This window comes from Streptomyces sp. NBC_00989, from assembly GCF_045162655.1.
Classification (GTDB): Bacteria; Actinomycetota; Actinomycetes; order Streptomycetales; family Streptomycetaceae; genus Streptomyces.
In genome coordinates, this window is record NZ_CP108729.1 from 1 (window position 1) to 56507 (window position 56507).

The 56507-nt window shown below is 69.0% G+C and carries 58 protein-coding genes, 1 tRNA gene and 2 pseudogenes (1 of these 61 running past the window's edge); 27 read left to right on the top strand and 34 right to left on the bottom strand.

What is annotated here, in order from left to right; genetic code table 11:
* Nucleotides 1-639 precede the first annotated feature (639 nt).
* On the top strand, nt 640-900 hold the full coding sequence (locus OG714_RS54195; protein WP_331731933.1) for a DEAD/DEAH box helicase family protein: 261 nt from the start codon (nt 640-642) through the stop codon (nt 898-900).
* Nucleotides 901-968: 68 nt separating this feature from the next.
* Here the strand turns inward: OG714_RS54195 and OG714_RS54200 are convergent.
* Nucleotides 969-1208 (bottom strand): annotated as a pseudogene (locus OG714_RS54200) (TerD family protein); the annotation flags it as partial.
* Between the two features lie 133 nt (nt 1209-1341).
* Between OG714_RS54200 and OG714_RS54205 the strand changes: the two are divergent.
* On the top strand, nt 1342-1491 hold the full coding sequence (locus tag OG714_RS54205) for a hypothetical protein (RefSeq protein ID WP_331731936.1): 150 nt from the start codon (nt 1342-1344) through the stop codon (nt 1489-1491).
* On the opposite strand, the gene OG714_RS54210 is transcribed toward OG714_RS54205, so the two are convergent.
* Nucleotides 1488-2087 (bottom strand): aKG-HExxH-type peptide beta-hydroxylase, encoded by a 600-nt coding sequence (locus tag OG714_RS54210; protein ID WP_331731939.1) that lies wholly within the window; start codon nt 2085-2087, stop codon nt 1488-1490. The genes OG714_RS54205 and OG714_RS54210 overlap by 4 nt on opposite strands.
* Nucleotides 2088-2512: 425 nt before the next feature.
* Nucleotides 2513-2776 (bottom strand): hypothetical protein, encoded by a 264-nt coding sequence (locus tag OG714_RS54215; protein ID WP_331731942.1) that lies wholly within the window; start codon nt 2774-2776, stop codon nt 2513-2515.
* Nucleotides 2777-3843: 1067 nt separating this feature from the next.
* On the opposite strand from OG714_RS54215, the gene OG714_RS54220 reads away from it, so the two are divergent.
* Complete coding sequence (locus tag OG714_RS54220) at nt 3844-4242, top strand: hypothetical protein (RefSeq protein WP_331731945.1); 399 nt, start codon at nt 3844-3846, stop codon at nt 4240-4242.
* Nucleotides 4243-4251: 9 nt separating this feature from the next.
* On the opposite strand, the pseudogene OG714_RS54225 reads toward OG714_RS54220, so the two are convergent.
* Nucleotides 4252-4935 (bottom strand): annotated as a pseudogene (locus OG714_RS54225) (IS5 family transposase); the annotation flags it as partial.
* Here OG714_RS54225 and OG714_RS54230 point away from each other — a divergent pair.
* On the top strand, nt 4864-5160 hold the full coding sequence (locus tag OG714_RS54230) for a hypothetical protein (RefSeq protein ID WP_331732725.1): 297 nt from the start codon (nt 4864-4866) through the stop codon (nt 5158-5160). The pseudogene OG714_RS54225 and the gene OG714_RS54230 overlap by 72 nt on opposite strands.
* A gap of 306 nt (nt 5161-5466) precedes the next feature.
* On the opposite strand, the gene OG714_RS54235 is transcribed toward OG714_RS54230, so the two are convergent.
* The 7 genes from OG714_RS54235 to OG714_RS54265 all read right to left on the bottom strand — a co-directional run bounded on the left by OG714_RS54235 (nt 5467) and on the right by OG714_RS54265 (nt 16891).
* A complete protein-coding gene (locus OG714_RS54235; RefSeq protein ID WP_331731948.1) occupies nt 5467-9222 on the bottom strand; it encodes a hypothetical protein in 3756 nt (1251 codons plus the stop codon).
* A 343-nt stretch (nt 9223-9565) separates the two neighbouring features.
* Nucleotides 9566-9949, bottom strand: coding sequence for a DUF6009 family protein (locus OG714_RS54240; RefSeq protein WP_331731950.1), 384 nt, complete (start codon nt 9947-9949; stop codon nt 9566-9568).
* Nucleotides 9950-10139: 190 nt separating this feature from the next.
* Complete coding sequence (locus OG714_RS54245) at nt 10140-11678, bottom strand: phage/plasmid primase, P4 family (protein WP_331731952.1); 1539 nt, start codon at nt 11676-11678, stop codon at nt 10140-10142.
* The gene (locus tag OG714_RS54250; protein WP_406132327.1) at nt 11675-12697 is read right to left on the bottom strand and encodes a bifunctional DNA primase/polymerase; all 1023 of its coding nucleotides are present in this window, start codon (nt 12695-12697) and stop codon (nt 11675-11677) included. The genes OG714_RS54245 and OG714_RS54250 overlap by 4 nt, the downstream gene beginning before the upstream one ends.
* A gap of 1029 nt (nt 12698-13726) precedes the next feature.
* On the bottom strand, nt 13727-14884 hold the full coding sequence (locus tag OG714_RS54255) for a hypothetical protein (RefSeq protein ID WP_331731958.1): 1158 nt from the start codon (nt 14882-14884) through the stop codon (nt 13727-13729).
* Nucleotides 14881-15540, bottom strand: a complete 660-nt coding sequence (locus OG714_RS54260) for a hypothetical protein (RefSeq protein WP_331731961.1) — start codon at nt 15538-15540, stop codon at nt 14881-14883. Before OG714_RS54260 ends, OG714_RS54255 begins: the two co-directional genes overlap by 4 nt.
* A 100-nt stretch (nt 15541-15640) precedes the next feature.
* Nucleotides 15641-16891, bottom strand: coding sequence for a hypothetical protein (locus OG714_RS54265; RefSeq protein WP_331731964.1), 1251 nt, complete (start codon nt 16889-16891; stop codon nt 15641-15643).
* A gap of 281 nt (nt 16892-17172) precedes the next feature.
* On the opposite strand from OG714_RS54265, the gene OG714_RS54270 reads away from it, so the two are divergent.
* The 3 genes from OG714_RS54270 to OG714_RS54280 all read left to right on the top strand — a co-directional run bounded on the left by OG714_RS54270 (nt 17173) and on the right by OG714_RS54280 (nt 19530).
* Nucleotides 17173-17724, top strand: a complete 552-nt coding sequence (locus OG714_RS54270; RefSeq protein ID WP_406132264.1) for a hypothetical protein — start codon at nt 17173-17175, stop codon at nt 17722-17724.
* A gap of 120 nt (nt 17725-17844) precedes the next feature.
* Nucleotides 17845-18585, top strand: a complete 741-nt coding sequence (locus OG714_RS54275) for a hypothetical protein (protein WP_406132265.1) — start codon at nt 17845-17847, stop codon at nt 18583-18585.
* A 207-nt stretch (nt 18586-18792) separates the two neighbouring features.
* Entirely contained in the window at nt 18793-19530 is a 738-nt protein-coding gene (locus OG714_RS54280; RefSeq protein ID WP_406132266.1) for a hypothetical protein, read from the top strand.
* A 71-nt stretch (nt 19531-19601) separates the two neighbouring features.
* On the opposite strand, the gene OG714_RS54285 is transcribed toward OG714_RS54280, so the two are convergent.
* Nucleotides 19602-20249 (bottom strand): hypothetical protein, encoded by a 648-nt coding sequence (locus tag OG714_RS54285; protein WP_331731977.1) that lies wholly within the window; start codon nt 20247-20249, stop codon nt 19602-19604.
* A gap of 101 nt (nt 20250-20350) precedes the next feature.
* Between OG714_RS54285 and OG714_RS54290 the strand changes: the two genes are divergently transcribed.
* Nucleotides 20351-21337, top strand: coding sequence for a PIN domain-containing protein (locus tag OG714_RS54290; RefSeq protein ID WP_331731980.1), 987 nt, complete (start codon nt 20351-20353; stop codon nt 21335-21337).
* Between the two features lie 1230 nt (nt 21338-22567).
* Here OG714_RS54290 and OG714_RS54295 read toward each other — a convergent pair.
* Both OG714_RS54295 and OG714_RS54300 read right to left on the bottom strand, forming a co-directional pair.
* Entirely contained in the window at nt 22568-22831 is a 264-nt protein-coding gene (locus tag OG714_RS54295; RefSeq protein ID WP_331731983.1) for a hypothetical protein, read from the bottom strand.
* Nucleotides 22828-23133: a DUF6247 family protein gene (locus OG714_RS54300; RefSeq protein ID WP_331732704.1), complete on the bottom strand. Its 306-nt coding sequence runs from the start codon at nt 23131-23133 to the stop codon at nt 22828-22830. Before OG714_RS54300 ends, OG714_RS54295 begins: the two co-directional genes overlap by 4 nt.
* Before the next feature lie 314 nt (nt 23134-23447).
* On the opposite strand from OG714_RS54300, the gene OG714_RS54305 reads away from it, so the two are divergent.
* From OG714_RS54305 to OG714_RS54315, 3 genes are all read left to right on the top strand, one after another.
* Nucleotides 23448-23843 carry a PadR family transcriptional regulator gene (locus OG714_RS54305; RefSeq protein ID WP_331731986.1) on the top strand — a complete coding sequence of 132 codons (396 nt, stop codon included), beginning with the start codon at nt 23448-23450 and terminating at the stop codon, nt 23841-23843.
* 5 nt (nt 23844-23848) lie between these two features.
* Nucleotides 23849-24505, top strand: coding sequence for a hypothetical protein (locus OG714_RS54310; RefSeq protein WP_331731989.1), 657 nt, complete (start codon nt 23849-23851; stop codon nt 24503-24505).
* 48 nt (nt 24506-24553) lie between these two features.
* Nucleotides 24554-24628 (top strand) — tRNA-Gly (locus OG714_RS54315).
* A gap of 120 nt (nt 24629-24748) precedes the next feature.
* Here the strand turns inward: OG714_RS54315 and OG714_RS54320 are convergent.
* Nucleotides 24749-24940 carry a hypothetical protein gene (locus OG714_RS54320; RefSeq protein ID WP_406132267.1) on the bottom strand — a complete coding sequence of 64 codons (192 nt, stop codon included), beginning with the start codon at nt 24938-24940 and terminating at the stop codon, nt 24749-24751.
* Between the two features lie 157 nt (nt 24941-25097).
* Here OG714_RS54320 and istA point away from each other — a divergent pair, with 157 nt between their 5' ends.
* Nucleotides 25098-26738, top strand: a complete 1641-nt coding sequence (istA, locus tag OG714_RS54325; protein ID WP_331731995.1) for an IS21 family transposase — start codon at nt 25098-25100, stop codon at nt 26736-26738.
* 15 nt (nt 26739-26753) lie between these two features.
* Nucleotides 26754-27551: an IS21-like element helper ATPase IstB gene (gene istB, locus OG714_RS54330; RefSeq protein ID WP_331731998.1), complete on the top strand. Its 798-nt coding sequence runs from the start codon at nt 26754-26756 to the stop codon at nt 27549-27551.
* A gap of 44 nt (nt 27552-27595) precedes the next feature.
* Here istB and OG714_RS54335 read toward each other — a convergent pair whose 3' ends face one another.
* The 10 genes from OG714_RS54335 to tap all read right to left on the bottom strand — a co-directional run bounded on the left by OG714_RS54335 (nt 27596) and on the right by tap (nt 33954).
* Nucleotides 27596-27820 carry a hypothetical protein gene (locus tag OG714_RS54335; RefSeq protein ID WP_331732001.1) on the bottom strand — a complete coding sequence of 75 codons (225 nt, stop codon included), beginning with the start codon at nt 27818-27820 and terminating at the stop codon, nt 27596-27598.
* A 26-nt stretch (nt 27821-27846) separates the two neighbouring features.
* Nucleotides 27847-28218: an STAS domain-containing protein gene (locus OG714_RS54340; protein WP_331732004.1), complete on the bottom strand. Its 372-nt coding sequence runs from the start codon at nt 28216-28218 to the stop codon at nt 27847-27849.
* Between the two features lie 74 nt (nt 28219-28292).
* Complete coding sequence (locus OG714_RS54345) at nt 28293-28649, bottom strand: DUF6221 family protein (protein WP_331732006.1); 357 nt, start codon at nt 28647-28649, stop codon at nt 28293-28295.
* Between the two features lie 210 nt (nt 28650-28859).
* Complete coding sequence (locus OG714_RS54350) at nt 28860-29291, bottom strand: hypothetical protein (RefSeq protein ID WP_331732009.1); 432 nt, start codon at nt 29289-29291, stop codon at nt 28860-28862.
* Complete coding sequence (locus OG714_RS54355) at nt 29288-29659, bottom strand: hypothetical protein (protein ID WP_406132268.1); 372 nt, start codon at nt 29657-29659, stop codon at nt 29288-29290. Before OG714_RS54355 ends, OG714_RS54350 begins: the two co-directional genes overlap by 4 nt.
* 151 nt (nt 29660-29810) lie before the next feature.
* On the bottom strand, nt 29811-30419 hold the full coding sequence (locus OG714_RS54360) for a hypothetical protein (RefSeq protein WP_406132270.1): 609 nt from the start codon (nt 30417-30419) through the stop codon (nt 29811-29813).
* Between the two features lie 12 nt (nt 30420-30431).
* On the bottom strand, nt 30432-31007 hold the full coding sequence (locus tag OG714_RS54365; protein ID WP_331732018.1) for a hypothetical protein: 576 nt from the start codon (nt 31005-31007) through the stop codon (nt 30432-30434).
* An 8-nt stretch (nt 31008-31015) separates the two neighbouring features.
* Nucleotides 31016-31576 carry a telomere-protecting terminal protein Tpg gene (tpg, locus tag OG714_RS54370; RefSeq protein WP_331732021.1) on the bottom strand — a complete coding sequence of 187 codons (561 nt, stop codon included), beginning with the start codon at nt 31574-31576 and terminating at the stop codon, nt 31016-31018.
* Nucleotides 31577-31578: 2 nt separating this feature from the next.
* Nucleotides 31579-31836, bottom strand: coding sequence for a hypothetical protein (locus OG714_RS54375; protein WP_331732025.1), 258 nt, complete (start codon nt 31834-31836; stop codon nt 31579-31581).
* A gap of 3 nt (nt 31837-31839) precedes the next feature.
* Nucleotides 31840-33954 carry a telomere-associated protein Tap gene (tap, locus tag OG714_RS54380; RefSeq protein ID WP_331732028.1) on the bottom strand — a complete coding sequence of 705 codons (2115 nt, stop codon included), beginning with the start codon at nt 33952-33954 and terminating at the stop codon, nt 31840-31842.
* A gap of 442 nt (nt 33955-34396) precedes the next feature.
* On the opposite strand from tap, the gene OG714_RS54385 reads away from it, so the two are divergent.
* From OG714_RS54385 to OG714_RS54400, 4 genes are all read left to right on the top strand, one after another.
* Entirely contained in the window at nt 34397-35218 is an 822-nt protein-coding gene (locus tag OG714_RS54385; protein WP_331732707.1) for a hypothetical protein, read from the top strand.
* Complete coding sequence (locus OG714_RS54390) at nt 35215-37626, top strand: Helicase associated domain protein (RefSeq protein WP_331732031.1); 2412 nt, start codon at nt 35215-35217, stop codon at nt 37624-37626. The genes OG714_RS54385 and OG714_RS54390 overlap by 4 nt, the downstream gene beginning before the upstream one ends.
* Entirely contained in the window at nt 37626-38018 is a 393-nt protein-coding gene (locus OG714_RS54395) for a hypothetical protein (protein ID WP_331732034.1), read from the top strand. Before OG714_RS54390 ends, OG714_RS54395 begins: the two co-directional genes overlap by 1 nt.
* Before the next feature lie 257 nt (nt 38019-38275).
* The gene (locus OG714_RS54400; RefSeq protein ID WP_331732037.1) at nt 38276-38443 is read left to right on the top strand and encodes a hypothetical protein; all 168 of its coding nucleotides are present in this window, start codon (nt 38276-38278) and stop codon (nt 38441-38443) included.
* Nucleotides 38444-38506: 63 nt separating this feature from the next.
* Here the strand turns inward: OG714_RS54400 and OG714_RS54405 are convergent, their stop codons facing one another.
* Nucleotides 38507-39436, bottom strand: a complete 930-nt coding sequence (locus OG714_RS54405) for a hypothetical protein (RefSeq protein ID WP_331732040.1) — start codon at nt 39434-39436, stop codon at nt 38507-38509.
* Nucleotides 39437-39594: 158 nt separating this feature from the next.
* Between OG714_RS54405 and OG714_RS54410 the strand changes: the two genes are divergently transcribed.
* From OG714_RS54410 to OG714_RS54430, 5 genes are all read left to right on the top strand, one after another.
* Entirely contained in the window at nt 39595-40419 is an 825-nt protein-coding gene (locus OG714_RS54410; RefSeq protein ID WP_406132271.1) for a hypothetical protein, read from the top strand.
* 251 nt (nt 40420-40670) lie between these two features.
* Nucleotides 40671-41495, top strand: a complete 825-nt coding sequence (locus OG714_RS54415; protein ID WP_331732046.1) for a hypothetical protein — start codon at nt 40671-40673, stop codon at nt 41493-41495.
* Between the two features lie 97 nt (nt 41496-41592).
* A complete protein-coding gene (locus OG714_RS54420; RefSeq protein ID WP_331732049.1) occupies nt 41593-42402 on the top strand; it encodes a hypothetical protein in 810 nt (269 codons plus the stop codon).
* 151 nt (nt 42403-42553) lie between these two features.
* Nucleotides 42554-43279, top strand: a complete 726-nt coding sequence (locus tag OG714_RS54425) for a hypothetical protein (protein WP_331732051.1) — start codon at nt 42554-42556, stop codon at nt 43277-43279.
* Between the two features lie 333 nt (nt 43280-43612).
* On the top strand, nt 43613-43786 hold the full coding sequence (locus OG714_RS54430) for a hypothetical protein (RefSeq protein WP_331732055.1): 174 nt from the start codon (nt 43613-43615) through the stop codon (nt 43784-43786).
* A gap of 261 nt (nt 43787-44047) precedes the next feature.
* On the opposite strand, the gene OG714_RS54435 is transcribed toward OG714_RS54430, so the two are convergent.
* Entirely contained in the window at nt 44048-44992 is a 945-nt protein-coding gene (locus OG714_RS54435) for a hypothetical protein (RefSeq protein ID WP_331732058.1), read from the bottom strand.
* A 20-nt stretch (nt 44993-45012) separates the two neighbouring features.
* Nucleotides 45013-46101 (bottom strand): hypothetical protein, encoded by a 1089-nt coding sequence (locus OG714_RS54440; RefSeq protein WP_331732061.1) that lies wholly within the window; start codon nt 46099-46101, stop codon nt 45013-45015.
* A gap of 337 nt (nt 46102-46438) precedes the next feature.
* On the opposite strand from OG714_RS54440, the gene OG714_RS54445 reads away from it, so the two are divergent.
* The gene (locus tag OG714_RS54445) at nt 46439-46615 is read left to right on the top strand and encodes a hypothetical protein (RefSeq protein ID WP_331732065.1); all 177 of its coding nucleotides are present in this window, start codon (nt 46439-46441) and stop codon (nt 46613-46615) included.
* 227 nt (nt 46616-46842) lie between these two features.
* On the opposite strand, the gene OG714_RS54450 is transcribed toward OG714_RS54445, so the two are convergent.
* From OG714_RS54450 to OG714_RS54470, 5 genes are all read right to left on the bottom strand, one after another.
* Nucleotides 46843-48771 (bottom strand): hypothetical protein, encoded by a 1929-nt coding sequence (locus tag OG714_RS54450; protein ID WP_331732068.1) that lies wholly within the window; start codon nt 48769-48771, stop codon nt 46843-46845.
* Nucleotides 48768-49331, bottom strand: coding sequence for a hypothetical protein (locus OG714_RS54455; RefSeq protein WP_331732071.1), 564 nt, complete (start codon nt 49329-49331; stop codon nt 48768-48770). Before OG714_RS54455 ends, OG714_RS54450 begins: the two co-directional genes overlap by 4 nt.
* Nucleotides 49318-50499 carry a dsDNA nuclease domain-containing protein gene (locus OG714_RS54460; protein WP_331732075.1) on the bottom strand — a complete coding sequence of 394 codons (1182 nt, stop codon included), beginning with the start codon at nt 50497-50499 and terminating at the stop codon, nt 49318-49320. Before OG714_RS54460 ends, OG714_RS54455 begins: the two co-directional genes overlap by 14 nt.
* Nucleotides 50500-50674: 175 nt before the next feature.
* Nucleotides 50675-51544, bottom strand: a complete 870-nt coding sequence (locus OG714_RS54465) for a trypsin-like peptidase domain-containing protein (protein ID WP_406132274.1) — start codon at nt 51542-51544, stop codon at nt 50675-50677.
* Between the two features lie 47 nt (nt 51545-51591).
* A complete protein-coding gene (locus tag OG714_RS54470; RefSeq protein WP_331732081.1) occupies nt 51592-51948 on the bottom strand; it encodes a hypothetical protein in 357 nt (118 codons plus the stop codon).
* A gap of 312 nt (nt 51949-52260) precedes the next feature.
* Between OG714_RS54470 and OG714_RS54475 the strand changes: the two genes are divergently transcribed.
* The 3 genes from OG714_RS54475 to OG714_RS54485 all read left to right on the top strand — a co-directional run bounded on the left by OG714_RS54475 (nt 52261) and on the right by OG714_RS54485 (nt 55952).
* Complete coding sequence (locus OG714_RS54475) at nt 52261-53493, top strand: ATP-binding protein (RefSeq protein ID WP_331732084.1); 1233 nt, start codon at nt 52261-52263, stop codon at nt 53491-53493.
* A 50-nt stretch (nt 53494-53543) separates the two neighbouring features.
* Nucleotides 53544-53693: a hypothetical protein gene (locus tag OG714_RS54480; protein ID WP_331732087.1), complete on the top strand. Its 150-nt coding sequence runs from the start codon at nt 53544-53546 to the stop codon at nt 53691-53693.
* 1044 nt (nt 53694-54737) lie between these two features.
* Nucleotides 54738-55952 carry a transposase gene (locus tag OG714_RS54485; RefSeq protein WP_331732710.1) on the top strand — a complete coding sequence of 405 codons (1215 nt, stop codon included), beginning with the start codon at nt 54738-54740 and terminating at the stop codon, nt 55950-55952.
* Nucleotides 55953-56004: 52 nt separating this feature from the next.
* Here OG714_RS54485 and OG714_RS54490 read toward each other — a convergent pair whose 3' ends face one another.
* Entirely contained in the window at nt 56005-56385 is a 381-nt protein-coding gene (locus tag OG714_RS54490) for a hypothetical protein (protein ID WP_331732093.1), read from the bottom strand.
* Nucleotides 56386-56483: 98 nt separating this feature from the next.
* Here OG714_RS54490 and OG714_RS54495 point away from each other — a divergent pair, with 98 nt between their 5' ends.
* A protein-coding gene (locus tag OG714_RS54495) for a hypothetical protein (protein WP_406132277.1) crosses the window boundary here: on the top strand, nt 56484-56507 show its 5' portion. The gene runs 228 nt beyond the window's last position; 24 of the gene's 252 nt are visible here — the first part of the coding sequence; it begins with the start codon at nt 56484-56486; its stop codon lies off the right edge, out of view.

Here is a 56507-nt window from a genome sequence, read left to right on the forward strand (position 1 = left end):
CGCTGCATAGTGAATGAATTGCGCAAGCGCAATTCGAATTCCGGCGCAAGCGCCGGAATGGAATTCCGTAAACGGAATTCCGAAAGGAAGTCAATTCACGCAAGCGCGAATTGGAGGCACCCGCGCAAGCGCGGTCGCCCAGGCTGGCAGCAAGAGGCGGTGCATCGCGCGGGGGCCTGTGTAACCACTGGGAATCACAGCCACCTCCCCCGCAACAGAAGTGACGGACTGTCGGTCCGACAGGTGCCGGCCTCACCCGCAGTGACGGGCCCCGCTGCGCTCCCCCCACTCCCGAATCTGCCACTGCATGGTTCGCGAATATCCTGCCAGGCTACACTGAAACTCGCCGCGACGAGGTAGGGTTCGACGGTGTATCACTTCTGACGGGTGAAAGTCCATTCAAGATGGATGCATCATGATTATGCACTGTGTAGAGTTTGGTATCAGACAGCACCACCCCTGGACCTCTCAACCGCTCCTGGTTTTTCCCTTTCTGATTGCGCATCGTATTCCGCGAAAAGGAGAGCACGGGAATGTCCGTGAAACTGCGTGACCACCAGATCGAGGCCGTCTCCGCCATTGTGCGCGGTCTCGACATCCCGCAGGGCGGCATTCCCCTTCCATGGCCTGCGCGGGCAGGTGCACGCAGCCCGTGGCACGGGGAAGGCAATCATTGCGGCGGCGTCGGCAAAGCGGCTTGTGCCCAAGGAGCGCGTTCTCGTACTGGTGCCGACGCTGGATCTTCTGGCGCAGACGAATCCAATAGAGCAGACCCATGGCAGTTTCTATGTGCGCCGAACTGCGCTCGGAGCATATGGGGCGCCAGACATGGCGCACGCCCTGTGCAGCGACCCACCAATAGGGACAGTGCGTTCTGCTAGGTGGCGATTAGCTGGCTAGCAGATTTCAACGGGCCTGACCTGCTGCAACGGATGAGGTCGTCGTCTCCCACCGATGCCGGGGTGGTCCTAGACGTTGACGCCGAAGTCCTGCGCGATACCGACCAGGCCGGAGGCGTAACCCTGGCCCACCGCGCGGAACTTCCACTCCGCGCCGTTGCGGTACAGCTCGCCGAAGACCATCGCCGTCTCCGTCGCCGTCGCCGCGTCCTCGGAGAGGTCGTAGCGGGCGATCTCCGCGCCGCCGGCCTGGTTCACGATGCGGATGTACGCGTTGCGGGCCTGGCCGAAGTTCTGCGAGCGGAACTCCCGCTCCGCGACGTTTCGGCGATGCCAGCCAATCGGTCGACGTACCGGGCCAGGCCTATGAACTCGCCAGCCGTATCCATGACCAGTACGCGGTCACCTTCGGTCCGACGCATCCGCACAAGATCACCCCTGGATGAACCTGGCGGTGCTCCTGCGGCTCAACAGCGAACCGGCGAAGGTCCGCGGGATCGACGAGGTGGTGCTGCGCCTGCTGAACGCACGGCTCGGCGACCTCCATCCGCTGACCTTGGTGTGCGCGACCAATCTGGCGAGTGATCGCTAGGCGCTTACCGAGACCCGCGCCCATACGAGCCTTCGGGCACGGGAGGACGGGCTCGTGGAGGGCGGAAGGCAGCTGTCGAGGGTCAACATCTCCACGGTGTAGTGGGCCCTGGAACTGCTGGAGAAGCTCCAGCTGGTCGGCCATGCGCATCTCGGGCGCCGGGTCTTCCCCTCACCGAGGACCAATGTGGTCTCCGCGCTCTCAAGCAGGTCGTGAAGGAGCGACGTGATCCACTCCTCGTCGACCTCGCAGTCACCGGTGCCAAGGTCGCCGGCAAGGTGGTCAACTTCCGCAGCAGAGAGTCTGCTGACCGCTGCCACCCCGGTCAAGGCGAAAACTCCGTGGAACAGGCCCAGAGCGGGGCGGGGATCGCTGCGCCACGAGGCATAGTGCACGGTCGAGTCGTCGCGGCCGTGAGCGTCCCGCTTCTCGACCAGCGGCGTCAGGAGTAGAAGTGCGTTGAGTTCTAGATGCCTTGCTTCATGAACCAGGAAAGCGGCGGTAGCACGAACGTCCCGGCACAGGACCGAGGTCAGGCACAGCGCCTCGATCTCCACATCAAAGCTGACGACCTTCTCGTTCTCCAGGACGTGCACGAGGTCGTTGAGCGCGTCGATGTTCGTGGTCTCGGCTGTGAGACCGCTGGGGCGCGCTGGCGCGCCTTGAGCAGGCTCATCGGCTCTTGACTGGCGTCAGGAGCCCTCGAAGGTGCCGGGAGATCGAGTCGGGGGCGAAGAAGGAGCACACCTGGAGCAGTTCAAGGGAAGCCGCCAACGGCGCCCGGCCAGCCGACTGTTCGGTGCCCCCCGAGAGCTGCCGCTCTCGTACTCACGGCGTCTGGGGGGGCCGTTCTTCGTCCGGAACAGGGTCTTGCGAGTGATGACCACGATCCGCTCGTAGTCATCACGTGCCGCACCGGTTGGGTCGACATGCAGAAGGGTGGGGTCGGGCCACGTTGGCGTGGTCCGACCCCACCCTCAGGGAGCGCGTCACCCTGAACTGCCCTTGTCAGGCGCTAGTTTCAGGGTTTGGGGCGCAGCTTCGACAGCCCTCTGATCGCCCCGTACCCGAGTGCGGCGAGGCCCGCAGCGGCACCGGCGGCCAGCCACTGGCTGTCGACGAACTGCCAGACGCCGGTACCGGTCAGGGCCACCTGACCCACACCAACGAGGGTCTGTGCGCCGGTGATCAGCCGGTTCTTGGTGCGGCGGCCGGACTCCTCGCGTTCCGTGCACTTCGCGCACGGAGCCGGCGGTCCCGCGTATGGGATCACTGAAGCTGTCATGGGTCTCTCTCTTGCTTGGTGTTGTGACGACGGACTTGGTTCTTCGAGTACATACGCGTGGGGCCGACGTCTGACGCAGAGCAGGGTTGTCAGGTGGAAGGTCGGCACCGCGGCGGTGCTCCACGGATGTTACTGCCGCCGCCTCCTCGGAGGGCAACGGACGGTCAAGCACCCGGGCCACACCGTAGCCGACTCGGTGGACACGAAGGGGCTTACCTACCCTGTATTACGTGATGTGGAGAGACTGCCGTCCCGTGGCGATTGTTTAGCCACCCTAAGCATCATGTTCCAACAAGGTTCTCTCCCGGATCGCGCATTCGTAAGTTTTCGGGATACATCATTGAGGAAGCGCGATGTACGGACGCCCTGTCGACTCAGACGAACTCTTACGGGAATTTAGCAGTTATTTAAATTTTTCCCGGCTATCTTCATCGCAACCTATTTCGGAATTCTGCTGATGGGTTTTCAGGAACGCAGAGGCAGCCATAGCCGATCGAAGAGGCGTACCGAAATGCGGAAATTGTCATGTTCAACCCGAGTTGGCTAGCGCGCTCTCGGCCTACCAGGAACCGTCCTGCCTCGTACGAGCCAGCGAGGGCGGTACCCTGCCTGAGGAGCTCTCTTCGTTTGTTGTTGTGACGACGGCAGGCAAGCAGTGCTCACGCGGAGGGCCCCGGTTGGAGCAGCGCTGTGGAAGGCGCCATCCACCGGGGCCTCTGCTCCCTCTGTAGCGCCACCGCGATCCCGGTGCGCCCGGGTCGCTGCTGCTCAGCCAGCCCCATAGGGCCACATCACCACAACAGCCCACCTGCTGCCGTCATGGCAGTCACTCAACGACGCTCGTCCCGCAGCTGAGCCATCTCTTCACACCTGCCAGCCGCCGTGGAGCCGGGCGGTGCCGCAGCAGTCGGCGACCAAACGCTACAACTTCGATCCATCCTTCAGAAGATGATCCTATGTTGGGACCATCCGAGGACAACTTAGTTGGAGTTGGTAGCCAACTCTGTCTGAGACCGTGTTTGAGATCTACGTCGATCGTGGGTGGAGGGGTGTTCTAACCTCTGCGGGTGAGCGATGCGCGGGTCCCCTTCGTCGGCGACTTTAGAGAACTTGAACAGGGCAGCCCAGACGGGCCGTCGCTGCGGTACGCGATCAAGACCGAGGCGTCAGTGAACGCTCATGAGCTGGTCGAATACCTGCGATCCGGTGCCCTGCTCGCTGCGACGACCACCCTGGCGCGTGATGTTCTCAGCCCTGACAAGGCTGTGATCGGAGGGCTGCACCTGCTGACCGACGGGCACTGGCTTTGGTACTCGGACCTGGCCCACTACGTCGAGCATTACCACGTGACACTCGACCCACAGTTCATCGCGCACGCGCAAGCCAACAGCTGGACGGTTCCACAGCTCGATGACGCGGAGCTGCTTGCCTTGCAGGCTGTGCTTCTCGGTGACGATGTGGACTGAGCCGGTTGCCTACACGCCAGGCGTCTGTCCCGCTGCCGAGACCCTGGTGAGCGGTCGGCGACCCGGACGCGCGGTAGGACCTGTGCGCGTGAGCCGGCGCACCATGATGCCGATCATCGCCCAACGAATCATGGTCTCCGAGTGGGCAGGGCTGGCTTCGTAGTCGCGGGCCAGGCGCCGGTGGGCGGTGAGCCAGGAAAGAGTGCGTTCCACCGCCCACCGCTTCGGTTGTACCTGGAACCCTCGCTGATCGGGATCCTTGCGAACGACCTCCACCTCGCGGCCCAGGATGTGCGCGGCCCAGTTGACCAGGCGGCCGGCGAAGCCCTGGTCCGCCCAGATCTTCCGGATGCTCGGATGGTCAAGGCGAGTCCACAGCAACGGGCGCCTGCCCCCATCGCGGTCCTGAACATTCGCCGCGACGACATGGACGGCCAAGAGCAGACCGAGGGTATCGGTGACGATGAACCGCTTACGACCCTTGACCTTCTTGCCCGCGTCAAAGCCTCTCGTGGCGGCCGGCACGGTATCGGCGGTGCGGACCGACTGTGAGTCGATCAGCCCTGCACTCGGCTCAGGGTTGCGGCCATCGGCCTCGCGGACCTGGTCGCGCAGGGCGTCGTGGATCCGCTCGACCGTGCCGTCGTCGTACCACCAGGTGAAGTACCACTACACAGTGGGCCAGGGCGCGAACAGGCCCTCACCCGTGTCTTCGACGTCCTCACCCCCGACGAGCGGCACACCGTCCTCGCCACCGGCATCAACCGCCTCCTCGCCAGCCGCGCCCGCCGCAACGGCACCGTCCCCGACACCCTCTTCGTCGCCGACGACGGGACCTTCCATCTGATCCAGCCCAAGCACTACCGCCACACCGCCCCGCCCGGCCTCGCCGCCGTACTACAGGCCCAGCACGCATAGACACCCGCTGGCGCACGAGCAACACCGCCCCGGTACCCCGCCGCCGGATCGCCCCTGATCGCGGCGACGGCGACCGCACGCAGTCGACTACCTGCGCGCACAGCCGTAACAGCGCCTCTCCACCGGGCGGGCCCACGCACGACGAACCGCTGACCGTCATACGAGCGGGAGCAACGCCAGCACCGTCGTACGACCACTCAGACCCGGGCGAGGGCCCGGGCCGAGGCTCCCTTCAAGCTCGTGCTCGTGACCGGCCGCGCCCGGCACCGGCACCGCGGTGGGCCGGGCTCCGGTGCCGGGCGCGGCTCACCGGCGGGCGGCGGCGCCGAGGTCGCCGACGTTGACCAGCGCCGTCCTCAACTCCCTCACCCCGCGCGGGCGTTCGCCGGGGGGCAGGACGGTTGCGGCGTCCAGTAGGACGCGGGCGTGGCGTCGTACGGCCGTCTCCTGCCATGTCCCGGGCGCCCGGGCGACCAGCAGCGCGGCCAGGAGCAGGGCGTCGGGACGATCGGGGTGGGCCGCGGCGCGCTCGGCGACGAGATCAGCATCGGTCAGGGGCGGGGAGTGCCCGGCGCTCGCCCGCATCAACTCCAGCCACACCGCCTCCTCGACCGCCGCGTCGGCGAGGGCGCCCGCACCGGCCAGCGCGCCGGGCGGGAGGCCGGCCGCGAGCGCGGCCCGCCATAGCGCCACCGCCACCTCCACCCGGCCGGCGGCCGGCGGGACAGGGACGCCGTCGACCGCGCGCGGAACGCGGCCGCCGACCGCCTCCAGCAGCCGGGAGACCGCGGCGGCGCCCTCGTCGGTGCCGCCGGCCAACTCGGTCCACAGGGCGGCCGGATCACCCAGGACCGTCGGGTCGTCCAGGAGGGCGTGCGCGAGGTGCCCGTCGGCTCCGGGCATCTGCGCGCGCAGCGCGGCCAGGAGCTCGGCGCGGTCCAGAGCGGCGAGCAGCAGCCGGTCGTACGGTCCCCAGCGCAGCCACGAGGCGGCCGGCGAGGTCCGGCCGGGCTCGATCCCGAACAGGGCGGTGCGGTGGGCGGCCGTGAACGCGGGCGCGTACCGGTGCAGGGCCGGCAGGTGCACCCCGACCGCGGTGGCCAGCGCCTCCTGGCCGGCGTGTGCAGCAAGAACGGCCGCGACCGTGTCCAGGACGTCCTCGGGCATCTCGCCGGCGGTACGGGCCCGGTGGACGGCGTACTCCAACAGCGCGCCTAGCGCCCGGACTTCCGGATCTGACCCCACCAGCACCGGCGCCGTCGCCTCCCCTGCGGCTGCCGGAGCAGCGGCGCCCGGGCCGCCGGCCGGGGCCGGAGCAGCGGCAACCGAGGTGGTGGTGTCGTCCTTGGTCTCCGCGGCGGGGGCGGGGGCCCCGGCGGGGCGGGTGAGTGGGGCGAGCTGTGTCTGCACGTACGCCACGGCGTCCTTCTCCTGGTCACCGGGGAGGCCGTCGGCGCGCCAGGCGGCGGTGAGCAGGTCGGCCAGCGCCTGGTCGGCGAAGAACGCTCCGGCGTGCCGGCGCCGTACGCCGTCGGAGCCGACGGCGGGGTCGATCTCGCCGAGGCCGCGGCGCAGGCCGAGCGCCGCGGCGACGGCCGGCGGCAGCGCACCGTCCGGGAAGGCGCCGCGCCGGTCGGCGTGGGCGGCGGCCGCGGCGAGGTAGAACGCGGCGAGCTCCGGCAGCTTGAGGGCGTCCAGGACGGCGGGCACGTCGCTCGTCCAGGCGGCCGGATCGGCGGCGACGAGGCGGTGCAGCACCATCGCGTACCCGTCGTCGCCGGCGTCCTCGGCGCCGGCCAGCGCGGTCGCGGCCGCCACCGGTCCCAGCCCGGCCAGCTCCTCCTCGCCCAGGACGGTGGTGGCTGTCACCGGCTCCAGCACGGCGCCGGCCCGCGGGTCCCCCGGGCCCTCGGGGCTGAGGCGTTTCACCGCGTCCAGCACCGGCTCCCAGCCCGCCAGCACCACCGCCGTCAGGACGGGCGACCACTCCCACACCCGCAGCCACGAGGCGAGCGGCTCGACGCTCCCCTCGACCTTCTCGCCACCGTCGGGCACCACCTCCGCGACCATGTCGGCCGACGGCGGCGTGCCGAGCGCCGTACGGACGTGCTCCTCCAGCCGCGCGGCATCCTCCGGCGAGCAGGCGCGCAGCACGAGCTCGACGAGGCGGGCCGTCTCCGGCGCGGGCTCGCCGGCCACCAGCTGGGGGACGAGCCCGATCGCCTCCTGCCACCACTCGCCGGCGCCCGCCGCGGCATCCGCCGGCGGCTGGTGGGCCAGATGCTCGGCGAGGAGACGGTCGTGCAGCCGGGCGTCGACGGCGGCCAGCCGCCGCAGCGCGCGGGTGCGCACGGCCAGGTCCACACCGGCGTCCGCGTCCGCCGCGGCGACATCGAGCACGGCGCGCGCCAGCCGCGGCCCGCCGAACGCCGCGGTGTCACCGACGTGCACCCGGTCCAGGTCGGCGTGGAAGACGACTGTCCGGGCCGCCTCGGCGGTCAACTCGACATCCAGTGCGAGGAGTTTGGCCAGGACCACCCGGACGGCGCCGACGTTGCGGTGCGCGGGGCCGGGGCGGCCGGGCGGGTAGGCGGTGCGCGCCAACTCCCGTACCAGCATGGCGACGTCGTGGTCGGGCAGACGGGACGCGGCCTCCACGGCGAGCAGTTCCCGCATCTCCTCCTCGGCCACCACCCAGTCTGCACCCGCACCATCACCCATCGCGCCCTCGACGCCCTCGTCGACGCCGTCGAGGAGGCCGGCGGCCCGCATCTGGGTCTTCACCCGCCCGGCGACCGCATCGAGCGCCAGGTGGCCGGTGTGCTCGTCCTCGACCGCGCCGGCCAGCAGTCCCTCCACCACGCCGATCCACTGCCCCGCCCGCTCGGCGCGCGGGACCGCGCGGGCCCACCGCGCGGCCAGGCGCAGCGTCGCCCCCACCGCCGGACCGCCCCCGTCCCGGACCACCGGGCCGGCCAGCAGGGTCTGGAGCTGGGCGGCGTCGACGGCGTCCCAGTGGCGCACGGCCAGGCCCAGCAGCGCGTCCAGGGCGAGACGGCCGGCGGCGGCGATCTGCTGAACCCGCAGGACACCAGGAGCACCCTTGCCGGCCGGTTCGCTCAGCCAGGCGCGGACGGCATCTGGGTCGGCGCCGGCGACGTGGTCGAGGAACCAGGAGGCCGGCCACCGCCCGCCGGCCTCCTGGTCCGGCAGCAGCAGGTGCGGCGCGTGCTCCTGTAGCACGCCCAGCCACGCCGGCGCCGGCGTGGAGCGGAAGAAGTAGTCCGTGGCGCGCAGGTCCCACCAGCGGGCGAGCTCGGCCGCCTCGGCCGTACCCGGGCCCTCAAGCGCGGCGAGCTGAAGGACCCGGGCAGCGCGCTCCGGCAGCGGCACCAGCAACTCGCGCGCCGCGCCGAGGAGTTCGGTGTAGAGGAGGACGGCGTCACCGGGGCCGGCCGCCCGGCCGTGCAGGATGCCCGACGCCAGCCCGTAGACCTTCCCCCACACATCCAGCGCCTTCTGCTGCGCCCCGCCCAGCGTGACGCCCGTCTGCCGCTCGATGATGCCGCGGGCCCGCCTCCGGTGGTAGCCACCCGGGTGCTCCAGCTCGCCGCGCAGCACCTCGGCCGCCGCCGTCACTCGCTCCCACACCGCGCCCACCGCCGGCGGCGGGTCCTGTGGATCACCGGAGCCGGTGCCGGCAGCACCCGTCCCGGAGGCCGGCGCCTCCTGGCCGGCGACCTCGCCGGGCGGGCCGGTCTCCGCGGCGGCCGGCGTCCCGACAGCGTCCACCGCGGCCAACAGGTCCTTCGCCGCGCCCTTCAGGCCCACCGACTCCGGGGCCCCGGGCAGTTCCAGGAGCGTGTCCGCCGCGGACCGCACACAGGCCGCGGCCACCTCCTCCGGCCGTACCAAACCCTCCCCGGTCAGCACCCGGTGGGCATCCCGCAGCAGCCCCAACGCCCGTTCACCCGCCTCCCCCTGCACCGTCAGGGCCTCCGCAAGGACGTCGTCGACCTCAGACAGCACGCTCGCGCCCACCGGCGCCACCTCGTCGCTCACCGCAGCACCGTAGACCCGTCGGCCACCGCCCCCGCACCGATATCGAAGATCCTCGCCCGACCTGCCGCTCCTTTCACCAGCACCGGCAGAGATCAGCGCTCGCCGGTCGGCCGGCAGGCGGCGCGGGCGCGTTGCACCGGTTCCGCGACCGGGGGCGGGTATGTGCAAGGGCCGACCCTGCGGTTGGGGGCCGGCCCTTGTGTCCGCGGGCATGGGTGACCGTGTGCTGCGGGGTGTCCCTGTCGCGTCGGTTTGCGGCCAGTAGCGGGTCAGGGAACCGGTCGTCGGCGCGGCGTCGAGGCCGGACCGACGACCGCTTTGCCACGTAACGGTCCGCAGACCGTCATGAGCGGGAGCCGGTTATGGCGGCCGGCCCGCTCTGCGAGCGTGGGGTCTTCTCCCCCACCTTCTTCACCTCGATGGTGCGCGGGTCCACAGCTTCGCCGGGGGCGCCTTCGCGGTAGAGGCCGCCGGGGAGGCTGTCGCGGTCGTGCGGGAGGAGGAAGAAGACGCGCCGCTTGTACAGGCCGCTGTCGGGGTCGGGTTCGGCCTGGTCGTCGAGGAGGGCGTAGCCGACCATGCGTCCGTCGCGTGCGTAAGGGGGTTTGGTGTTGCGGCGGCGGGTCTTGTCGAGGGCCTGGCGGACGTAGTCGAGGTGTTCGGGGTCTTCCAGCCACACGACGTGTTCTTCGTGGGTGAGATCGCCCTCGGTCAGTAGCGAGCTCATGGCTGTAGCCCCTCCTTCGTCTGCGGGGCCCGATCGCGGCCCGCCACGTGGTGTGGTGAGCCGCCCGCTGCCGGATGTGGCCCTGCGGCTCCATGGTAAGTCGGGCGGATGCGGGTGGGTAGGCACTGCCGGGCCCGCCGGTTGTCTTCGCCGGTGTGCGGCAGTTCGCCGCAGTGGCGCGGGAGTTGGTTCATGACGGGGCATCCAGCAGGGCGAGGCCGGGGTAGTACTTGCGGCCGTTGGATTTGATCATGTCTGCGGGTGAGGCGAGGCCGACTTCCTGCCGGACGCGGGTGGCGAAGGCGCGGGTGCCGGCTGGGCGGATGCCCTCGCCGGTGCTGCACCAGGAGGCGTAGGCGGCGTACAGCAGCCCCTGCTCGACGCGGAGGTCGGGCTGGGCCTCGGTGTCGCGGGTGCAGCACTCGGTGAGGAAACGGCCGATGTGGTCCTCGGTGTTGGCGTACGCGCTCGTGGCGATACGGACGCGGTCGGGGCCTTCGAGGTTGTCCCGGGTGGTGAGGTAGCGGCGGGCGCCCTCGATGAGCCACTGCAGGATGCCGGGCCCTTCGTCGCGGACGAGTTCGAGCGCCAGGTTGTCGATCTTGCGGTGGTCGGGGACGGTCCGCTCGAAAGGCAGCAGGCGGATGCGCCGCCAGAACGCGAACCCGCCGGTGGAGACCTCCGGGCGGTGGTTGCCCAGCAGCCACAGGTGGTGAGTGGGGCTGAAGGAGAAGTAGTCCTGCCGCATCCTGCGCGCTTTGATCTTGTCTCCGCCGGTCAGGAGCCTGACGCGGGCCTCGTCGAACTTGTCGTTGGGCTTGAGCTCGCTGCAGACGATGAGCCGGCGGCCGTGGAGCTCGGTGAGTTCCGTGGAGTGCTCGGAGAACGCGCCGCGGTCCATGAGGAAGCCGGGCGGCGCGGCGTCGGCGTAGTCGCCCAGGATCTGGATCATGGCGTCGAGGAGGACGCTCTTGCCGTTCTTGCCGTGTCCGTGGAGGAAGGGCAGGACCTGGGCGCCGACGTCGCCGGTGATGGAGTAGCCGAGCAGCAGGTGCAGGAAGTCGATCATTTCCTGGCCTTCGGCGTCGTCGCCGAAGGTGTCGTGCAGGAAGCGGTGCCAGCGGGGGGTCTCGGTCTGCTGGGGGGCGACGCTGGTGGCGCGGGAGTGGAAGTCGCGGGTCGGGTCGGGTTTGCGCAGCAGGCCGGTTTGCAGGTCGACGACGCCGGCGGGGGTGCACAGGGCGTAGGGGTCGCCGTCGAGGGTGTCGGGGTCGACGGACAGGTCCGGGGAGGCCTTGGCCTGGGTGAGGAGGGCCCTCATGCCGGTGGTCGACAGGGTGCGCTTCTTGTGGTGGTGGAGATCGCGGTCGCTGAACAAGCCGCTGGGGTCGGTGTCGGGCATGTCCTCGGCCATCTCGCCGGCGGCCCACAGGGCGGCCTTCTCGCCGCCGGTGCGCTTCCAGCGGTAGCCGTCCCAGGAGAACCAGCCCAGGCCTTCGACATGGCGGAACTGATCGCGGTAGAGCTTGACGAACAGTTTGGCGTTGCCGCGGTCGGTGAGTGTTCCGGGCAGTGGGGCCGACAGTGCCCAGGACGGCGTCGGCGGGGCGAGGGAGGAGGCGTGGGCCTGGGCGGGCAGCGCAGGCGGCTGCTGGTCCGGCTGTTCGAGGTCCAGCATCTGCTGGGCAGCGGCGGTGGCGTCGAAGCGCGGCGTCTCGGCGCTGCTCATGAACGTCCTTCGAGGTGGAGCGGGCGGGCGGACCCGGCGGCGAGGGCGTCGTCGATGATGCGTTCGTTGCGGGCACTCTGCCAGGGCCGCGCGGTCTCGGCGGCCTCGCGCAGCAGGGCGCGCGAGGCGCCTTCGTCGAGGTGGCCGGCGGCCGCGAGTCCCCCGGCGGTGTAGGCGGCCTTGTTGAGCTTCTCGGTGAAGGCGGCGCCCTCGGGCGTGGCCGCGCACTCGGCGACCTCGAGCAGCAGCGGGTCCAGGACGCGGTGCGCGCGGACCGGGGTCCGGGAGCGGCGGCTGCGCGGGATCGCGGGCCGGGCGGCGGCCGCCGCCGGTCGCCGGATTGTGTGTCCGGTTCGCACGAGTTCTTCGCCCAGCCACTCGGGCAGCGGCGCGGGGAGATGGGAGGACCCTTCCCGCAGGTAAGTGCCGTGCGTGGTACGGGTGGTGGGAGCGACGATGTAGCCGCCGTCGGCCCGCACGTCGACCTGCCAGGCCAACGCGGTCTTCGTGCTGGACCCGGTCGAGCAACGAAACCGAATGGCCGGGTGAGGGTTCAGGTACCAGACGTGCAGGCCGCCGGAGGGGGTACGCACGCGCAGTGTGCTGTCGTCCTGCGCCGGGCTGGGCTGGCCACGCAGTGCGGCAAGGAGCGCCAGAGTGTCGAAGCCGGAAGCCAGGCCATCCAGATTCACGGAGTCGTGGATGGCGATACCCGGCAAGAGCCGACTGCGGTCCGGGACGGATGCGGCGTGCGCGTCGATATCGATGACGATGAGGTCGGCTCCGCCACAGGCCACACCGACGCCCCAGGAAGGGTGATCGGACCACCAGGCGTCGATGCGCGCCGTGCTGGTCGTCGCGGCGTGGAATCCGTGGCAGGGGCGGCCCGCGGGGAGGCAGACGCACCCCGAGGGAGAGTGGTGCTTGTCCTTGCAGGCCGGGCAGTTGGCGGCGGGTGTCTTGCGTCCCGCCGCCAAGGGGTGGACCGGCCAGCCCTGTTCGGCACACCAGCGGGCCACAGCGTGGGATGTGGCCGCCCGCGCAGCGGCGGCGGGCACTCTCGTCACATCGGGGCCGGGCACGCGTCTGTCCTTCTGCGAGGGTCTCGTCCTGCGATCCCTGTCAGGGCGGGCGCGCTGAAATGAGGGACCAAAGGGACTGTAGGGACTGGCTTTCGGAAGAGAGTCTAGGACCCCCGAGCGGGGACAGACCGCAGCTCCCCCGCGTGGCGCCGTATCTGTTTTCGGGTCCCTACGGTCCCTTGAGTCTCTGAAGAGAGACCAACAGGCGCGACATATGCCCGTAATGCCCCTAATGGGAGTGCCTGAAGGGACCGTAATTCATCTATCGGCGCACCGGCGAGGGGCGGTCAGACCCTGGCGGGCGGATCCCACCTGGAACTCGTAGCTCCTGGTCGGCCGCCAGACCCTTCCTGCGGCTACTGCCCTCGGACAGGGCCTGAGCCGGGCAGCCAGGGGCTGGACCCTGGCATGAGTCCCTGGGCATTTCCGCAGCTCAGGAGCGGATGCCGTACCCAAGAGGGACTGTAGGGACTCAGAACTCCAATTATGAGCCACCTAACTTACATGTAGCTGAACAGATACGCCCGCGCGTACATACACACACGTGACTCGCTCATAACTCCCAACTAGAGTCCCTTGAGTCCCTTACGGACGTCCCCTACCGCCGTAACCTGCACATTTACGAGGGACCGAGCTTCAGGGACTGAAAGTGCAGAGGCCCTCCTGACTCGGTGGGGGTCGCGTCAGGCGTAGCGGTGAAACGTCACCATCCGTGCCCACGACTGAAAAGCGCGGGCACGGATGGTCTTGGTGACTGTGGTGGCCACACTGGTGCTGGCGTCCTGGTGACCTGCCCGTGTCTTCTCCGCGCGGGCCCCCGGCGTTGGCTGTGACACGACGCGTGCACTGTGCTGGCGGCCCCGCAGGATCCCACCGATCACTGACTTGAAGGGATCGACCGCCGAGGCTGCGGTGGGAGCGAACCGGGCGCGGCTACGTGTCCTGGGAGTCGCCGCCGGTGGACAGTCACGTCGAGCTCATCTCGTCAGTCCGGTCAGGTCCTGCTGGTGCGCAGTCGTGGCAGACGCTCTCGCCTTCCCGTGGGTGGAACGGAACAAAGCAGCGGCTGCATGGCAGCATCCCCGCTACGACCCGGGCGCATGTGAAACAGAAGTACCCCGGCTCGTCCGGAGCGGCGGCTGTCCTTGCCCCCGGGACCAGGGACTCGCCTTGGCAGTCCGGGCACGACTCGACGGCCATCACCCCGAATACGTCCGGCGACACCGGGTCGCGGCCCAGGACGGACACGGCGTAGGCGATGGCTGCGTCGTCGGCTGTCTGCTCTCCGCCGCAGAACCGGCAGTGCACGCGGTCGCGGTCGCGGTCGAGGTCGGGGACAAAGGCCCATTGGTCGCAGTCCGGGCACTGCAGGGTGCGTTCCCGAATCGGCTCCAGCTCGGCGCGGATGCGCTGCATGCGCTTGGTGACGAAGCCGCGGATCTGTGAGAGGCCGCCGCGGATGCGTTCCATGTCGGTGGTCGACTGCTCGGCCTCGTACGGAGGCAGGGCGGGCAGTAGTTCCTCGTCGAGGAAGCGGATGAGGAAGTCCAGCACCTCCGCGGCCTGGCTCTCCACCGCGCGGGCGTTGCCGCTCTGTCCGAACAGCCCGTAGTGCTGAAGGGCGTTGCGGTGCTTCGCCAGCTTCCACAGGGCGCTCGTGTCCTTGTCTGCGATGACGATGCCGGCGATGTCCTTCAGCCGCTGTACGGTCTCGTCCGGTCCGCAGCTCTTCAGTGTGCCGTTCTCCAGCTCCGATCGTTTGGCCTGGCCCGGGTCCTTGAAGACGAGCGACCAGTGTTCCAGTTGGAGACGGGCCTTGAGGAGTACCTCGGCGCCGGCGGCCAGGTGCAGGACGGCGTACTTGAGGTCCCGGGCGCTGACCCGCTCGTCGCCGGACTCCAGATGCTCCACCACGCTGAGCAGGTAGTCCAGGCCGTTGGGGACCGGAGGGAAGATCACCTCACTGCCGGGATGCTCCACTTCCCTGCCCGGGTCGTAGAGCCGGCCGTTGGCGATCCCCGGCCTGCGCCAACTGCCCGGCCGGGCCACGTGGGCGCCGCCAGCGTCGACGGACACCTCAGTATTGGCGCCCGTGGCCGGGCCGTCCGCGTTCGCCTCGGTCATGACGTTCTCGCCCGCCGGGGAGCGGCCTCGGACTGTGCCGAGACCGCGTCCAACCTCCGTGCCTGCCAGGCGGGTTGGACGTGCGGCTGGTTCTTCCACTGCTCGGCCATCTCGTACAGTGGTGCCGCGATCGCGCGGATCCGGTTGTCCCCGGGGTCCATGTCAGCGGGCATCGCCCGGCTGCAGGCCAGCGCGGCCGCGGCGTCGACGGCGGCCAGGGTGGCGGCGACCGACTCGCTGAACGGATGTGCTCGCTCCCGCTCGCGGATCGCCTCGTCGACGCGCACATTGAGCTCGGGGTGGCCGCCGCCGAGCAGGTCGACCGTGGTCAGCAGCATGTACGCCAGCGAGTGCAGCTCCCAGTCGGTCTCCTTCCGGCGCGTGGTGTCGTCCTCGCGCAGGGCGAGGGCCTCGCGCAACGGTTCGGCGTCCAGGACCAGTTGGGCCACGTCGTCGGCGGTCGGCGCCCGCTCGGGTGCGACGTGCTTGTCGACGCCGTCCAACAGGCGTCGGGCAAAGATGTGCAGGCCGTGGTCGTGCTCGGAGGCGACGGCGGGGGTGGGCTGCTCGCGGGTGTCGAGCGCGCTGCGCAGGGCGGCGGCCTGGTGGGTGATCCGCACGGCGAGGCCTGCGGCGTCGCGACGGGGCTCGGGCATGGCGAGGAGCCTAGCCGGGATCACCTTCCATTTGGCGGCCTTGGCCGCCGCCGAGGTGAGTGAAGACCCTCCACCTGAACAGCCTCACACCGTGCGCCGTCTACCTGGGGATTCGTGCTGTGAGGCTCACAATCTCCACGTCGTCGGGGAGGTCCAGGCGTTCCTTGCGCGGGGTGGGGAGCAGCGGTACCTGGCCGCCGGGTAGCAGGCCGCGGCGTTGGAGGACTTGGGCGCGGCTTCGGCACCAGGCCGAGCAGAACTCCCGGGATCGTCGCCCGGTTGAGGGGCAGGGCTGGGTGCAGGTCTTGCAGTGGCCCAGGTCGGCGACGGGTGCCAGGCGTTGCAGCAGTCTGCGGACACGGTCTTCTTCTTCCGTTCCGTGCGGCACTTCGTCGGACGCGCAGCCCTCGATGAGTTCGGTGAACGCGGTGCGGAATTCGGTGAGGTCGCGGCGGCAGGCCCCGAGCAGCTCCAGGTACTCCTCCACCGGCCAGTTGGCGAAGGTGGCGGAGCGCGTCAGGTAGAGGCCGACGGTGTCGATGCGGTGGCGGTCCTCGGCGTCGAGCAGCAGGTAGCCGGCGAGTTGCCAGGCTTCGGCCTGCCGGAGGGTGCGGGTGGAACGGGTGCTCTTGAAGTCGAGCAGCAACCCGTCGACGGCGAGGTCGGCGTCCGCGGTCAAGTGGTGGGTGGAGAACGTGGGGCCGGGCGTGCAGTCCTCGGGCCGGGTCCGGTCGCGCAGGGCCTGGAGTGGGCTGTCGGCGGCCTTGTAGAGCTGGGCGACGACGTCGGCCACCATGTCGCGGTGCGGCAGTCGGAGGAGTCGTTCGAGGGTGAAGGCGTCGGGGTCCTCGCGGGCGGTGACGGCCAGCGGGGTGTAGCCGAACCCGACCGGGGTCCGGTAGTTGACCTGGTACCAGGCCGCGGCGATCAGGAGGCGGGCCAGGTCCTCCTCTTCGTCCTGGCCTCGGTCCATGGGCAGTTCACGGCTGTGGAGCTGCAGGGCAAGGACCGTTTCCTCCAGACGCGCGGTGAGTTCCTCGCCCACTTCCCGCATCCGCTGGCGTGCGTCTGAGTCGTAGGAGTCGACGGTGGTGCCGGTGAGCAGGATGCCGGCGCGCGCGACGGGGTCGACGGGCTCGGCAGTGGTGAATGCGAGGCGCAGCCGGTAGTCGATCGCGGTGCCGACGTTCCCGGCCTCGGTGCCGACGCCGGGGCCCGGCATCAGGATCTGGTCGCTCTGGTTCCGGGCGCGGTAGTTCTTGCGCAACGGGGTTGCGCCGGCGGACAGTTCACGGTCGAGGAAGCGGCGCAGCGGGGTGCGCGGACAGTGGATCCCTGAAGTCAGGCTCATGAACACCGCCTTGGGCAGCGAGCGCCATCCAGGCGCGTCGAAGTCGTCACGGTTCGACGGTAGGGAGCGGCACTGACACCCCGTCACCCGCAAGAGGGAACGGAGAGAGCTGCGGGCGGGGGATTCACCCGCACGAGGGGCAGCACGGCGCCCTTGGTGACACGGAGGGCACGGCGAACACGACGGTGGTGACCTCCGCTTCGGGCGGCAGGAGCCCTGAGGTAGCCGGGGAACGGTGAGGGTGCCCCGGTGACATGGGCAGGTGGCTCTACGGTGGGGGCATGAAGCTCGCTGACCTCGCAACCGTGATGGAGCGCCGTCGGGGCGGCCTCAGCCTCGAAGACTTCTGCACCGACTCCATGATCGCCTCATTGCGGTGGCCAGACGATGTCGTCGAGCAGTTTCTCTACGATCATGGTGACAACTCCCACTTCCTGCACGATTACAGGGACATCGACTTCTCCAGGGTCGTGTGGGGCCTCGAAGCGACGACGGCTGAAGAGCTCAGCGAGATGCCGACCGGAGCATCCGACGACGGCTGCATCGAGGAGTACGCCGCCAACCCGGATCACTGGGTCGCCGTTCGGAGAACGGGAATTCACGAGGGTGTTGCTCGATGCTGGGAAACCCTCGGGACGTGGAAGCGTGCGCCCATCCTGATCGACAGACGGTTGCTCGACCCGTCGGAGAGTGGTCTGCAGGTGGTGGAAGGAAGAACGCGCGTCGGGGTGTTGAGAGGCCGCCGCCGACAAGGATCATTTGTCGCGGTGCACCACGAGGCCTGGGTCGGACGTCCGTCCATGCCAGCGGCGTCCTCTCGCGACGAGTCCTGACCACCGGCCGAACCGCTTTGGTATGAGCGCGGCCGTAGTGGCGCAAGCCCCGTCGCACGTCTGGGTGGCTGTTCGGCAAGAACCCCGTTGCGAGAGAGCCGGCGGCGGATACTGACGGCCATGGCGATGAGTGTGGGCTTGGGGCCGAAGGAGCAGAAGGCAGCCCTGGAGGGTGTGATGCCCTGGCTGACGCCGACGGGTCTCGCATCGGACGCATTGGAGAAGCTGGACCGACCGCTGCTGGCCTGGATGCAGGACCCAGAGCTCCACATGTTCGACTCCGCGGCGCACTACGCCGAGTACGCAGACCAGCCCGGCGGCCTGTCCCGGCTGGAGCAGAAGATCGCGAAATTGCCGCCCCGCCCAGAATGGGAGATGGAACGGGTGTGGTCGCCCGACGAGGAGACCGACGAGGCGTACGACGCCGCCTACGAGAAGGCGTGTGTGACGATCGGCGGCCGTCGGCTGCACCCGCGTGATCTCGATACCTACACCGCCATCGCCTACGAGCTCGCCGACCTCGCTGACCAGGACGAGGAATTCGATCCGAATGACGTGGAGAGCGAAGAGGATCTCGTCCGTGGTGACCTGGAGGCTGGGTTGGCCTGGGCAGCCGCCGGGGTCTGCGTCCTACAGCAGTCGCTCCCCTACCCCTTCGGCGACGTCCTTCCGTATGGCCCGATCGATAACCGGCCCGCCCATCGCCTGGTGTACGCCTATGCGAACCTGCTGCAGTTGAAGCAGCCACGCAAGGCTGCCGCCTGGTGGACTGCGATGGTCTACTTCAGCCCCATGGACAACATGGGCGCCCGCTACCTCGCCCCGGGAGGGCCGTCGAGCTCCCTGCCGTTCCAGGTCTGACTCCCTCCAGCAGTACGGGAACGCCGCTGCCCACTCCTGATCGAAGGCCGGCACCCACCGCTCCGCACGCCGTCTGCGCGCAGTTTCGCGAGCAACTCGGCTGAATCTCCCGGCTCGGCTGAACGCGGGAACTTTGACGGTTCGCCGCGTCGTCACCGGACAGGTCCCCGTTCTCCGGGCATGGAGCTTGTAGCTGAAGAGGCCACCGTGACCATCAAGGTCGTGTCCGTGAACGGCAAGCGGATGTCGAAGGCGATCTACAGCCAGTTGCCCCGCCGCAGCCCGTTTGATCACGACAGCTCGGTTCGGGGCCGCCTCTGGGGAGTCGTGGTCGACCCGAAGTGCTGCCACAGCATGCGCACTGCGGGCCGGGAGCACTGGCACGTCGTGTATGAGTGCGAGGGCGAGCTGGCCGTGTGGGGGCTCCGGCAGGGGGCGGAGAACGCTCCGTACAACCTGATCGCCGGTGGTCCGTACGAGCCGAGGTCCCGCGTCGACAGGGAGTTCCTGGACTCCTGCGCTCTGGAGACCCACCGGGGCTCCACCGACTTCTTCGAGGGCCGGCTGTTCGACCTGGTCCGCGACGACCAGGTCGTGGCGATGATCGAGGACACCAAGGTCTATCTGTCGTGCTCCGCCGCCGTGTTGAAGCTGCGCACCACCAGGACGGAGCACCACACCGCCGTACAGCGTGCCGCCTCCTTGCGCCGGTTCGAGCACGCGGTTGTCCCCGATTACGTCACCGAGGCCGCTGCGAAGGCAGAGAAGGAGCTGGGGGCTGCCGAAGAGGTTTTGGAGCGGCTGCGTGATCAGCGCGAGCGGGGTATCCAGGATCTGTATGCCGATCTGGTCGTGGACGTTCGCCGTATCAAGCAGGCCCGGGAGAACTACGCCGTGGCCCTGAAGACGGTCGAGCAGCTGCCTCAGCTCTTCCTGGGTGCTTGAGGACGACCAGCCGGGAGGACCACGCTCTGATCGGCGTCTGTAGGGGCGTCAGCGGATCCACGGCGGCGAGTTCAGTTCTCCTCAGGGCTGCGGAGGCGTCGCTTCTGACGGCCCTTCTTAGTGAAGCCCTTGCCACGGACACCGAGTCGCAGGCTCCTCCACAGGTCCCTGCGTCGCCGATTCCATCGTCGCTTACTGGTGCGCCACTTCTGGCGCCGCCCTTCCGCAGCACTGCCGGGGAGAGGAACTCCCCCCACCGGGACCGGCAGATCGAACCCCGCGCGCCGCCACCGAGTGCCCGCCGCATCGGTGTATTCGTACGTCACATCGGGCTCCTGCCACCGGAGAGCGGGGTCAACTGCCTGCTCGCTCCAGTCGAAGGTGAAACGCGCCGTATCGCCGGCGGCCAACAGGGCCTGCTTGCGCGGGACACCGTGCGCTCGCACCCTTTCGACCGTCTGCCAGCCCTCGTCTGGTCCGAAGTCCTCATCGAGGTGCACTTCTGCCCGCACGACCACCCTTGTGATCGGGGTGAGGCCGTAGTTCCGGACCGTCACGCCATCCCGGTCGAGCACTTCGAGCGCGATGTGGGCGGCCTTCTCCCTCTGAGCACCAGCCAGTACGCGCTCCTGGACAGATCGCTGCCGGGCGGCAAGCCACACGGCCGTGGCCGTTGCCGCGATTGTTCCCCCAGCAGAGACCCACTGCGCAGCAGTCATCCCCGCAACGTACGCCGTGAAGGTCCAGCCGGCCCTCGCCGCTTGCCCGACCCGCAGAAAATGCGTCCCCGGCCGTCCAGTTGGGGGCCTACGCTCCCGTCATGTCCAGCCTCTACACCCGCCCCCGCCCAACGACCGGCGGTGGTTTCCGGATCGGCGTCTTCGACACCTCGGTGCTCACCACGGACGTCACCGCAGCGGTCTTCCGCGGTCGGCCGTCCTCGCTCGTCGACGGGATGCAGGACGGCACACTGCGCGGCTTCATCCCGCACTACGTGTGGGCCGAGGTCCCCCGCGTGCTCGCCGACCTCAAGCGCGAGGGCGGCGCCTTCGGCCTCGCGGCGGCGGAACGCCTGTGGTGGCAGCAGTACGTCCCACTGCTGCACGTCGTGTGCGCGGACGGCCTGCCGATGACAGCGGCCGCCGACAAGCTCGCCCAGGAGGACCTCAGCGACGTCGGCATCCTCCAGCTCGCCGGACTCCTCGCGCCCGTCGTGCTCTTCGCCGAGGACCCCGACCTGATCCGCCACGGCATCGCCGTCCCGAAGTGGAGGGACGTACGGGCCGCCGTGGGGAAGATCGGCGATGCGGAGGCCGGCATGCAGGCCGGCGGCACCATGGTCGCGGGGACCGGATACGGCCTCTACGGCGCCGCGAGGCTGGCCCGCGCCCACCCGGTGGCCACCGGGATCGCGATGGCCCTCGTCGGCGGGTACGCCTACGTCAACCGCGACCGGTTCACCCCCGAGACTCGCGCGAAACTGACCAGGTTCGGCACCAAAGTCCTGCGGGTCCTGGGCGAGCCGTTCGCCCAATACGAGCTGCACAAGCCCGGCTGGACGCAGGCAGAACGCGGCGCTGCGGGAGACGACCCGCTCTCTCAGGTTGCCCGGCTGCTCGCCCGCTCGCCGGTGCCGATGACCCGCACCGAGATCCTCGCCGCCCTGCCCGCCACGGTGCAGATCCCGCACCGGCGCCAGATGGACGGGCTGGGACGGCTCCTGCACCGCTTCCCCGCCTTCTGCCAAGTCGAGCCCGGCAGATGGCAGTTGGGCCGGGCGAACGTGCAGGTACGTCACCGCCCATGAGGCGGTTACCTACGGGCGCCACGTGCCCGTCGCACAAAGGCGGCGGGCACGTGCCTGCGATTCTTTCGGACGCGCTCTCGCATCCCTCAGTTCCGGGGAAGGGCAACACTCGCCGCTGCCGTGAGGCCAGAGGCAGCGATCGCCGAGGCGGTTCCCAGAACAGCCGGGTCTGCCGGGCGGAGCACGGTCATGACGACCGCGGCGGTGAGAGCAGTACCCGCGAGCACGAAAGCGATCAACACTGGAATCCAGTGAGACTTTCCGCGAACGCTCGGGTCCGCATCGGAGGAAGTATCGGACATTGGTTTCCCTTCGGCTCAGAGGTGTGCACTTATCCCTGTAGATCAAAGGCGGAGTGGTAGCAGCCACCCGTATTGCCTTTGCCGCGGGTTGTGCCCTTTGTGGACCTTCCGAAAACCAAGGGTCGCCAACTCCCGAGGTTGCGGGCCAATCGCTACCACTTCCCGCCGTTTTTGGGGAGTCCAGGGAAAAGTGGTTATGAGATCTACCTGTGTAGAGACAAGTAGTTATCGGTTGGAAACCAACTTGAACAACATGGCCAAGGGGTGTGATTGCTCGGCTACTTCAGTGGCAGAACTCGTATCAGTAACATCACCCTGTCACTGCTCGCCACCTGGCACATCCTCTCTCTTTGAGATACGAGAGGTCCCTGCTGCTCGGGCGCCACACGAACAAGCTGCTTCACAACAACATCTGTCCCGATAGAGCTCTGGGGCATCACCCGCATTGCTCAGCCTACGATATGGCGGGCTGAGGCAGTACAGAGCGGAGGGCTGCGATTCTGCTTTCTCTCCTGCTGTTTGCGGCTCGCAGCTCCCGTATTCCTCCTGGTCAACTAGGCATATGCCGTTCACTGCTCCGTTCTCCTGGGTCACGACCAAACGTTAAAACTCTGTCCCATCTAGTGGGAGTTTCCTGAATCTTGTTTATGAGCAGGGGTCGAGTGGGGACAACAGCAGTGAAGTTGGCTGCCAACTTGGCCACTTTGGCGGAAGTTTTGCTTCAGGACGACCTCGGGCTCAGAGGTGTGCCGCGTTCGGCTCCGTAGCAGCGGAGTCGGGCAGATCGTCCAGTCGCAGTAGGGCGCGACGGGCATCATCGCCCTCGTGCTGCTGACCGTCGGGGTCTTCCCCTCGCACCTCAGCGCGAGGGGAAGACTCCGATGGAGGCAAGCTGCCTGGCCAGCAGTCGCTTCGAACGGGCGGTAGCTCAGCCGAGCCAGACGATGTCCAGAACGGACAGGTGGCGCAGCGCCCGGTTGACGAAGTAGATGACGGACAGTTGGCCGACGGACGCGATACGCACGTCCTCGCCCTCCGGGTCCCCGGCGTCCCACTGCGGGAAGTCCCACGGGTTGTCGGCCGTGGCGTCCAGGACGTCCCAGAGCATCTGCTCCGCGTACTCGGGCAGGGCGTCGAGCACCTTAGCGGCCTGCGAGGAGAGGCGGACCGCGTACGGCTGCGGTTCGGTCACCGGCGCCTGCTCCGGATCTCGTCCAGGCCCACGAACGTGCTGTCGTCCTTCCCGGAGGCGAGGAACACGTCGACCGCCGGGATGGAAGCGACGCGGGCCTCCCACGCCTGGACGACCTCGTACAGGTGGGCGAGGGAGAACGTCCGGCGGGATTCCTCCAGCGCCGCCGACCACTCCTGCTCGAAGGCCGGCACCCACCGATCGGCACGCCGGTCGGCACGCAGCTGCGCGAGCAGTTCGGCCGGAGCACCCGGGGCGGGGACGTACGGGGTGACGGGTGCGTGGTCGGGCTGCGCGCTCATCTGGTCCTCCCGGCGGGTCGTCACCTCACGGTACGCGCGCCGGGTGGCCGTGGATGCGGGCATGCCACAGTCCAGGAGGCTCCCGCACCACCCGACCTCCCGGACAGTGGCGCCAATGGACCCCACAGTCGTCCAAGCGGATCACCCCCTCCGCCTTCTCCCCCTCCACCCGGCCGCCACTAGGCGGCCACAGGTGCGTCCACGCCCTTCTGTACCTGGCTCACCAGCAGCTTCGTCGCTATCGACCTCGATCAAGCGTTGACTGAGCAGCTCAGAGCTAGGTCAACGGCGAAATGAGGGTGTACTCTCAAAGCATGGACCAGAAGACCCTCACACCCGCTGTGGTGAGGATGCTCCAGACCTTCCTGGAGGATCCGGACCGCACGTTCTACGCCAGCGAACTGATGCGAGCCGCCCACGTCGGCAGCGGCTCGCTGTACCCGGGCCTCGCCAACATGGAGAAGGCCGGCTGGGTGACCTGCGAGATCGAAGACGTCGACCCGAAGGAAGCCGGACGCCCGGCCCGGCACTACTACCGGATGACGGGCCTCGGTGTTCGCGCAGCTCACATGGCGCTGGTCGAGCTGAGCGACAGCGTCCGCCCGCCGCAGTCCTCCCCGGGCTGGAAGCTGGGCCCCCAGGCCAGCCGGATCGTCGGCTGCCTCACCGGCACGATCGGCCGGCTCCGCCCCTCGACGGACAGGATCTGAGCCCGGTGGACCCTCTCTCGGCCGGTTACGCCACGGCCACGGCTGCGGGGGACCGCTTCGTCCTCCTCGACCACGACATCAACGGCTGGACCATGGCCCTGATCGTCGCCGTCATCGCCGCCTTCATCTACGAGATGTTCATGGCGATGACGAAGGCGGTCACCCGCCGCATCCCCTTCCTCATCCTGCGGATCGCCCGCATGTCCACCCCCGAGGACGTACGCGCCGCGCTCTACGAGAAGTGGACGGCGGACCTGTGGGACATCCTCGACGAGAAGGGCTTCTTCGTCGCCAAGTTCGTGCGGGCCATGCTGTTCGCCACACAGCTCGCGCTCTACGGTGCCCGCTCCACCGCCGCAGTCGTGAGCCCGCGACCTAGCCCGTCCCCCGTGATGAAGGACGCCAAGCCGAAGAGTGGCGGTACCGCTCCGGAGTGGCTGGAGGACCTCGCGGACCTAGTGTTCGGTCTGAGCCGGATGGAGCGGATCCGGTTCATGGTGCTGACCCCGAGCGTGGCTGTGGTGCTGACGATGGTCGGGACCATGTTTCTGGGTGCGCCTGTTGCGTTGGTGGCGGGCTGCTTCAGTGGTGCCGCTACCTTCTCGATCGCCGTTGCCGTATGGGCCTACCGGCGGCAGCGACGGTCGGGGAAAGCGGAATGATGTAGTGTCAGATTCCGTCCGGTCGTTCCGCGTAACGGCGACCGGCTGGCGCTGGTGGTTGTAATTGCAGCACGCCCGACTTCCTGTCGGGAGGTCCAGGTGCAAGTCCTGGCCGGCGCTCCATCGAGGCCCCCACCCCTAGTCGGGGTGGGGGCCTCAAGCGTGGGCGGGTCGTACTGCGGCCCAACAGCCCAGCACCGCGTCAGCGCCGAGGGTGCGAACGCGAAACCCCGGCCGATCTCCCTACAGGATCAGGGCCAGGGCGAGGCTCATGGTGCGCAGGCGGGTCTGGTCATCCTGCTGGTCCCAGGTGTCGGCGATGTGCTCAAGGAGGTCGGCCGTCGCGTCGGAAAGCACGCTGTCCAGGTCGTCGGCGTTGTGGGAGCAGCGGAGCTTGCTGGCGGCCTGGAGGATGTCGGCGACCGCGACGGGCACTTCGTCAACTGGCTTTGTAGGTGAGAGTTGAGGCCAGGTGTTGGTGGGGTGTGACTCCAGTGCTGTCGGCGGAGAGTTGATGTCGGTGAGTTTTGACTCCACTGGGGGCCTTGCGGTGGGAGTATCGGGGTGCATCAGCTAGCCCTGGGTGGCTCAAGTGCCCTTTTCGAAGGTCGAGTTGTACGCGGCGATACGCCATGACGCTCGGGTCGAAGGGCTGTCCAGCAGGGCTTTGTCGGCCAAGTACGGGGTGGGCCGGCGGACGGTCGCGATGGCGTTGGAGTCGGTGTGGCCGGCGCCGCGCAAGCAGCTTCCGCCCCGGATCTCACGCCTGGATGCGTTCAAGGCGACCATCGACCAGATCCTGCGCGATGACCTGGACGCGCCGCGCAAGCAGCGGCACACCGTCAAGCGGGTCTTCGACCGGCTGATCGACGAGCACGACGCCCGGGGCGTGACCTACTCGATGGTCCGCGCCTATATCGCCGTGCGCCGTCCGGAGATCCGGGTGGAGGAGGGCCGGGGGCCGCCGCAGGCGTTCGTGCCGCAGACCCACCGCCCCGGCGATGAGGCGGAGGTCGACTTCGGGGACGTGTGGATCCACCTGGACGGCGTGCCTACCAAGGTGTTCCTGTTCTCGCTGCGGCTGTCGTTCAGCGGGAAGTCCGTGCACAAGATCTTTGCTTCGTGCGGGCAGGAAGCGTTCCTGGAAGGCCATGTCCACGCGCTTCAGGTGCTGGGCGGCGTGCCGCGCGGCAAGGTCCGCTACGACAATCTGCGGGCCGCGGTCAGCCAGGTTTTGGGCCGCACCCGGGGCCGGGTGGAAAGCGACCGCTGGGCGGCATTCCGCTCGCATTTCTCGATCAACAGTTTCTACTGCAATCCCGGCATCGAGGGCGCCCACGAGAAGGGCGGCGTCGAGGGGCAGATCGGCTGGTTCCGCAGAAACCACCTGGTCCCCGTCCCGAAGGTCGCCTCGCTGGCCGAGCTGAACGCGATGGTTGAGCGCTGGGACGAGGAGGACGACGCCCGCCGGATCATGCAGCGGGCGCTGACCATCGGTGAGATGTTCGCCGTCGAGCGCCCGCTGCTGGTGGCGCTGCCCGAGGAGGAGTTCGAGACCGGGCTGGTGTCCTCGCTGCGGGTGAACCGCTACAGCCAGGTCAGCGTGCGCACGAATCACTACTCGGTGCCCGTGCGGCTGATCGGCCGGATGGTGCGGGTCGTGCTGCACGCCTCCGAGCTGGTGGTCTACGACGCGCACCGGGAAGTCGCCCGCCACGAGCGGCTGATCGCCAAGGGCGGTGCCCGGCTGGAGCTGGACCACTACCTGGAGGCGCTGGTCCGCAAACCGGGCGCGCTGCCCGGGGCGACCGCGCTGGACCAGGCTCGCTCGGCGGGCAGGTTCACCCCGGTGCACGACGCCTGGTGGCAGGCGGCCTGCACCGCCCACGGTGACGCGGAGGGCACCCGGGCGCTGATCTCCGTCCTGCTGCTGCACCGGCACATGGTCCACGAGCACGTGGTCGCCGGGATCGCGACCGCGCTGCGGGCCGGCGCGCTGACCGCCGACGCGGTCGCGTTGGAGGCCCGCAAGTGGGGCGAGGCCGACCAGGGCGCCGACCAGCCGGCCGACCACGACATACCGCCGCGGCGGGTAGACGGCGGGGCGACGGTGACCTCGCTGACCGAGCGGCGCCTGGCCGCGCTGCCGCCCGACCCCAGGCCGCTGCCGTCGGTGGCCGCCTACGACCAGCTGCTGCGATTCCGCCGGCGTCCCGCCGACGGCCAGGCATAACGAGGAAGAGGCACCGTGACCGCCAAGCGCAACCGCGGACTGACCGAACAGGCCGCCGACACCGCCGTGGACCAGGCATGCCGGATGCTCCGGCTGCCCACCATCCGCACTCAGTACCCCGACCTGGCCGAAGCCGCCGCCCGTGACCAGATGACGTATCGCGGATTCCTGGCCGAACTGCTGCTGTCCGAATGCGACGACCGGGCCCGCCGGCGCTCGGAGCGGCGGATCAAGGCGGCCGGATTTCCGCGCGAGAAATCGATCCGGCAGTTCGACTTCGACGCCAACCCGGTTATCGACGCGGCGGCTATCCATACCCTCGCCAAATGCGACTGGGTCAAGAAGGGCCTGCCGCTGTGTCTGATCGGCGACAGCGGGACCGGGAAGTCGCACCTGCTCATCGCGCTGGGCACCGAGGCGGCGATGCACGAGTACCGGGTGAAGTATGTGCTGGCCACCAAGCTCGTCAACGAGCTCGTGGAAGCCGCGGACGAGAAGCTGCTGGCCAAGACCATCGCCCGCTACGGCCGCGTCGACCTTCTTTGTATTGATGAATTGGGCTATATGGAGCTTGACCGTCGCGGGGCGGAACTGCTGTTCCAGGTTTTGACGGAGCGTGAGGAAAAGAATTCCGTGGCGATTGCCTCCAACGAATCCTTCGGTGGCTGGACGAAAACCTTTACGGATCCACGGCTCTGCGCGGCCATAGTGGACAGGTTGACGTTCGGCGGGAACATCATCGAGACCGGCACCGACTCCTACCGCCTCGCTGCCACCCGCGCCCGCGCCGCACAGCAGGCCGCCGCGGGCTGACCGGGCGGCGCCCGCCGCCCGGCCCGGATGTCTTCTCTCCGGTCCTACGGTCCTGCCGGCCGGGAAGCGGTGCGGAGCCGGGAGACGGCCTGCTGCAGATCGGCGAAGGCGCGTTCTTCCTCGCGCGGCCCGACGCGGGCGGCGGAAAGGACGCTGTCCCGCGAAGCGCGGATACGGGCATAGGCGTCGAAGCAGGTGAGGACCTCCTGGACCGCAAGCTCCTGCCGGGTGGGCGGAGGCGGAGAGGAGGGACCGTTCGGGGATGACATCGCCAGACTCTTGTCTTGTTGCGGAGCTACGGGCCGGGAAGAAGGGGCACGTCCGTCAGGCGCCGCATGCCCAGTTCGTCCAGCACACGCAGGTTGCGGGGCGAGGCACGGCTGATGACGAACCGCATGCCGGAACGGCGGGCGGAGGCCGCGGCTGCCAGGAGCAGTCCGCGCACCTCGGGGGCGAGATAGGTGACCTTTCCGAGGTCCACTTCCATGACGCTGGGGGCTCGGGCGAACGCTCTCAGAAGTCTCCTGCGGACGCGAGGCACCTTGCTCGCGGCCAGCTCTCCCCGCAGCCGGACGACGGTCCGGTCACGATGGCGGGGAGGAGGTCTGAGCTGCACGGCAAGCCTTCCGGGCGCGACGGACACGTCGCCGACCAGACTTCCCGGCACACCACCCGCCCCTGAACGCGGGACGAGCTGTCACCACCCTATGGGCCGCCGCGGCCACCAGCACAGTCCAGACGTCATCCGGGAAGCCACGCGTCCTGCCACTGGGGGTGCAGTTCGAAGGGCAGGGCAAGGGCGCGGAGAGTCTGTGCGGCGAAGACAGGGTCCAGCGGCCACTTCGGATCCTGCGGGTCCTGACAGCGGATCCGCTGTTCGCAGTCGCCCAGCACCGACCGGAGTGCCCGAACGCGGTCAAGGATCTGCCTCGGGACGGGACAGACGCAGCCTTCGAGCACGGCAGTGCGCGCTCCCGGCTCTCCCGAGGCGACGGCAGGGCAGACCAGCTCGTGGAACAACTCGGCCTGCGATGCGGTCTCTGCCAAGCGAGCCCTCACGAAGGTGATCAGCTCGTCCGTGCTCGACTTCGCGCGCATGTGTCCTCCCAGGCCGCAGACCCACACCGATCGTCCCACGTGTGTTCCCACGATCAGTGGGCCCTGGGCAACAACGCCCTCGAACCCCTGCCCCGGCACGGGCTCAGCCCGCCGCAGCGGGGCCGCCAGGTGGAGTCATTTCTCACCTACAAAACCGGGTCCCCCAGGCGCCGGGTGGAGTCAGAACCCACCTACAAGTGGAGTCAACCGTCACCTACGAAGCCAGTCAACGCTGTCACTCCTGGTCTGGTGGTCTGCCGTCCGTGTGGAGGTCAGGGTCGGTGGGGTGGTCGGAGCGGGCATGGAGGGTGTCGTGTCCGCGGAGATCGTGTAGCCGGACCCGAAGCCCCAGCGCTGCGGGCGGTAGCCGAAGGACGTGAGGACCGAGACGAGGGCGCGGTGCATCGCAGTGGTGGCCGTCTCGTAGCGCCGTCTCGTGTCGGCGAACAGGTCGTCGGGGCGGTCCTGGCTGTCGAGATCCGCGCCATCGAGCCGCGCGTGGGTGAACCAGTCGACGTGCACCTGTTGCTCAAGGATGTAGACAGCGAATCCGCCGGCCCCGCCACCGTCCCGTTTCTGCGTGAGTCCGGCGCTCTCCAGGTCGAACTGCACCCGCAGCGCGAGCTCTTCGGGCGCGCTCACGCGATGGTGCCTTCCGCAGCGCGTACCTGTCCGGTGTCGGCGATCGGCGGGGCGCCGGCCGTGGCGTACGGGTCGGGCAGCGGGGTCGCCTGCACCCATCCCCCCGTCGGCGCCCAGTAGGTCATGTTCGCGGTGGCGTGGCGGGTGACGGGCTCGGTGGCGCCGTCCAGGAGCACGCGCAGGTATTGCCCGGCGGTGTCGACGATCGCGCCCTCTCCGTCGGCGTGCCTGACCCGGCCGCCGATCGCCGCGCGGACACCGAACCGCTCGGGCAGCCGGTAGTAGGTGTTGATGTAGTCCAGCTGGCCGGCCTGCCGGTTGCGGGTGTGGACGATGCCGTCCAGGTCGTCGTCGTGGTCGTACGGCACGGGGTCCTCCTGCTGAGGGATGGGCTGCGTCTGCTGGTTGACTGCGGAACACTGGAGGCTCGGGTCCCCGGCAGCTGACATGCCGGGGACCCGAGCCCTGGTGTGGTCGGCCTGACCGGGCGGGTTAGGGCCGACGGGTGGATCTGGAGGGTCAGGCAGCGGGCAGGGGCCCGACCGTCTCGGGTGCCGGCTGCGGGTTGAGGAACCGGCCGTAGGCGGTCTCGGCAAACCACCACGTCTCGGGGGTGTGCCGCCGCTTCGGCCGCCACGGGCGCGGCTCCGCCAGCGTCTCCAGCTCGCCGTCCTCGTGCTCAAGGCAGACACCGATGCCGTAGAGGCCGAACTCCAGCACCTTCTCGGGCCAACTCAGGCTCGGGGCACTCGTGATGACCACCCGGCGGGCACAGAACTGCGTGAACCGTGACGCCGCGGCCAGCGCCGCTTGGGAGGCACTCCTGGCCCGCACCGTGGCCAGCGTGACCCGGCACGGGCGGGTCACGTGGCGGACGACCTGGCCGCCATTGACTGTGCAGATCCCGGCCGGCGCCTGCCGGACGTACTCCCGCTGATGGCTGTTCAGTGCGGAGAGCGGGACGGGTAGACCGTGTGGAAGGCCCATCAGCACATCGAGTCCGCCGAAACCGTAGCCGGTGGCGACACCCAGCCCGGCGGCACGACGCCGCTCATGTTCCACGTCGTCGATGTCGAGATGAAGCATCGCTTCGCCCACGCCGCGCGGCGCGGAGACCGTGACCATCACCGTCCGTCCCTCCTACTGGTCCAGGGCGCGCAGCAGGTTACGGGCGACGGCCTGGGCGTGCTGGCGCAGCGGGAGGTCCTGCTTGTTCCAGGTCGCGGCGATGTAGTTGAGGAGCTCCGCCGCGGAACGGTCGGCGTCGGACGGGTTGCTGATGAGAACCCGGTCGGCGGCCTGCGCGATGTCGGCGGCAGGGGTCGACGGCTTCTGGTCACTTTCGGCGGATTCGAAGCCCAGGACCAGGAGGTAGCGACCACCGGAACGGGTCTGGACGGTGATGGTGTCCTCGCCCTGGTAGTCCGGACTGGCCACGCAGAAGTTGCGGTCGTTGAGGATCGCGGCGGCCACGGCCTCGTTCAGTAACGGATCGGGCAGGATGTCGTCGTCGGTCGGCGGCGCATCCCGCAGGGTGAGGGTGAAGACGGCCCCGTCCGGGGTCGTGAACCGCACGGTGTCACCGCCGGCCTCACCGTCGGCGGCGAGAAGGTGCGGGCTGTTGCGCAGCGCGGCGGCGATGCGCTCGGGGTCGTAGTCGGCGTCGATCAGCGGACTCTTGTCGCGGTCGATAGCCGGGAATTCGGTGGAGGTCACGAATTTCCTTATTTCAGGTCGAGATCGATGTAATCAATGTCGTTCAGGATGACTTCTGAGAGTCCCACGGCGCGTCTTCCGCCGTCCTGGAAATAGATTTCTTTAAGGCCCTCGGCGACGATTTCGCGCATCTCCTGGTCGCTGGCGCCTGCGTCGCGGGCGTCGAACAGGCGCTGCGCGTACGACGGCGGGAGGTGCACGGTGAGTCGCCGGAAGCGGCCGTCGTCGGTCGATCCGGGTCCGGCCTTGTACCCGACCTGAGCCCTGGTCTCCACCGTGACCCCGCCGACGGTGGCGGCGTGGTTGCGGCGGCGCTTGCGTACGCCCGGCTGCCAGCGCGACCGGATGGCTCCGTCGATCTTCGACGCGATCTCCTTCGGCGGGTGCTTGCGCGCCCCGCGCCGATAGCGGCTGACGGAGTCGGCGGTGACGCCGATCTCCTGGGCAACGGCCTTCGCGCTGCCCAACTGCCGTACCAGGAAGTTGATCTGGCCCTTGAGCGTCTTGGGCAGCTCCTGGGTGAAGGTCTCCTGCTCGGCACGCGCGATGGCGTCCTCGATCTCGCCCACGTTCAGCTCCCTACGGGGGTCGGGTCCTGGCCGTCGGGGTCGACGAGCAGGAACCAGGTCTCGCGCGTCTCGCGCAGGTCGTGCCGCCACAGCTCGAACCGCGCCGAAGTACGGCGCATGCGCATGGACAACTGCAGGGCTTCCATACGCGCCTCCAGGCGGTCCAGCGTCCGCTCCAGCTCCGCACCGGCCTCCAGCGACGGCGTGCCGCTTCGGGCGGATCCGCCCGAAGCGGGGGACGTTCGGGTGTCGGTGGCCACGCCCTATTCGCCTTCGTCCAGGACGGCGTCGTGACCGTCGCCCTTGATGTGACGGGCGGGGTTGTAGCCCTGCTCCATCAGGTCGACCGCCCACGCCAAGTCCCGCACGCCCTCCAACTTGGCGAGGCCGGGCGTCGGCCCGAGGCGGAAGGTGCCCTGCTGCGGCTTGCCGGAGGCCGCGTACGGCAGGAAGTCCAGCGGGGAGGCGCCCGGCGAGGCGTAGACGACGCAGTCGGACAGCACCGCGAGCGGGTACAGGCCTGTCAGCTTCGCCATGTTGTTGAGCTTGCGGTGCATGTTGACCCGCGCCTTGGAGGTGACGGCGTTGCGGATCCACGGAGCCCACGTGGCGCGCTGCATGGCCGGCCACGGTTCGCCGTCGCGGTGGCCCTTGCCCTGCGGTCCCTCGAAGAGTTTGCCGATGCCGCCCTTCACCGTGCCCTTGATCGCTGCGAGGACCGCCGTCAGGACCGGGTCGACCTGCTTGTGCTGCTCCATCGCCGCGAGGAACTCGGTGTCCGTGAGGTCCTTGGTGACGCCGAGGTCGGCGAGGGTGTCGACGAAAGCCGTCTTGAGCCGGTCGTGCCACGGATCCAGGTACGCGCCCTTCTCCCTGCGCAGGTACGCCTCGATCGGGGCGACGTTGAAGCCGAGCTCCTGGGCGTAGGCGACGGTGTTCGTCTGGTACCAGGCCGGGCCTGTCGGACGGGAGCCGTCCGACGTGAACGGCGAGGGCAGGCGCGGGTCCAGCTCGATGTGGGAGAGATCGACCAGCCAGCTGCCGGGGATCTTCGGGTTGAACACCGGGGCGTAGAAATGGTCCGGGGCGGACAGGCCGACGGTGAGCCGGGCCGAGGCGGCGAGGAACGCCGTGTTCAGGTCTAGCCCGACCGCGTAGGGCATCGCGCCCTCTGTACCGGTGAGGAGGTCCACCGGCCGCACCCACTCGTACGCCTCCTCATGAACGAACCCGCCCGTCCAGCCCTGTGCGACGGGGTGTTCGGGCCTCGCCTCCGGCGGCGCCGGATCCAGCGGCTCCGTACCGAGCGAACCCGGGTTATGGCCGCTCACCCAGTTGCCGGTCTCCTTGTCCTGCACGGGGCGGGTCGGCGGCCGCAGCGCCGTCATCAGCTCCAGCCCGTTGACCGCCGTGCTGCCGCGCGGGGTGATGACCCGCTGGGCGTACACCCCCAGGACGCGGGCGATGTCGGCCGGCTCCATCTCCGTCTCCGTGACCCCGGGCCAGGACCGGCCATCGAGGGCGTCCCACGGCAGGATCGCGAGTTGCACGCACTGCCGCTCACGCCCCTGAGCCTTGCGGTAGATACGGGCCCACGGGCCGAACCCGCGCCTGGTGAGCTGCCACTTCGCCTTCAGTACCTGCTTGACGACCGGGTGGTCCTCCTCCAGGCGCAGGCCCCGGCGGTCCTCCAGGCGCTCCGGCAGGCCGAACTTCACCGCGGCGGCCGCGGTGATGACGATCAGCGGGTCGGAGTCCTTGCCGAAATTGTGCAGCTTCTTCGCACCGAGGCCGGACGCCTTGAGCGTCCACTCCACCAGCTCCACCACGGTGGTCGCCGGGCAGTCGAGCACGATGCCGTCGACGCCGTACGCGTTGCCGTCGCCGTCCAGCACCGCGAGCGGACCGTGCGGGAACCGCGCGTCGACCGCGGGCACGGCACGCTGCTGCGCCGGTCGGCGCGAGGTTGACGCCGCACGCCGGGCGACGGTGGTCTCAGGCTCCGGGGCGGCCGGGACAGCGGGCGTCTCCACAACGGCGGGCGCCTCGGGCCCGGTCGGGCCGGTGAACGTCTCCGGGACCGGTGCCGCCTGCGGTGCGGCTGGTGCGGGAGCCGGGGTGGTGCCGGGCGCGGGGTAGCGCTCCGCCCAGCCGTCCAGCAGTCGCTTGTACGCCGACAGCCGCGGCTCCTTGGGCTCGCTCCTTCCGTTTTCCCAGTTCTTCACCGTCTGCTCGGTCACGCCCAGGGCCTTCGCCACCCGGGTCTGGGGGACGCCGGCCGCCTCGCGCAGTCGGGCACGCTCTGCCGGGGGCGGGAGCAGTGGCTCCTCCTCCAGCAGAGCTTCGACGTTCGCGAACAGCTCTTCCTGAGATGCCATGTGTCAGTACCTCCATCCAGGAGGTTAGCACTGCTTACCCTTCCGTTTAACCCCTCACTTTACTCTTTCGGGTGACGTGGCATGCGGATGTGACTGCGATGCGCCGGTTTGGTGTCAGTGGGTGATGTCAGTGACGGCATGTCAGGTCACTGCGTTTTCGCTGGTGGTGGGGTGTTGAGCTTGGCGGGTCACTGACATGGGGCGGTGTGTGGTGTCGTTGTGGCTGTCATGGGGCGGCACACCCCGCTCCATTCGGCCATTCATCCGAACGAGTAAAATTTGAGGTTAAATATTAGGGTAAGTTCTGCTAGGGTCCTGGATGGAGGTACTGACACATGGCATCTCAGGAAGATCTGATCCGCTCGACACCCACACTGCAGCGTGCTGCGCCGTTCCAGGCGGACGGCACCGACCCGGGCGCTGACGGAGGCCTGGGGTGACGATGGGCGCGCGCCAGTTCAGCAGCGATCCGCTCCACCGGGTCTCCGAGTACGAGACCGCCGGTGTGAACGCCCAGGTCCAGGTCCACGCCGTCCTGGCGGCCGCAGGATTCAGCACCGAGGCGGCCGACGAACTCGTCTGCGCCGTCGAGGCCGGGGCCGTTGCCGGGGCGCAGCGCCACGTGGTCGAGCGGGACGGGTCGGCTCTCCCCGAGCGGGGTGAGGCCTACGGCAAGGGCTGGCGCGACGGCGTCGCGGCCGTCTTCAGCGACCTGGCCGGCGTCGCCGACTTCCGCTACCAGCGGCGCGGGGGCGCGGCCTCCGCCAGGCGGTTCCTAGCCCACCAGGCGCGGCAGGAGGCGTCCGCGCAGCCAACTCCCGCCCGCAGGCGGACGGTTGAGGGAGGCGAGGCGTCCCCGGAGCTGGTCGGGCAGGTGCTCGCCATCTGTGAGCAGCACTACGCGGCGGTGACCGCGACCACATCCGAGACGTGGGACACGGAGTTCTCGCGGGAGCTTGTGGGAGTCGCGCTGCTGACCGTGCGCGTGGCGGAGCGCGAGAACTATCCGCAGGCGCTCTCGGAGTATCTGCGGGAGAAGCGGAAGCGGCTGGAGCAGCTGTGGCTCCGCTACGGGCCCGGCGGCATGTTCGCGGGCGAGCTCGTTCTGATCGACCTGCCCGTGTGCTTCCTCCTGTGCGAGAGGATCGACAGCGATCCGATGTGGCTGGGAGGGGTCTGGGGCCAGGAGGGTCACGAGGAGACCGCGCTGGAGCGGCTGAGCGACGCCTGGCTGTACGACACGCGAGAGAGGGACGAGCGGTGACCGGGATCAAGCTGCGCGACCACCAGGTTGAAGCCGTGGCCGCCATCGTGCGGGGCCTGGACATCCCGCCCGGCGGGATCCCGGCGAACGGCCTGCGCGGACAGGTGCACGCGGCGTGCGGGACGGGCAAGACCATCATCGCCGCCGCCGCGGCGAAGCGGATCGCGCCCAGGGGGCGCGTCCTCGTGCTGGTGCCGACGCTGGACCTGCTGACCCAGACCATCCGGGCGTGGCGCGCGGCCGGCCACAACGGCCCTGCCGTCGCGGTGTGCTCGCTCCACGACGACCCCGAACTGTGGACCCTGAAGGTCCGTTGCACCACCAACCCCATCCAGCTGGCGCTGTGGCACGGCGACGGGCCGATCACCATCTACGCCACGTACGCCTCGCTCGGCGTCCTGGACGAAGCCTTCGCCGGTGTGTACGGCCAGCAGCTCTCCCCCATGGACCTGGTATGTGTCGACGAGGCCCACCGCACAAGTGGATCTCTGGGGAAGGCGTGGGCCGCCGTCCACGACCAGGAGGTCATCCCGGCGGCGCGGCGGCTGTATCTAACGGCGACGCCGCGGATCTGGCAGGAGCGCCCCCCGCACTGGGAGGTCGCCGAGGGGGTGCGCGACGCGCTGCCGGAGGAACTGGCGGCCTCCATGGACGACGAAGACGTCTTCGGTCCGGTGCTCTACAAGCTCTCCATGGCGTCGGCGGTCTCCCGCGGCCTGCTCGCCCGCTACCAGATCATCGTCATGGAGCTGAGGGACCCGGTCGTCACCCCGGAGCGGCTGATGGGCGATGAACGGCGTAGCGAGGAGGTGCGCGGGCAGCGGCTCGGGGCACTCCACGCGGCGCTGCTGCGGACCATGGCGGAGCACAATCTCAGCACGTGCATCACCTTCCACCACCGGACGATCGAGGCACAGGCCTACGCCGAGGGGCTGGAGCGCGTCGCGGCGAAGCTGCACGCCGACCAGCCCGAGACGTACCCGGCGAAGATCTGGGCCGACTGGCTGTGCGGCGAACACGACCCGGAGCGCCGGCGCGGGGTCCTCGGTGAGTTCGCCACCACCGCCAGGCGGGCGATCCTGTCGAACTGCCGCGTCCTGGGCGAGGGCGTCGACATCCGGGCCGTGGACTGCGTTGCCCTCCTGGACCCCAAGGGGGCGCCCCACGACATCGTCCAGGCCATCGGCCGGGCCCTGCGGCAGCAGCCGGGACAGAACAAGCTGGCCTCGCTGATCGTGCCCGTCTTCCTCCAGCCGGGAGAAGAGCCCGAGGAGATGTTCACCTCCGGCTCCTACCGGCCCCTGGTAAAGGTTCTTCAAGGGCTGCGGGCTCATGACGAGGAGGCCGTGGAACTGCTCGCGATCCCGCAGGAGCCCCAGAAGGCCGACGTGCAGCCGTCCACGTACATCGGCACGCCTCCCAAGGACGGCGAGGAGGAATCCCGTCTGCTGCTGCGCTTCGCGGCCCCGCGTGACCCGAACACGGTCGCGGACTGGGTCTCCTTCAACGTCATCGACACGGAACGGCAGGACTGGGCCCGCGGCTGGGCGGCGCTGAAGAAGTTCACCGAGCGCGAGAAGCACGCCCGGGTGCCCTACGGCCACAAGGAAGGCGCCTACCCGCTCGGACAGTGGAACGCGGAACAGCGACGGGCCTACGGCGCGGGGCAGATGAACGGCCAACGCGCCCGGCGGCTGGAGCAGTTGGGCATGGTGTGGTCGGTGGCCGATGAGAAGTTCCAGGAGAACCTGGAGGCCGCGAAGGCGTACTACGAAGATCACTGGAGCCTCTGTGCTCCGAGGTCCGCCGTAGCCCTGGACAGGCCGGTAGGACAGTGGTTGAGCAACCTGCGCCGCGCGGGTGCGCTGGAGGGCCACCCGGAGTGGGAGACCGCGCTCCAGGAGGTCGACCCGGACTGGAATCCGGATTGGCCGGCCGACTGGCAGCGGCACTTCGCGGCCGTGCGGGAGTTGCTGCGCGATGAGGACCAGACCGAGGTCCTGCCCGGCATGACCATCCACGGCCAGGACGTCGGACGATGGCTCAACAAGCAGCGCCAGCACGCCACTTGGGCGACGCTGAAGACCGGGCAGCGCGAGCGCCTGGAGCAGCTCGGCATCGTACCGCTGGCCCCGCCCGCGGAGGCGCCCGTGAAGGCGGCCAACGCACCGCTGGGGGCCTTCGAGTTGGGTCTGGCGGCCCTGGCTCAGTACAAGGCCCGTACGGGCTCGGTGACGGTGCCCAGGGGGCACGCAGAGACGATTGCCGTCGACGGCCAGGAGCACGCGATCAAGCTCGGGGTGTGGGTGATGAACCTCAAGGGCCGCAGGGCGAAGCTGACCAGCGACAAGCTTCGGCAGCTCTCGGAACTCGGGTTGGCGTGGGCGGCGGAGGAAGCGGCAGCGTGATGGCCGGTGACAGCTCCCAGGAGCAGCGGGTGCAGGCGGCCGTGTGTCGGCACCGCCGGGAGATGGACTGGTTCTGGGCGGAGAAGGTCTTCTCGTTCGTCATGTCCGATCCGCAGGTACAGCGAGCGCGGGCCCAAGCCGAGGCGGCGGAGGCGCAGTTCGGCCTGGAGCTGCGCGCCCGTCTCCAGCCTTTCCAGGGCCGCTACGACCAAGCGGTGCACGACGGCGACGTGGCCCTGCTCACCGGGATCTGTCCCGGCAAGCACGGCCGCTGGGGACGGATCTGCGTCTTGGACGAAGGGCACGAGACGTCGATGGAGGAACCGCACTGGGGACACAACAGCGAGGGCCAGCCCATCGCGTGGGTGGGAAACGCCCCCGACGACTGGTGAGCACCCCCGGCCGTACTGCGGCGGTCGGCTCTTCCGGACGGAACGCCAGGGAAAGGCGGACCACGCACGCACGACGTTCGCGTCGAGCACGAAGGAGCCAACGGCACCGATCCCCACGATTCCGCTCCCTGGGAGCCATCTCGCCCCTGTCCCCCCTCTTGACGTGGGCAGCGCATGGCGCAGATCGTGTTCGTTCGCGCCACGTTCCACGGGAAGGGGACGACACCCTGACGTCGCACACGGGCCGGACGGCGGACTTGACGCGCTTCTTGCCGACCGACCCGAAGGACGACGCAGCCCGGCTGGTCACCCACCACGATCTGCACATCCCCTTGCAACGCCGGCTGCAGCACCCGCTGGGGATGAGCGAGGACGACCTCACCCACGCCGTGGAACCGGCGTGTCGGCCACCCGCCCCGGAGTGAGCGATGCCCGTCGGACGCCCCGAACGCTCGCACCCGAGGACAGCGGGCGGAGGGAATGACCGACTACTGCGCCCAGACCATCCGCAGGACGACGGTGCGGCGCACCCCCGCATCCAGCAACGCCTGCGCCCGGTGCTGACCGTTGATGTAACCCGGATTCCTGGAGGGCTGGATCGCGTCGGCCACGTTGAACAGCGTGGCCAACGCCTCGACCTGCCACCGGCTCGCCCCTGCCGCGTCAGCATGAGCGACGGCGTACTGCTCCATGTCCTGCGGGGCGACCGGCTGCGCGCGGGCCTGCTTCAGCACGTCCAGCGCCATCGCGCTGACCTCGTGCCAGTCGCCGCCGTGATACCAGCAGCACCCCCGGGCCCCACGCCGGGGCCAGGCCTGGCGTGCCCAGCGCCGCCACCACGTCACGCCGACCGGCATGCACTCCGGCTTCCTGAAGGGGCGGGGACGGGCGAGGCGGACCACCGTGAACTCCTCGAACACCAGGTCCGGTTCCGGCTCCTCAGGGCGCGGGACATAGCCGTCGCCACACCCCTCCTCGACCCGCGTGCCAACCAGTTCCTTCAGTTGCTCCACGGTGATGGCAGACCAGCGGGGGTTCTGCGGCCGGTAGGGCTGTCCCTCGGTGAAACGCACCACCTGGAATCCTGTCGGCAGGGCCTCTCCCTCGGAACCCAGGAGCCGCTGCACCCACACGGGCGGGAGTACCTCCTGCGGGCAGTACCGCTCCCACGCCGCGGCGGCGAACGCTTCCACCGCGTTCGTCAGGCTCATACCCTCACCCATCACCTGGGTGACCACCACGACAGGCCGTGCCCCGTCCGCGGTGAACAACTGCAGTCGGCACGTTGACGACTGCCCTGAGGTCACCAGCGCGCTGAACATGTGCTCGTCCACCGTGCGCCGACGAGGCGCCGACAGTCCGTCGAGGCCAATTGGTTCCCGCCTGCTGGCCGCGACGGCGGAGAGGTCATCGTCCATCCCTCGATCATCCCCCGAATCCCCGACCGCACGGGCCGCCCGACCGCCGGTACCACGGGGGCGCCGTCCGCTTCTCGGTGAAGCCGCAGTTGTACCGTCAGAAACTCGGCAGAATACGCCGCATGACGAGTACGGATGCTCAGATATCAGACAGTGCCGTGCAGTTGATCGGCTCAGCGGACGGGGTGGCTTTCGAGAACTGGCGGGGGTTGGAGAGCACTCCCGTCACCGACTTGCTGAACATTGCCCAGGCCGACGGCATCCCTGTCGCGTGGGTTCCACCGGCTGAGGTACTGGGCGCGCTGCTGGCCGTCAGCGGGCACGAGGCCCGGCTGCAAGTCCTCAGCGAGTTCGAGGACACGATCCTCTCTGCCTGCGAGGCGGAGATCGACGCCTGCGGGGACGAATGGATGCGCGCGGACGTCGCTCTCGCGCACCGGGTATTCGCGGCCTTCCGGGCGGGCCATCGTGAGGCAGCAGCTTGCCTGGCCCTGCTGGGCACCGAGGACACGTTCTACGACGTCATGAACGTGCCCCGCGACCCTGAGGAATTCAAGCAGTTCAGCCCCTGGGAGCAGAAGTACCAGAAGGAGGAGATCAAGGAGCGCACCCCCGACATCGAGGACAAGAAGCTGGACAAGGACGTCCAGGCGTGGGTGAGGAGGCGGACCAGCTACGCGGGCCTGTCACGGAAGGCCCAATACCGTAAGCCTGCGTCGCCTGCGTGGGGAGACGGCCTGGATCCGATGGCACTCTTCCTGCCTCTGAAATCCCTGTATACGAGATACCAGGCTTCTAAGGGCGATCCGATGCCGCCGAACCTGTCCCGCCACCTGGTCGCGCACCGTCCCTCCCTGGAGCACCTCAATCAAGGTCACTGCCTCATCGCCGTGATGCTGATGACATCGTTCTTCGCCCAGAAGCAGACGTACTGCATCGACGCACGGATGGACGACGCCGAGCCCGACTACGGGGATGCCTGACCGCAACACGTCCGCCAGTCCCAACCTCGTCTTCACCCGCTTCCGAACCGGCCGGCCGTTCAACGCCCCTGGACGCCGTCCGCTTCAGGGCCGCCAAACGGTACGAAACACCCGCCCTCCTCGCCCCGCAGTACATCCCCGCCGCCGCACCGTGACCCGGATCACACCAGCGTGGGGGAAATTCATTGCCGGTGGCCCCGCTCCCCGGGACCGAGAGGTGAAGCACCCCCTCGTGCAAGGAGCAGCGCGCAGTGAATCCCCAGAACGCCGAGTCGACCCGCGACTGGTACGTCGCCGTGCCCGAGCGCCGCGCCGGAGACAGGGCCGAGTTCGTCGCCGTCATGCAGGACGGCATCCGTCTGGAAAGCCGGGATGGACTCCGTCGCCGCCACGGCAGCCTCGAAGCACTCAGTGATCTGCCGGTGCCGGACCTTCCGGGAGGGCCGCCGGACCTCGTGCAGGCCATGATTATCCGCAGTACCGAGTACGGCCGGACGACGTCCACACTGGGCCGCCCGCTCACGCCCGCCGAGCGGGACATTTCCCTCGACCACGTCGCCAAGGCCTTGGTGGTCCATCGCAGCCCTCGGTGGCGCGAGGCCGTGTCCACCGCCCTTCTCGGCGACTGGTGCGATCCGCTGTGGAAGACCGGTTATCTGCCCGCCACGGCGATCGGAGCGCTGAGGGCGGAGGCCCGTACTCTGCACCGGCAGTTGGTGCCGGTGTCGCAACGCGGCAGCCGGCGCGGGCGGGTGCTGTCCCTGGACGCTGACCTCGGCGGGCTGTCGCTGTACGACCTGGTCGCCGCCGACGTCGACCTGCTCGCGTTCACGGCGGGCGGCGTGTTCGAGGACAAGGGCCTCAACTCCGTACTGCGTGCCCTGACCCCGGCGGAGCGCAGGGTCGTCTTCGCGTACGCCGAAGGCGAGGGCACCACCTGGACCGAAGCCGCCGCCACCACCGGCGCCGCCGGCCCGGAGGCCTTCGGCGAGCGGGTCCGGCGCAAGGCCAAGCGACTCGCGGCCGAACAGGCCCGGCGCGCCGGACAGAGCCACCCCGGTCCGGCCAGTGACTGACCGGAGCCGCCTGCGGCCTTCAAGATTTATTGCCGGTCGGGCCGTCGCCCGGGACCGAGAGATGAAGGGACGACAAACCGCGAAGGAGCCCACCCCCTTGAGCAACAACCTCGACCAGCCGTCGACCACCTCCCACCTCCCCTACTTCTCCACCCACATAGCTGTCATCCGCTGGGACGAACCCCTGGTGTCTCGCCTCCCGGAGGGGATGCGCGACGGCGGGGCCCTGGCGGTCGCGGTGGACACCGGCATCCGCCTCGTCGGCACCCGGGACGTACATCCCGACGACGCCACCAGCGGGATGCGTCCGCGGGAACTGGCCACCACCGTTGCGGCCATGGGGGAAGTGCTGCGTGATCCCAGCCCTGACCATGCAGACCTGGTGGCTGCCCGCGTACTGGTCCTGCCTTGCAGCGACCGGTGGCGGGAAGCTGTGGAGACCGCGCTGCTCGGCAGCTGGAGCGATCCTCTGTGGAAGACCGGGCACCTTCCCACGACCGCGCTCGGCGCGCTGAAGGCGGAGGCCCGCACGCTGCACCGGCAACTGGTGCCCGTCTGGCGGCACGGGACCCGGGCCGGGCGGGTGCTGTCCCTGGACGCCGACCTCGGCGGCCTGTCGCTGTACGACCTCGTTGCCGCCGACGTCGACCTGCTCGCGCACACGGCGGGCGGCGTGTTCGAAGACGAGCGCCTCAACCGTGTGCTGCGCCACCTGACCGGGGCCGAGCAGCAGGTGGTGTTCGCATACGCCTCGCGTGAGGGCACCACCTGGACCGAGGCCGCCGCGCACACCGGCGCCGCCGGCCCGGAGGCCTTCGGTGAACGCGTACGGCGCAAGGTCAACCGGCTCGCCGCCGAACAACGCCGCCGCGCCGCGCAGCGCCGCCCCGGTTCGCCGACCCTCTGACCCGGCCTCAGCCTCCAGTTCGCCAGTCTTGATTCCCTCATTTCCTCTGGAGTACCGCACCGTGCAAGCCGAAGCCCACCTGCCACTGGGGTACAGCTTCTTCGATCCCATGACAGGAGACCGGGGCACACAGCCTCCCCACGTCGGCCGCATGATTCACACCGTCACGTCCGAGCCGGACGGGATCCGTCTGCTCGGCTCCGGTCTCCCCCACACCCGTATCCCTGGCTGTCCCGAGCCCGAGCTGGTGCAGCCGCTGAAGCTCCGCGGCGAGGTCCTGGGGGTGGTCGGTTACTTCTGCGGCCCAGCCGCGCACCCTCTCTTCCCAGCCCCGGAGCAGGTGGACCGCCTCAGCGCCGAGGTGCTGGTGCTGCCGCGCAGCGAGCGATGGCGCGAGGCCGTGACCACTGCCGTCCTCGGCAACTGGTGCGAGCCGCTGCTGCGCACCGGCTACCTGCCGACCACCGCGCTCGGCGCGCTGAAGGCGGAGGCCCGCACGCTGCACCGGCAACTGGTGCCCGTCTGGCGGCACGGGACCCGGGCCGGGCGGGTGCTGTCCCTGGACGCCGACCTCGGCGGGCTGTCGTTGTACGACCTGGTCGCCCCGGACGTGGACCTGCTCGCCCGCACGGAGGAGGGGGTGTACGCCGACGAGCGGTTGAACACCGTACTGCGCGGCCTCGACCCGGCGGAGCGCGCGGTGGTGTTCGCGTACGCGGAAGGCGATGGCACCACCTGGACCGAAGCCGCCACACACGTTGTCGGCGCCGCCGCCCCAGATGCCCTCGGCGAACGAGTCCGGCGCAAGGTCAAGCGACTCGCCGCCGAACAACGCCGCCGCGCCGCACAGCGGTATCCAGGTCCTCCAGCACCCTGACCCGTCCTCGCACCCCTGCCGCGCAGCTGGGTTGCTCATACCATCACTGCGACTTCCTTCACCTGCGGGCCAGTTGCGCGACTAACCCACACCGGGCAGAGGCTCAGGCGCTCGGCCCTGTCCGCGCTGAGCGCGCAGGCCAGGGCCCATCCGAGGGACCGGAGGCGGGTGTCACCACCCGTGCGGCGGCACAAACTTGCGCGACTAGCCCCCCGCTCCCGCACACTCCGGGCCCTGCCGGAGCTCTCACCCCGCGACACAAGGGGTGAGAGCCCTTCACACTCCACGCCGCATGCGAGACGCGCATGCCCGAACCCACGGGAGAGACCCGCCGTGTCCACGCTCGTCCTGCTCGTTCTCGTCCTGCTTGCCCTGGCCTTCGTTCTCGTCCCCAGCGCCCTCGCGTACCTGGCGTACCGCCACCCCGCCGCGCGCGGGCCGATGACCGTCGGCATCGCCGCCGTAGCGGCCATGGCCTCCATCGTCGTCCCGATCGCTGTCCGCTGAAGTTTCGCTTGGCCACGATCGTCTCCATGGGACCGGCCCGCGCCCACTCCGTCGGCCGGTGGAGAAGAGGATTGGCCTGTTCTGGTGATCCGGATCCCGGAGGACCTTCGCCCGGGACTCGCGCGGCGTGGGCGCGCGACAGTGGGATGGGCGTGCAGGCGGAACTTCAGAAGTGGTGTGGAGGCTCGGCGTGCTACAGGGCGCACCAGGTGACCGGTACGGCTCGCCGAGTGCACGGCAGGTCACCAATGGGTCCCGTGTTCAGCGTGGGGTGATCAGCGGCTCGTCCGATACCGGGCTCCTGGCCCGATGCGGGTCGGCGAGCAGGTTGTGTGTGGCCCGTTGGGCTCGCCAGCGTGCGGCGGCCGCACTCGGGGCACGCCCGCCCGTGTAGAACACGGTCGAGCCGTCCGCGCGTTGCCAGTCGAGCGACCATCGCCACAAGCCGAGGGCCGGGGCCTGGCTCCACAACGGGCGCGCGTCGAACGGCGCCGGGTCGATTTTGGTCCACACCAGCAGGTCGGTTCCCGGCACGGGGACTCGCGAGCTCGCGCAGACATGGCCGGCGCCGGGGGCCTGCCACAACAGAGCGGCGGGCAGCACGTCCATCGCCGACAGTTCCGCCGCATACGCGATCAGATCGGCGACGTCCCACACCAGCGCCAGCGTCAGGGCAGCACGCTGCAGCGGCGGCCAGTCGCCGGGGGCATCAAGCAGCAGCACGTCCACGGCGTCGTCGATCCGGTCCTCGTTCAGCCGGTCCCCAACCTCGAACTCCGCCATCGACTGCACCCGGAACTCACCGCTCCCAGCCGCAGCCTCCTCCACCAGTCCCAGCGCCATCGCCACCATGCCGTGGCTCACCGACAACGCGATCCCCACCTCCCGCAGTTCCTCCGGCGCCAGATGTTCCAACAGCGTCTGCAGGTGACCTGCAACCGCGGCGTTCGCCCTGCTCAACCAGGGCAACTGAACATAAGAGCGCGGCGGGTGGCCCCACACGTGGGCCAGCTTCCACAGACCCGTCAACTCGCGGACGTCGTCTACGCCTTCGAGGCGCTCGGCGAAGTCCAGGGCCGCGTCGACCACCGCGAGGGTGGCCGTGCTCTGCTCGGCGCCGGAGCACCCGGCGAACCGGCACAACGCCGCCGACCGGCCGCCAGCCGGCCCCAGCACCAGAGCGGCATTCTCGAACCTCTGCGCCATCGCTCCTCCCCCGGTCCTGGTCACAGCCGGTCCGCGAACTCGCAGTGGGCGTGCACGGCGACCAGACGCGAAGGATCAGGGGGCGTGGCACCGCTCAGGTCGAGCGGCCCGTACAGCAGGGCCGATCCCCTCCGGCGGGCGGTCTCCAGCCACTCGGCGGACACCGTCGTCAGCTCCGGGGCGGTCCACAGGATGACGTCGTACGCATCGGTGCGCCATTCCCGGCGCGGCCGGTCGGGCAGGAGGGTGGCGTCCAGCAGCCGGACGATGCCGAGCAGAGCGCCTCGCGTGCCGTCGACCTTCAGTACCCACGCCGGATCCTTCTCGGGCAGGCCCTCGGCAACGTAGGGCTCCCAGGCGAGGCGCTCCCGCAGGTCGTCGTATCCGGCCTCGGAGGTCTCGGGGTGCGGGAACAGCCCGAGCGAGGCGATGCGGCCGGACTCGGTCAGTGTCATGTCGGCGCGGACGCCGTACTCGGCGGGGTGTGCGAGGCCGGAGAGGTCGAGGACCGTGCCGGGGTCGGCTTGTCCGGGCTCGCTGTCCGGGAAGGTGAACGTGAAGGGCGACGTGTTCTTGGGGCCGGTGTCCTGGCTGCGCATGAGGCCGGGGTGCTTGTGTCCGTAGAACGTCCACAGGTCCAGCGCGTCCTCCAGGAGTTCCGCGCGGTCGGCGCGGTTCATCATCTCGACCCCGGTCAGCATCATCCGCCCGTCGCCGCCGTGGGCGCGTGCCTGCTGGACGAGGCGGAAGAACCTCTGGCTGGGGGCGGAGGCGAGGCTTCCCGCATCCGGCTCGGTGGCGGCGTGCAGGGTGTAGACGGACCCGGCGGTCACCGTGAGGACGATCGGGTCCTCGTCCAGGAGTTTCACGGCAAGGGCCTGCTGGCACACGGCGCATCGCTCGATGCATGCGCCGATCAGCGCGGACGCGGTCCGCATGTCCGGCGTGGCCTCCACGCCCCATCCACTGGGGTCGGCCGGCTGGAGATCCGTGTTGGACGGTCCGCTGTCGTGCTGGTGGAGGGTGCCGGCGTTGGCGGCGGCGTACGTGGCGCCCCGGCTCCGACTCGTCTTCCTCGCCCGGCTCTTGCGGCCATGGCTCTTGGTCATACGACTCTCACGTTTCCCGCGCCCGGCCCCATGACCCGATGCGCGCGATGAAGAGCAGCATGCGGAAGGCTCAACGGCTGTACGGCCGCCGGAAGTTGACGTTCACTTCGCAGTGATGCTGCACAGACCGGATCCTCGGGCGAGGGTCCGCGGGCACCTTTGCCGTGGTGCGCCCCGGTCATGGGCCAGGGTGCGGGCTTGGGCCGATGCGTCGGCCCAAGCCCGCACAGTACAGCCCCTCGCTGGGCTGTAGAAACCCTTGGCCACACATGCACGCGCTGGGTGCCGTTCCGGCATCTCCCTCGTCGCCCGGCTGCGCGCTCGTGCGCCCGCACCGATGACGCGCACCGACATCCCGGCGGCCCTTCCAACCTCCGCGCAGTACCCGCACCGCCGGCAGATGGACGGGCTGGGCCGTCTCCTGCACCGTTTCCCCGCCTTCCACCAGCCCGTCCCCGGGAAGTGGCAGCTCGGCAGGACCAACATGCAGATCACCGCCCCGCCCTGGGCATAGCGGACACACCACCGGCACTGCAGCGGTCGGTGCGGTGCCGGCATGGACGTCCTCGATGCCGCCGGACTGGCCGCCGCGCTCGATCCGAGGCGGCACGGCGTCCAACTCGGCGACGCTCAAGGGGTGTTGAGTGAGGGAGGCCCTTCGTTCCCGTGGGGTCAGACGCGGAAGAACTGCGCTGCGGCGACGCCCGCCCAGGTCGCGAGTCGGCATACGGTCTCGTGGGATCACAACGGGCTGGTATCCCCGCCGGGCTCGCCTTCCCCAACCTCGGGCGTTTCATCGTTCGTCGGCTCTGCCGGTACGAGGCGATCGGTGTCCGAGAGTTTCAGGGCACGGTGGATGCCGTCGATGGGCGGCGAGTCGTTGTCTGTGACGATGATCTGCAGGCGGTCGACGTGTTCGGTGGCGGTCTGCAGCAGGGTGGCGTACATCTTGCGGAGCCGTTCCAAGTCGACGCCCTCGTGACCGACGTTGCTGCTGATCCCGTCAATGATCAGAAGGTTGGGCAGCGGGATGGCGTCATCGTTGAGCGCCACATTCTGGTGGGCGAGGACGTGGGCCACATTGACAAGGACTTCGACGCCCTGGGACTGAAGGTCGGCGAAGGAGCGTCCGTCGACGACGGGCATGTAGGTGTCTCGGTTGATGCGGGAGCCGGGCTGGTTGTCGAAGCGGGGCGCGTCGAAACTGCGGAGGGTTGCTTCGAACGCCTCGTCGAGCGTGTTCAGACGCTCGTGGACGGCCGTGTTGCTGTGCCGGGCAGCCGCGATGCGGTCGTTGAGGTCTTCCTGCTCCCGCTCCAGCTCGGCGATGCGTTCATTCTGCCCTTGAAGCCGTTCATGGAGGGCCAGGGCGTCGTCGATGCGAGCGAGGTGTTCCTCCAGCCGGGCTTGCTGGGCGGCCACCGAACGGATGCGTTCGGTCTCGTCGGTGAGGTAGGTGGCCGTGGCGCGGTCGAGTTGCTCACCGAGCTCGGTGCGGCGGCGCGCCTGGACGGAGCGGGCGGCCTGGAGTTCGTCGAGGCGGCTCGTGCTGCGCTTGATGAGGTCTTCTGTCTCGGTGACCTGTTCGATGACGCGGTCCTGCTCGGCGGCGAGTGTGGAAGGTGCTGGTGTTTGGGGCGGAGTCTGGAGACACAGCCTGCAGGTGTTCTCGTCGCCACGGTCGGGTACTCCGGCGCCGCAGCGCGGGCACGTGTGGAATTCGAAGTCGTTCAGCAGCCGCTCTGCGACGAGGGCCCGGGTGAGGCGGCGGCTTTGCGCGATGAGCTGGTCACGCAGTTCTTCCAGCCGGGACCGGGAGACGGCCTCGGCCGCAGCGGCGTCGGAGATGCGGCCCAGTTCGGCTTCTGCTTCGCTGATCTGCGTGCGCAGTGAGACGGTGGCGGTGTCGGTGAGCTCCAGGGTCAGGTCCAGGTCGGCCTGCCGGGCCTGGGCGAGCTGTTGCTCGGTCTCCTGCCGTTGCACTTCGAGGTGAGCGCGTGAGGAGAAGACCGTGTTCTCGAGGATGCGCTCCAGGGTGTCCGCATCCGCGGTGAGGGCGTTGAGCTCGGTGGTGACTTTGCGCAGGTGTTCTCGCAGTCCGGCTGCCTCGGGATCGTAGAGGCCGTAGAGGATGTCGAAGACGTACTTGCGCTTGATGTTCTTGTGGTTGTTGTCCGGGGTCCCGAAGACGGAGTTGTCGATCTCCTTCTGCTTGAGGACGCAGTACATGAGGTAGTCGCTGATGGTCACGGGGACCAGGGGGCTCGCGTCATCCGTGGGAGCGCGGGGGACGCGGATGGCAGGCAGGTCCAGCATGTCGAGCCACCAGTTGCGGAACGTCTGGTCATAGCCCGCCTGCAGCTCACTCGCGGGGAGGCGCCAGAGTTCTTGTTGGCCGCCGATTTCGGCGATGTCGACCTTGGAAGTGGTAGTGGTGACCAACTGGCGCACGATACGGAAGCGGCGCTCGCCGATGAGTACGGTGCCGGAGATCGTCCGTCCCCTCAGTTCGGGGACGACCTTCACGTCGGCGCCCAGAAGGGCCCGCAGACAGCTGACGGTGGCGGTCTTGCCGCCGCTCATCGCGCCGACGATGGCGTTCATGCCGGGTTCGAAGCGTACGGTGCGGCTGGTGCCGACCAAGGTCAGTTCTTCGATCCGAAGTCTCACAGGTGGGTCCCCCAGTCCGCCTCGACGATGTCGGGGAACGTCTCGTAGATGAGGTCCTTCAGCTTGGTGCCGGTCAAGTCGAGGTGCCGGCGCAGGAGCAGCGCGCGGTTGCGGACAGGGCGCCAGCTCTCGGTCTTCGCCAGGGCGACAGCAACGTCGTGTCCGGCCGCAGTGGTGCAGTAGGTGGCGACAGCGCCCTCATGCTTGGGCTCGATAAGGCCCTTGCCCGTGAGGGCACCGAGCAGCGCGTAGTAGGCCGGGTCCCAGGGCCCGTACCGGTAGCGGATCATGCTCTGTTCGATCGCGCCGGTCAACCAGGGGTCTTCACCGACGTCCGTATCGGGCCGCCGGACAGCCATGAGCTTTCTGAAGTGCTGGGGATAGCGCAGCAGGAAGTCGAGCTTGGCCAGCTTCATCCGGCCCTCGATGCCCTTGTTCCGCTTGGTCCCGGAGAAGACGTCGATCAGGAGCAGCAGGCGTGCCTGGGCGTCGGCAGAGGGCGGCTGCCCGTCGGCCGGCGGCGCTGCGGCCGTGGGCGCGGCCGTGTCAGGAGGCGTCACGGGCGTTCCCCCAGTTGAATCGGCACTGATCCGACACGGCGCAGGCCCGTCCCATGAGCAGGACACCGTCCTGGGCGTACAGAGGCCGACGGTCGTAGGCGGCCGCGTTGTGCTGCAGTTCGACCTGCAGGTCGTCGAAGATGACGTCCGCCGGGCGGGCGTGCTCGGCATGGGTGCGCCCGATGCGGCGTGCCAGGAGCAACAATCGCTGGTCGAGGTCTGTCTCCATGGCCGGGTCGTCGGGCCAGGTACCGAGGGCTGCTTCGCGGAGCAGGTGATGGTCGGCGTTGGCCCGCATCATCTGCGCGTCCTGGATGACGTCTTTGGACGCGGCTCCCTGCCGGAGTTTCCGGACGAGGTTGGTCTCGGAGCCGTTCAGCTGCTGGGAAAGGTCTTGCAGCAGAACGTGGTCGGGACGCGTCAGCCGTTGCCGTACGTCGGCGATGACTCCAGCAGAGATGCGCTTGTTCAGTACGGCGGGCGGCGGGTCGTCGACGGCCAGCAGCTCGGTCCAGCGGGCCCCCGGACGGCCCTGCGTGGCTTCCCGGGTACGGCGCAGCAACTCCGTGTAGAGGGCGTCGATCGTGGCCATCGGCAGCCCGGGCCCCAGATCGGCGAGCACGCGGGTGTTGTGTGCTTCGACGCTCTCCCGGCGGACGAAGGCCCGGACCTGGACGAGGCCCAGGAACTCGCTCAGATGGTCGTCATCTGTGACCTTCAGGTGGGTGGCGACACGCTTGCGGCACGACTCGTGGTCACCGCCCTGTCCGCGTGACAATGCCATCACGAGGGCGTCGGCAGGGTCGAGATACCCCTCGATACCAGCGGTCAGTTGATAGACCTGTCCGGTTCCCCGTACCGCAGTGTGGGTGCGCCATAGGCTCTTCAACGGCTTCTTGGCGATCACGTCCGCGAGCGTCCAGGGCTCAACCGCGTCCCGGGTCTTGATCTGCTGATAGTCCCAGAACAGTTTGCCATCCACGCATCGGGCGTCGTCCCTGCGTGCGACGACGATGTCCTCGATGTGCTCGCACGTGACGTGCTCGACTGTCCCGCCCGCCAGCATTTCCAAGACCGCCTGTACAGCGATGTGGACCTGATACTCGTACCGCCGCAACGTGGCCGAGCCCGAATCGTCCGGTGCCTCGATCTCGATCGGATCGGCCATCCGCCCCCCAACTCGTTACCTTCCGAGCACGCAGCGTAAAGCGTTTGCGATCTTTCGTCGACGGCATGAGCAACGCCGTCCGAGAAAGGCGCAGTTGGCCGGAGTACGGCGTGCGAGAACAAGCGCGGGAGCGCGGACGGCTTTCCTGAAAGCAGTGACGGGAGAGCGGGGCCCTTCAATCGGCTTCGCTCGACGACGACCAGCCAGGTGGAGCGACTTCCGGGAGGAACTCGAAGAGTGCGTCGGTCGACCAGACCAACCCCAGGTCGGCATTCGGGTCGAGCCGTCCGCTGTAGATCCCCACAAGAGCCGTGACTGACTCCTCGTGCAGGTGAACGTGGCCGCCGGCGACGACGGGTTCGCCGGGCCGGATGTGCATCACGACGGGAGAACCGGACTGGCCGGGACGGGTTCGGGAGTCGAGGAGGAATGCGGGGAGCCCGTTCCACGGGGCGAGGGGCTCGCTTGCCACCGGAGCCGCTGTCCAGACGGCGTACGGCCAACTGCCCGTGTCTCCGAAGGGAAAGCCCAGTACGAAGAGGCGATCTGTGATCCGCAGCGGGATGACAGCGTCGGCGTCGCTGCCGAGCTCCGCACGGTGGTCTGTGGGGTACAGCTCCCGCACGGTGGGCCAGGTGTTGGGCATGAACACATCCACGGCGGTCTCCGGGACGCTGCCGATGTACAGGGCGGCGATATCGATCCGCCGATCGCCGGGGCTGCGAAACCTCGGACTGCTCTGGAACTCCTCGTCGTACAACTCGAAGTCCTGGTCGATGGGGTCGAAGCCGGTGGGGTCGAAACGGCCCTCACGTTGGCCCGCGAAGCGCACACGGACGAAGTCCGGGCGCAGACCGTCCTTGCGGATGGCATCTCCGATGTCGGAGCGACGGCCACTGAGGACGTGCCAGGCGGTAACGAGCCAGAAGCGGCCGGGGATTCCCACGAGAAAGCCGGTGGCCGGCCCGAGGAGCGCGTCACCGGCGTCTCCCCGCGAGCGATGCCAGGCCTCGATGTACAAGGCGGCAAACGACAACGGCTGCACGCTGCGGGCTCCTTGCATACAGAGAGCCTATGGCGCCGGGCACCGCACTACGCTGTCGCTGGTTCCTGCTCCGGTTGCGGGTGCCGGGCCTTCGTCCGCACAGCGGCCTCAACGCCGAAGCGAGTTTCGTCCTTCTCCTTGGCATGCTCGGTGACGGCCGCCTGGACCTCCTCGGCCAGATTCCGCCAGCGCTGCCAGGCCGTCTCGTAGGCCTCGGTCTGCTCCACCGTCCAGATCACCGTCGTGGGCTGGCCGTAGGTGTCCCGCAGTTCCAGGACCCGACCGTGCGCTGCGTCGGCCGATTTCTGCATTTCCACCAGTTCATCGAATGTGTGTGCCACGTCGACGGATCCTATGTCGCCTGTGGCGGGATGCCGGGCGCCGTTGCCGAGCGCGTCGGTCACACCTGTGTTCTACGGGACGGTCTCGCCCTGCGCCGTCCAGGTCCGCAGCACGTGTTCGTGGCCGTCTGTCTCCTCGATGAGCGACACCGTGACGTTCGGGTCGTGGCTGTACCCACTGGGTGTAGCAATCGCGGGCGGTCGAGACCCGCGTCCACTGGCCCTCCACGACCGGGCCATCAGTCTCAAACTGGAGCCGGGCGAGGTACTTGGTTCCCATCGTGTCCTCCGGCCTCATTGTCGGGTGCGGTGCGCCTCAAAGCCGTTCCTTTCTGGGCCCCGCCCCGCAGTGGCGCCCAGCCATAGGGTGCCGGTATGGCCTACACGTCGCTTCACCGCTCCGTCGGTGCCCTGCCCGGTCGCGTCACCGCCGCCATGCTCCAGCAGGCCGTCGATGTGCAGCTCGGCGAGAGCGACGACCTGGACTGGAAGCAGGACGGCAACGACCTGAAGGAGAACCGCGAACTCGCCAAGGACTTCGCGGCCTTGGCCAACGCGGCCGGCGGAATCATCGTCACCGGCGTCACGGAGAACGGCACCGGCAAGGCCGATGGCCTCCCCGGGGTCGACGATGCCCGCGCCCAGGCCCTCGCGAACAAGTTCCGCGGCATCGCCAACTCGCTGGTGCGGCCCTTCATCCCCGCCTTCACCGTCTACACCGTGCCACTGCCGGCCGTCCCGGATCACTCGGTCGTCGTCGTGGAAGTTCCCCGAAGCCCGGAGTCCCCGCACCTGGTCATCTGGGACAAGGACAGCTGGCGTTACCCGAAGCGGGCTGGTGAGGACACCGTCTGGCTGGGCGAGTCCGAGATGGAGGCGGCGTATACGCGACGCCTCGCCGCTCGACGGAACGCCCAGGAACACCTGCAGGATCTCGCCGACCAACTCGAACCGCACCTGGCACGCGAGACCCGCCGCGTGTGGGTGCTTGTCACCGCCACCTGCTCGGTACCTGCCCCGTACGACACCGCACCGGCCATCGACCCCCGGTCGGACGACCCGGGCATGACCGAGATCTTCGCCGCCCTGCCAACGGGCCTCAGCGACAGCTGGTTGAACTACCGACTGACCCAGCTCGCCCCGCTCGTCGGCCTGCGGCGCACGGTCTTCACCCAATCCCGTCCCTACACCGGGCAGTGCGACAGGGTCTACATCGAGCTCCACCACGACGGTTCGTTCGCCGGCGCCCTTCAGTCGACTTCCGCGCAGCAGCACGGGCCGGCCTTGCTGCCCCGGCTCGATTTTGAACACGCGGTTCGTGACCTGGTGACCGCGGCCGCCGTCCACGCCTCCCGCCGGGGAGCCGACGGCATGCTGCAGCTCCGCGCCGCCGTCGTCACCCCGGGCAACGTGATGGCACTCGCCAACCCCGGCGTTCAGTACGACCGGCAGGTCGACGGCAGCCTCGCCGTACGCCCCGAGCCCGTCCTCACCGAAGCTCCGCTCCAGGACTTGGCCGGCTCCCCGCAGAGCCGGCGCACCACGGCGAACCGTCTCCTGCTGGACCTCACGCACCAATTCGCCGTCGCGGAGTTGTTTCAGCCCTGACCGCTCTACAGGCTCATCGTTGACCTCGCGGTTCCCTTCCAGGAGAACGAGTGATCATCCTTGAGGCGAAGACGGGCGGCGGCTGGCCGGGACTTGCTGACAAGCACTTCCAGGCCGGCGCCAGATTCGCCCACTCGACGAACTCCATCGAGGCCGCCCACGCCTGGCTGATGGAACAACCACCCGCCGCCAACGAGTAGACCGTCTCGGGGACTTCGCCGCCCGTACATACGCCCTCGTAGGGCGTACGACTGCGCTATGCACCCCTCCGCCCGGCCCGCGCCGAAGGGGTGCCCGGCTCGGGCGGCGAAGCCCACAGAAATCCCGTGGGTCCCAGACCATCTGCGGCGCGGAATTCGGGCGATCGCCGCTCTCTCAAGCGTCGGGTTCCCCAAGTGCTCGGTCCATGATCGAGAAATCCGTTCCAAGAGGGTTGCCAGGGTACGGATAGAGGGGCTGCTTGGACGCGTACTGCGGGGTCATATCGTGGGGTGTGATCAAGATCGGCGCAGGGAGTCCTGCGCCCCAGTTCCGGATCCACCGTGAGGCCTGCCACCGGTATCGAGTACGGCGCAGGACAACGGCCCGTTCGTCGTTGTGCGGTTCGCCGTCCGGCCAGTAGACGACGTACCAGCAGCTCCTGCCGCGCACCGACTCCCACGCCCGCCATACCTTGCCGGACCAGCCGATGCGCTGCTTGTCGGGCTTGTCGGTACTCAATCCTCGTCCCCTCCGCCTCTGCCGATGGCTCAGGCATCGGTACCCCCGTCAGGGTTCCTTGCCTGCGTACCCTCATGCAACTGGCCAACATCGTCGAGGACTTCACGCGGAACGAGCCCAGGCTCTTGCGAGTTGCGCAGCCGGGTTTGCCGTCACCACGGCGTGCCGGGGTGCGCCTGCCGGAACCTCGACCACCGGACCTGGTCCGTGGTGTCGCGACCGTGCGATCCTGCCACGGATGATCTGCTCCCAGGGCCACCTGCGCGGCGTGCTGAAAGGCGCGGTCCGGAGCCCGCTTCGCCTCGGCGCACCTGTTGAAACGCTCGGCACGCTCATTAATCTGACCATGTCCCTCCCGCAGTGCAGCCGCGCGCCAGTCCATCCCTCATCGTCGCGGGGAATCCCGGCCGTCAGGTCGGGCGGGAATGCGGTCTTCGGCCTGGAAGTGCGGAGGGCCGGAGACCGCTTCGTTGTCAGTGGCGGCCGTTAGGTTGATGACAGAAACCGGAAAGGGGGTGGGCTGGATGATCCGTGCGTACAAGTTCCTCATGCGGCCCACCGTGGGCCAGGCCGCCGCGCTCGGTGAGATGCTGCGTGATCACTGCTCGCTCTACAACGGGGCGTTACAGGAACGCCGCGACGCCTACCGGCACGTCTCGATGACGAGCGTGAAGTACGGGCAGCAGTCCGCGCAGCTCAAGGACATCCGGGCGTTCGACCCGGAGCGGCAGGGGCGTTGGTCCTTCTCCTCCCAGCAGGCGACGCTTCGCCGACTGGACAAGGCGTTCACTGCGTTCTTCCGGCGGGTGAAGGCCGGGGACAAGCCGGGCTACCCGCGCTTTCGCGGGGCGACCTGGTTCGACACCGTGGACTTCCCCAAGGACGGCGACGGCTGCCGCTGGGACTCCACACCGCACGACCCCGTCACCCGCGTCCGCCTCCAAGGCGTCGGGCATGTCAAGGTCAACCAACACCGCCCGCTGGTCGGCAAGGTCAAGACCGTGTCGGTCAAGCGTGAGGGCCGCAAATGGTTCGTCGTGCTGACTGCCGAGCAGCCCCAGCCCGAACCGCTCCCGCCAACGGGCAGCGTGGTCGGCATCGACCTCGGGATCGCCTCGTTCCTCACCACCTCCAACGGCGAGCACTTCGCCAGTCCCCGCCACGCCCGCAAGGCCGCCGCGAAGCTCGAAGCCACGCAGCAGGCGTTGAGCCGGTTCCCGCGCCGCAAGGCCAAGGACCGTACCGGCAACCACCAGCGGGCCGTGGAGAAGGTCGGCCGGCTGAACGGCAAGGTGCGGCGCCAGCGCCTGGACCACGCCCACAAGATGGCGCTCGACCTGGTCCGCGCGCACGACTTCATCGCGCACGAAGACCTCAAGATCCGCAACATGAGCAAGGCCCCCGCCCCCAAGCCCGATCCCGGGACATCAGGCGTGTTTCTGCCCAACGGGGCCGCCGCGAAGGCCGGGCTCAACCGCAGTATCGCTGATGCCGGTTGGGGGGTGTTCCTGACGATCCTGCACGCCAAGGCTGAAAGCGCCGGACGGGAAGTGATCGCCGTTAACCCCCGCAACACCTCGCGCACCTGCCCCGAATGCGGGCACACCGCCAAGGAGAACCGGCCCACCCAGGAAAAGTTCCACTGCATTGCCTGCGGCCACACCGCGCACGCTGACGTCGTCGGAGCAACCAATGTCCTACGGGCCGGGCTGGTCCGTCGCAACGCCAACCAGGCATAGCGAGAAGCCACCCCGTTTACGGGGTGGAGGAGTCACCCCGGCCTTCTCCCAGTCAGTCATACATGGCCACCCGCAGCACCTCGGCCGCCTCCGCGGCGGACACTGGCCCGGCGACGACAACGGCCGCGACTGCGGTGCTGAACTGGGGCCACGCCTCGTGCGCCTCGGCGAAGCACGCCCGCCACTGCTCCGGCGTCGACTGCTCGTTCCAGAGCACATCGGAAAACCGCCACCACGCGGCCGACAGCAGCTTCGTGTTCGCGATCAATCCGCCGTACGCCTCCCGGCGCGCGGCCTCGCGCCGGTGCTCGCGGTCGGACTGCAACTGCCGTTGCTGCTGGCGCTGTTGACCGAGTACGGAGACCCAGCCGCCGGCCACGGCCCCCAGCGCGCCGATCGCCGCGCCCACCACACCCGTCACGCTCGCGTCCATCACGGCGCATTAGACCGCGACGAGGCATTCGCGGCCAGAGCGCCCACAGATGAGGTCTGCGTCCCCGGGTACTTCCTCGTGGTCGCCAACTTCATCATGTGGGCGAAGAACAAGGCACCGTG

Coding starts and splice junctions, on each gene's coding strand:
- OG714_RS54205 (WP_331731936.1), top strand. CDS start 1,342: ATGAACCTGGCGGTGCTCCTGCGGCTCAACAGCGAACCGGCGAAGGTC.
- OG714_RS54215 (WP_331731942.1), bottom strand. CDS start 2,776: ATGACAGCTTCAGTGATCCCATACGCGGGACCGCCGGCTCCGTGCGCG.
- OG714_RS54240 (WP_331731950.1), bottom strand. CDS start 9,949: ATGAGCTCGCTACTGACCGAGGGCGATCTCACCCACGAAGAACACGTC.
- OG714_RS54245 (WP_331731952.1), bottom strand. CDS start 11,678: ATGAGCAGCGCCGAGACGCCGCGCTTCGACGCCACCGCCGCTGCCCAG.
- OG714_RS54255 (WP_331731958.1), bottom strand. CDS start 14,884: ATGACCGAGGCGAACGCGGACGGCCCGGCCACGGGCGCCAATACTGAG.
- OG714_RS54260 (WP_331731961.1), bottom strand. CDS start 15,540: ATGCCCGAGCCCCGTCGCGACGCCGCAGGCCTCGCCGTGCGGATCACC.
- OG714_RS54265 (WP_331731964.1), bottom strand. CDS start 16,891: ATGAGCCTGACTTCAGGGATCCACTGTCCGCGCACCCCGCTGCGCCGC.
- OG714_RS54270 (WP_406132264.1), top strand. CDS start 17,173: ATGAAGCTCGCTGACCTCGCAACCGTGATGGAGCGCCGTCGGGGCGGC.
- OG714_RS54275 (WP_406132265.1), top strand. CDS start 17,845: ATGGCGATGAGTGTGGGCTTGGGGCCGAAGGAGCAGAAGGCAGCCCTG.
- OG714_RS54285 (WP_331731977.1), bottom strand. CDS start 20,249: ATGACTGCTGCGCAGTGGGTCTCTGCTGGGGGAACAATCGCGGCAACG.
- OG714_RS54290 (WP_331731980.1), top strand. CDS start 20,351: ATGTCCAGCCTCTACACCCGCCCCCGCCCAACGACCGGCGGTGGTTTC.
- OG714_RS54300 (WP_331732704.1), bottom strand. CDS start 23,133: ATGAGCGCGCAGCCCGACCACGCACCCGTCACCCCGTACGTCCCCGCC.
- OG714_RS54305 (WP_331731986.1), top strand. CDS start 23,448: ATGGACCAGAAGACCCTCACACCCGCTGTGGTGAGGATGCTCCAGACC.
- OG714_RS54335 (WP_331732001.1), bottom strand. CDS start 27,820: ATGTCATCCCCGAACGGTCCCTCCTCTCCGCCTCCGCCCACCCGGCAG.
- OG714_RS54345 (WP_331732006.1), bottom strand. CDS start 28,649: ATGCGCGCGAAGTCGAGCACGGACGAGCTGATCACCTTCGTGAGGGCT.
- tap (WP_331732028.1), bottom strand. CDS start 33,954: ATGGCATCTCAGGAAGAGCTGTTCGCGAACGTCGAAGCTCTGCTGGAG.
- OG714_RS54385 (WP_331732707.1), top strand. CDS start 34,397: ATGGGCGCGCGCCAGTTCAGCAGCGATCCGCTCCACCGGGTCTCCGAG.
- OG714_RS54395 (WP_331732034.1), top strand. CDS start 37,626: ATGGCCGGTGACAGCTCCCAGGAGCAGCGGGTGCAGGCGGCCGTGTGT.
- OG714_RS54405 (WP_331732040.1), bottom strand. CDS start 39,436: ATGGACGATGACCTCTCCGCCGTCGCGGCCAGCAGGCGGGAACCAATT.
- OG714_RS54425 (WP_331732051.1), top strand. CDS start 42,554: ATGATTCACACCGTCACGTCCGAGCCGGACGGGATCCGTCTGCTCGGC.
- OG714_RS54435 (WP_331732058.1), bottom strand. CDS start 44,992: ATGGCGCAGAGGTTCGAGAATGCCGCTCTGGTGCTGGGGCCGGCTGGC.
- OG714_RS54440 (WP_331732061.1), bottom strand. CDS start 46,101: ATGACCAAGAGCCATGGCCGCAAGAGCCGGGCGAGGAAGACGAGTCGG.
- OG714_RS54445 (WP_331732065.1), top strand. CDS start 46,439: ATGACGCGCACCGACATCCCGGCGGCCCTTCCAACCTCCGCGCAGTAC.
- OG714_RS54460 (WP_331732075.1), bottom strand. CDS start 50,499: ATGGCCGATCCGATCGAGATCGAGGCACCGGACGATTCGGGCTCGGCC.
- OG714_RS54475 (WP_331732084.1), top strand. CDS start 52,261: ATGGCCTACACGTCGCTTCACCGCTCCGTCGGTGCCCTGCCCGGTCGC.
- OG714_RS54485 (WP_331732710.1), top strand. CDS start 54,738: ATGATCCGTGCGTACAAGTTCCTCATGCGGCCCACCGTGGGCCAGGCC.
- OG714_RS54490 (WP_331732093.1), bottom strand. CDS start 56,385: ATGGACGCGAGCGTGACGGGTGTGGTGGGCGCGGCGATCGGCGCGCTG.